The sequence below is a fragment of the Streptomyces sp. DH41 genome (assembly GCF_029813785.1).
GTDB lineage: Bacteria > Actinomycetota > Actinomycetes > Streptomycetales > Streptomycetaceae > Streptomyces.
The window spans coordinates 1-42,772 of the sequence record NZ_JARVKY010000041.1; the positions used below are offsets into that span (position 1 = coordinate 1).

The following is a 42,772-nucleotide window of genomic DNA, read 5'->3' on the forward strand; positions in this document are numbered from 1 at the left end:
GTCACCAGGGGAGAACCATGCGTGAACGCCGCTATCCCTCGGACATGACCGACCCCGAGTGGGCGCTGATCGAACCGCTCCTTCCGCTGCCCGCGAGTGAGACCCCGCTGGGAGGCCGGCCGGAGAAGCACCCCCGCCGGGAGATCGTCGACGCGATCCGCTACGTGGTCGACACCGGCTGCAAATGGAGGGCCCTACCTGCGGACTTCCCGCCCTGGAGGACCGTTTGGGGGTTCATGGCCCGCTGGGCGGCGGCCGGGGTCATCGGCCAGATCCGTGACGCACTCGCGGGGCGGATCCGCCGGGAGATGGGCAGAGGCCCCAGAGCCGTCGCCACGATCATCGACTCCCAGTCGGTCAAGGCGGCCTCGACCGTCGGGAAGGACAGCCGCGGCTACGACGCGGGCAAAAAGATCAACGGACGCAAACGGCACATGGTGGTCGACACCAAGGGCCTGCCGCTGATGGTCATGGTCACCCCCGCGGACCTCCACGACTCCGCCGCCGCGAAGGAAGTCCTCTTCCGCCTCCGTCTCACCCATCCCGAAATCACGCTCGTCTGGGCCGACCGCGCTTACGCGGGCAAGCTCGTGACCTGGGCTAAGAAGTATCTGAACCTCACGATCAAGACGATCTCCCGGCCCAAGGACACCACCGGATTCGTCGTCCTTCCCCGCCGCTGGGTCGTCGAACGATCACTCGCCTGGATGATGAACGCCCGCCGCCATGCCCGCGACTACGAGCGGCTCATCCAGCACTCGGAAACGCTCATTACCTGGGCCGCCATCACGCTCATGACCAGACGCCTGGCCACGATCATGGGACGTCGTCACTCAGCAGGGCCTGCGGCCGGCGTCTGACGCGCCGGTGGGGCCGGCCACCGGCCGACCCCACCGGAACCAGCGGCCGGTCAGTCCTTCTCGTACTGCGCGAGTGCGAGTCCGAGGCCGAAGAACGTCGGCGCCCACTCACCCACGAAAATCCCCCACCGGTCAGCACGGTCCGTCCCCGCTGCCTCTCCCTTGACCGAAGCCGTCCACGACAGGAACGACAGCCCGATCGAGACCACAGCAGCCGTATAGGCGTGATCACTACGCAAACCCGCCTCGTGCAACTTCTTGATGATCATGACCAAACTCCTCTGACGGAGATCTGCAGACACTGCCACCGTCACCCCCGCCCGGCATAACCGCTCACTCCGCACCACCAAACGGGTGACCCCAAAGGCAGCGCTCACAGCCCTCGCCTTTGAAAACAGCTTCTGAGCTGCGAATCAGCTTGACTCGAACCCCAAAACTTGAGAGTATTGTCTACGTCGAAAGGGGGCGGGAATCCCCTCTCGGCGCCGGGCCCCGGGGCCCACACCGAACCACCTCAACCGAAGGAACAGCCACGATGACCAGCACTCCGCGACTCGACAGCCTCGCGGCCGGCGGGACCAACAAGGTCCCCGACGGCATCCGTCTCGCCGACGGGCACATGCTCACCCTCAACGTCGCCCCCGGTGGCGCCACGGCGGAAGTCTTCCTGTTCCCGGGCCTGGACGCCCCCGGCACGGAGGCGTGGGAGAACGAGGACCAGTGGGAGGTCTGGCTGACCGGCGGCGAGTTCGGCGACGGCTCGCTGTACCTGGACGTTCCGATCGAGGCCGTGCGCGACCTGATCGTGCAGCACGGCGGCGAGCACGAGAACCAGGAAGCCCCGTACGCCCCGGAGAAGCCCGAGACGGCGGAGGCCATCGCGAGCCGCGCCCTCACCGAACGGGGCATCACCGCCCACCGTGACGACGACGCCGGGAACACATGGCTGGTCATCGGGCACAACCAGACCCGCAAGGGCTTCCCGCGCATGCTCGCCGAGCCCTACGTCGTGCTCTACCTCTACAGCAACGCCGACGACGAGGAGATCACCGTCGACCGGGCGCCCGCGACCGGCGACGAGTGGACCGTGCTCGCCGGTGACGGCACCGGCGCCGAGCGTGAGCTGATCACGCGCCCCGCCGACCAGTTCGCCGACTGCGTCGAGGCCATCGTCGCGTGGCTCGCCGCGCCGCAGGTGACGCCGTCCCGGACCGAGTGAGACCGGGGCCAGTCCGGCGGGGGAGGGGGGCGGGAATCCCGCTCCCCCGCCGGGGGCCCGGCACGACCACACCGAACACCTCAACCCGAAGGAACTTCCCACCGTGATCACTGCCATTGAACGCGCCAACGCCATGGCGCTCCAGGTCTTCATCGCCGCCCACCTCCACAACGGTCGCGTCGTCACTCACGACCTGGTGGACGCCGTCATGAGCCGCGACGCCGGTACGGAGCAGGGGCAGGCCAACAAGGAGCAGGTACGCCGCATCATCCGCAAGCGCGCCGAGCTGGAGCGTGTACGGGTCATCTTCACCGAGGACGAGCGGTACTGGGCCATCCGCGAACAGCTCCACCACATGAGCGCCGACGAGGTTCACGCGCTGCGCGACGAGATCACCGAGGGCGGCGACCGCGACCCCCGCGGCTGGGACAAGGCCCTGACGAACGCCATCTCCGTCCGCCTGTCCAACCGGCCCACCCCCGCCCGCCTGTACGGCTGCAAGCCCGTCTCCGTCCGTCTGTGGCGCGAGCCGCGCCCCGAGTCGGCCCCCGCCGTCCCCGCGGCCGCCGACGACCGCAAGCACGTCCGCATCGTCGACGGCCGCACCCCCCAGGTCATCCCGACCCGTGACGCCCTGGACGAGATGAACCACGCGATGATGGGCGGCGCGCGCCACGTCCGCGAGATGTCCCACGCCCGTTCCTGGGCCCGCATCGTTTACAAGGACCGTGAGCGCGGCACTGTGGAGCTGCGCCCCGCCACCCCCGAAGACCTCGCTCCGGTGGCCGGCCGCGACGCCGCGCCCCTCTTCACCGCCCTGGCCGCGCACGAGGCGTGCGGGTTCGGCCGGACCCCTCGCGACCTCGCCGACCTCGCCGGGCACCTGCTTGTTCTCGGCAAGGTCACGCCTGCCGAGCAGCGCCCGGCCGTCGAGGAGGCACACGCCGCCGTGGAAGGCGCGTGGGAGGCCCTTCGCACCGCCCACAGCCTCACCGCCCGCAGCGCCGCCCGCGACCGAGGACGCACCTCCGTCGAGCAGGCCCGCGCGGCGATCCTGGCCGTCGCCCCGCACGCCCACCGGATGCACGGCACGGACATGCCCGCCACCGCCGAGGAAATCCGCGCCGCCGTCCTGGCCTACAACGCCGCCGAGGGCACCCCGGAGGAGCTGTCCGCCGCAGCGACCGGCACGCCCGTCATCCGCGTGCACTGCCGTAGCGACTCCGGCACCGGGTGGACCGCCACCGCGGTCATCACCGCCGGTATGGAGTCGTCCGTGGGCCACGTCCCCGCTCACCCGCCGATCGTCGTGGAGTTCCGCAAGCGCGACGGCCGCCTGGACGCCGCCGAGAACGCCCGGCGCATCCTCGGCCCCCGCTTCCGAGTCGCCGTCCCCGTCGACTTCGTCCTCGACCGCCGCGCCTGACACGCCCCGGCGCCGCCCGCACCGGTGGGCGGCGCCGCCGTCCCGGACCGAGTGACCGGGGCTAGTCCGGCGGGGGAGCGGGGCGGGAATCCCGCTCCCCCGCCGGGGGCCCGGCTCGAACCGACCACACCGAACACCTCAACCAGGAGATGACCGTGACGAAGAAGCCCTTCACCCCGCCGTGCGCCGCCGGGTGCGCCTCTGCCCAGATGGAGCTGTTCGCCGCGTCGGCCGCCGCGCCGGCCGCGCCCGCGGAGTACGTCGAGTTCGACTTCGACGCCCACGACGTTGTGGTCGTCGGCGACAGTGGCGGCAAGGACAGCGGGGTCACGGTGCACGAGGTCTGCACCCGCGCCGACAAGGCGGGCCAGCTCCACAAGGTCCGCATCCTGCACTGCGACCTCGGCACCACCGAGCGCGGCCACCTGGTCGAGTGGCCCGGTGCGCTTGAAGTCGCCCGTGCGCACGCCAAGCAGTACGGCGTCCCCTTCGCCGTGCGCCGCAGCAAGCTGTGGGGCTCGCTGTGGCAGCGGATTCGCTCCCACGGCAACTGGCCGGGCCACTTCGCGCGCTACTGCACGAGCGACACCAAGACCGCGGTCGGCCGCGACTACGTGGACGAGGTTGGCGCCGAGCTGCGGCTCGGGCGTCCGGTCCGCGCCGGGTACGCGATGGGCATGCGCGCCGAGGAGTCCCGGGCCCGCGCCAAGAAGCCGGTGCTGGAGCGGAATCGCATGTCCGGCAAGGGCACGCTGCGCGTCGTGACGACGTGGCTCCCGGTCCACCAGCTCAGCACCGAACAGGTCTGGCAGGTCCACCGGGAGAACGGCATCGAGCACCACGAGGCCTACGACCAGGGCATGCGGCGGCTGAGCTGCCGGGCCTGCCCCCTCGCGCACACCGACGACCTCGTGCGCAGTGCGCAGCTCAACCCGGCGCTGTTCGAGGAGTACGCCGAGGCCGAGGCGGAGATGGGCCACCAGTTCAAGAAGTCGATCAGCCTGTGCGAGATCATCGAGCGCGCCCGGAGCTGACGGTCGCGGCCGGCGGGGGAGCGGGGCGGGAATCCCGCTTCCCCGCCGGGGCCGGGCAGCACACCGAACCCCTCAACTCTCGAAGGACCGCAGCATGGACCACGTCATCCGTCGCCCGCAACGCACGCTCACGCCCGAGGAGCACGAGACCGTCCGGAGCACCGCCCTCCTGAACTTCCAGGGCGGCTTGATCATGGGCATCATCGACCCGGTGCCCAACCCCTCGCCGATGAGCGAGGACGAGGGTGCGTGGGTCCGCGAGCAGGTGTGGCCCGAGTTCATGACGGAGATCGACCGCAAGTACCCGTTCGGCTTCTGGCGCTGGTCGATGTGCGAGCGCGGCACCTGCTGGAACTGTCTGGCGAAGCGCTGCGACCTGTGCGTCCACCGCCAGGAGGGCGGCCCGCACGTGGACGACAACACCGACTGGGTGCACGACACCCGCGGGCGGGGCGTCGCCAAGGTCATCGTGCGGCCCGACGACGCGCCGTGCGTGTGGTGGTGCCGGTGCCCGTGCGCCAAGGACGGCCCGGCCCCCGACGGACCCGCGCGGCGCCGGCGGCGGGCGAAGCAGTCGGCCACGGCGAAGTCCGAGGAGGAACCGGCGCGGGAGGACAGCGCCGCGCGGCCGGAGAGGAGTGCCGCCCCGCGCCAGGGCCGCCGCGTCCCCGAGCCCGTGGGCGAGGCGCAGTACACCCTGTTCTGACGGCGGCCGGGGCCACCTGGAGCCGGACGTCGAGCGGCCCGGCGGGGCGCAAAAGCGTGGGAATCCCGCCGGGCCGTGCGGTCCGGCCACCGAGGGCCCTCAACAGACCCATAACCGAACCAGTCACCATCGTATCCACGACCGAGACCACCAGGAGCACACCCGTGAAGACCGTCGACGGCCGCCAATGGGCGAACCGCGAGGACCTGATCGAGCACAGCGGCTACGGCGGCACCACGCTGAAGAGGCTGTGGCGCGACCGCCGGGCCAACGGCCACCCCGACGCCCGCGAGATCGACGGCGTCATGCACTGGGACCTGGAGAAGTGGGACGAGTGGTTCGCCCAGCACCGCGAACGGCCCCGGGACCTGTCCGGCATCGACCGCAGCGGCGACCCGGACGAGCAGCTCCCGCCAGCGGGGCAGGCCCGCGTGCTCGGCGTCGACCCGGCCCGGATCACCCAGTACACCAAGAACCCGCCGCCGGAGTGGCCCGACCCGGTCCACGTCGAGGAGCTGCGCACCCGCACCCGCGAGTACCGCACCCGGGCCCAGCTCTGGGAGTGGGTCGACAACCCGGTCAGCGGGTTCGGCACCAAGGGCGGGCGCCCTTCCGGCTCCGGCGTCAAGACCGGTGAGGAGAAGGCGGCCGCCCGCATCCGACTGGCCGTCGAGGCGCTTGCCGCGATGCCCGGCCGGAAGGCCGGCGAGGTGGCCGCCGTCCTCGCCGAGCGCCACGGCCAGTCTGTCGACACCTGGAAGCGGGTCATCACCCAGGCCCGCAAACAGGCCCAGCAGTAGGCACCGCACCCGACACCGGCCCGCGCACCCCGCCACCCGTGGGGAGCGCGGGCCGACGCCGTACCCGCCGCCGATCCGCCCGGAGCGCAACCCCACCTCTTAAGAGGTGAGTTCGTGGTGCGGCCAGTCGCCGCGTACCGGTCCAGGCAGCGGGGGCTCCGCCCCCACACCCCCGGCCCTCTCTCGGAGGGGGTGGGGGGAGCGCGGTGAACTGCGGGCCGGTGGGGGGTGATCGGTGGTGGGGTCGGGGGTCTCCCTCCCCGGACGGGCCCCCGGAGGGGACCACAGCCCGCGCCGGGCCGCCAGGCCAAGCCGCTACGCGGTCGCCTTCGGCGAGCCTGGCACCCCGACACGGCCCGCGGTCGGCTGCGCCTGCCCGACCGAGGAGGGAGCCCCCCGACCGGCCCGTCGTACGGCGCCGCCGGAGGGGAGGTGAGCGACCCCGGAAACCTCTTCAAAAAGGCCTCTGACCTGCGGTTTTGCTGGGTGTCGGGGGTTGACTCGCATCCCAAAACTTGAGAGTATTGTCTACGTCGGAAGGGGGCGGGAATCCCCAACCGGCCACCGGGCCCCGGGCCCACACCGAGAAACCTCAACGATCAAGGACGGTCATGGTGAGCACCCCTGTGCGCGACGCCGCCCCCGAACCGGCGCTGGATGAGGACGGCCGCCCGTACGCGAACGGCTTCCGGCCGGCGGTGCTGGAGTGGGACGGCTGGACGTGCGCCGACTGCATCGTCTGCGGCACCGGCACCGAGTGCGCCGACTGCCAGGCCTGCACCGACTTCGCCTTCCCCTACCCGCCGCACTGGGCCCGGCCGTGGGCCGAGGGCGACCCGGAGCGCGGTATCGAGATCTTCGGCGGCCCGGGCGGCATGTCCGCCGGTCGCAACCTGGTCGACAACGGCGGCGACTGGGTGCTGATCGAGTGGAACCGCGACGCCGCGGCGACCGCCCGGGCCGCCGGTCACTGGGTGGTCGAGGCCGACGTCCGCACGCTCGACCCCCGCCACCCGGCCCTGCGGGGCGTGCGCCGCTTCCACGGTTCCCCGCCCTGTCAGACCCTCTCCGGCGCGGGCAAGCGCGCCGCGTGGAACGCCGCCGAGGTCGCCGAACTCCAGTCGGTTATGTGGCAGGCCAGCGAGGCCTTCGGCTTCCTGGAGGTGGACGACCTGTGCAGCCTCTACGGCGGCCCCCACGGCTACTTCGGTGACGTCCTGGACGGCATGGAGGACCACCCCGACGCCGACGGCTGGGGCGAGCTGTGCGGCGGCGGCCACCTGCCCCCCTGCATGAGCCCCGAGGACTTCCGGAAGTGGGCGGCCAGCGCCGTGAGCGACGAACGTACGGCGCTCATGGCCGAGATGCTGATCTGGCCGATGTGCCTGGTCCAGATCGGCGCCCCGCTGATCTCCATCACGATGGAGCAGAGCGCGAACCTGCTCAAGCAGTCCCCGGCCCTGGCCGAGGCGATCCAGTCGGAGATCACCAGCGTCGAGGGCTTCGGGTGGGCATGGTGCTCGTGGCAGGTCGCCGACGCCGCCGACTTCGGCGCGGCCACCCACCGCGAGCGCGCGTGGATGGTCGCCACCCGCTACAAGTGGCCCCGCTACGCGGACCACGTGGACGGCGACGAGGCGGCCCGCGCGATGTGGGCGCACGTCCTCAAGCGCACCGGCGCCCTGCCCGACTGGACGCCGGATCTCGACCGCCGGATCGACCCCTACCAGGGCCGCCCCGCCCTACCGAAGGTGACCGTCGCGACCGCGCTCAACCTCCCGGAAGACTGGTGGGCCGACACCCGAGGCAAGCGCGGCATCAACCCGGAGACTGGCAAGCCCAAGGGAGGCGGATCGTTCCCGCTCAACGACGTCGGCCCGTGCGTCACCGCCCCCTGGTACGGCATCAAGTTCCGCCCCGCGCACGTCCCCCAGGGCGAGGGCACCCACACCATCACCCTCCCCGAACTCGGCGCCCTGGTCGGCTTCCGCCGGGACTACCCGTGGACCTACATCCCGCCCCGCAAGAACGCCCGCGGCGTACGGAACATCGCCCAGATGATCGCCGACCCGGTGAGCCCCTTCATCGGCGCCGCCGTCTCCGCCGCCGTCCAGGGTGAGGACTGGTACGAGCCGACGGCCACCTACCAGGCCACGCTCTACCGACTGGACGAGCAGGCCGCCGACACCGACCCGGCTGCACTGCCCGCCCCGCGCACCGAAGACCGGGCGATCGAGCAACTGGAGCTGTTCCCCGCAGCCTGACCCACCCTCACGACGAAGCCCCGGCGGGCCACTGAAGATCAGTGGCCCGCCGGGGCTTTCCGGTCCCCTTCGGGTACTCGACCCGGAGACCGGTGTCCCCGGATGCTCGCGCACCGGTACCGTCCTGAGTGCGACGTCAGAACGGAGTCCATCATGGCGCACGACGCTGAAAATGGCTCGCCCCAAACGTTCGGCCAACGGGTCCGACGCGAACGCGAGCGGAAAGGCCAGACGCGACCGGTGCTCGCCGGTCTGGTCGGCCGCAGCACGGAATGGGTCAAGGCGATCGAGAACGACCGACTCGGCATGCCACGCCTGCCGCTACTTCTGCGCCTCGCGGAGGCGCTCGGCGTGGACGACCTCGCCGCCCTCACCGGCGACGAACGCATTGCGGCCGCCACCTACACCAAGGCCGCCCACCCCGCACTGCTGCGGGTGAAGGAGTCCCTGACGACCTACGACCTGCTCAGCCGGGACGAGGAGCCCGCGCCGGCCGCAGCGCTCGCCACCCGGGTACAGAACGCGTGGCAGGCCTGGCACGGTTTCGGCGACCACCGCAGCCGTGTCGCCAACGTGCTGCCTGCCCTGCTCGCCGACCTCCGGCACGCGGCCCGCACCCACGAGGGCGCCGACCGGCGCCGGTCCCAGGTGCTGCTCGCGCAGGGCTACCACCTGGCCCAGCTCTACCTGAGTTTCCAGCCCGCGCCCGAGCTGGTGATGCTCACCGGCGACCGGTCCATGACGATGGCTCAGGATGCCGACAGCCCACGCGCCATGGCCGCATCTGCGTGGTACCTCAGCCACGTCTTCCGCGACGCTGGAGAGCGGCACGAGGCGCGCGTCGACCTGGCCATGAAGTCACTCCGGCTGCTCGACCCGGAACGCGGACCGGAGGACATCGCGCTCGGCGGACTGCTGCACCTGGCCGCCGCCCTGTCGTTCGCGAAGGTCGGCCAGAAGGGCAACGCCGAGCGGCACTGGGACCGCGCCGACGCCGCCGCCAAGCGACTCGGCGACGGGTACGTGCACCCGTGGCTGATGTTCGGCCGGGGCATGGTCGACGCTTACGCGATCACCATGAACAACGACCTCGTGCGGTCCGGCGCGGCGGTCGACGCGGCCACGCACATCGACCTCGGCTCGATGCAGAGCGCCACCCGCCGCAGCTTCCACATCATCGAGACGGCCCGCGCCTACAGCCTCGCGGGCGAGTCGGTGGCAGTGGTGCACCTGCTGAAGAAGGCCTACGAAGCGAGCCCCGAGACCGCCGCCTACAACCTGTTCGCACGCGGTACGGCGGCGGAACTGGCGGAGAGCGGCAACGCGATCATCCGGGACGACGCCCGCGGCCTCGCGCGTCAACTCGGCGTGGCCGCCTAGGGGTACAACTTGTACCCCTCCGCAAGGGGGTAGCGACTGTACCTGTCGCTACCCCCTCCGGCTTTTACGGTCGTGTCTCGACCATCCGCTACCCGAGGTCTGGCGATGACGACCGGCATGACCACGAAGCCCCGCGCGTCGGGATATCCCGGCTACAGCGAGACGATGACGCGTACGCCCGAGACGGTGGAGAAGGCGCGACGCTTAACGCGTGTGGCCCTGTGCGCCTGGAACCTGGACGACGCGGAGGACAGCGCCGCACTGCTGATGTCGGAACTGTTCGCCAACGCCGTCCGGCACGCTCGCGGTGAGTCCGTCCGAGTCATCATCGACCGCCCCGAGGCCGACCGGATCTACGTGGCCGTGGTCGACCGCGCGCCCCGCCATGTGCCGGTGCTGCGAGAGGCGGCGCCGGACGACATCAACGGCCGCGGACTGGCGTTGGTCGACGAGATGGCGGACCGGTGGGGATACGACCTGATGGGCTCTGGACGCGTCCCGTGGGGCAAGCGTGTCTGGGCAGAGATGAAGGTGGCGCGATGAGCGAGACCAACACCAACACACTGCCGTCGGTCGGCGACGAGGTGGTGGAGGGAAAGACCCGGGCCGTCGTGACCGACGTGCGCGGCGGTGTCGTCTGGCTCCGGCACCTGACGGGCGGCACTACGGAGTGGCCGGCGGAAGACCCGAGGCGGCTGAAGATCAGGCGGACGCGCGCCGAGATGATCGAGGCGGGAGACCTGTGAGGTCCCGTCCCAGCAGCGGGCCGTAGCCCGCACTCGAACCCCGCTGCCCGCGCCACCCCCGTCGCGGGCAGCGGCCGGAAGCGGCGCCCCGGAACCCCACCCGTGAAGGGTTCCGGGGCGCCGCTGTGTTCCAGTTTTCTGGAATGATCCGCCCTCCCGGCCGCACCCGCACGACGACCCGACACCCCGCCCGAAGCCCGGGGCGCCGACCCTTTTTCCTCCCTCCCCGTGGAGGCCTTTCCCAAGGTCGAGGGACGGAGTGTCAAGGTGGAGCGCCCGCACCGCAGGCGCGTCCGTGAGGAACGAGCGGACGGGGCGAGGAGCGGACGTACGACCTTGACGCGGAGGAGTCCGGCCGGACACTGGAGAGGCCGGGGAGGGATGCGTGCACAACGCGAAGGGCCCCGCACAGCGGGGCCCTTGTATGTTCGTTCGTCACGGTCAGGCGGAGACGCTCCCAGCGCCCGCCGCAGCAGTCTCGCCGCTGCCTTCCTGCCCGGGGATCGCAGCCGCCGGCGAGGGCCCCGAAGGCTCCGGCGCGGAGGCCTCCGGTGCCTTCCTCGCGGCCTCCCTCTTCGCCGTCGACCGTCGACCCCGCGGACGACCCTTCGGACGCTTCGCCGGTTCCTCGGCGCCGATCGCCGTCAGCTCCTCCGCGGTCCAGCCCGCCGCCTCCGCCGCGACGAAGGCCTCCGCGTACGGCGCGTCCAGCTCTGCCAACTGCCGCTGAAGTTCCTCGCGCTTTCCCAGGATCTCCGCCAGCGGCTCGAAGGCCTTCTCGCGCGCCGCCTGGGCTTCCCTCATCTTCTGCATGAAGTCGTGTGCACTCGCCATGCCGTGATCGTACTGGCACGACTCGGACGGCGGCCGCGCGGGCGGGCCCGTCACCGCAGGCCGCAGGGGTTTTTGACGGGTGACCATGTGCACGGTGTGCGCTTCCGGATGGCATCAGCTACCGGAAGCAAGGTAGTGCTTACTGGGCCCAGTAAGCGGCATCCCCGGGCGCCCCTCCATTAGGGTGGCGGCCGGTGATCATGGGTCCGAGCACGGACCCGGGGGAAGATCGGAAAGGGCTGTGGTGGCAGAGCCAGCAGCGGATGAGACACGTCAACGCCCCGCTGCGCGGAGACGCGAGCGCGAGGCCGGCGGCACTCGCGAGACACGCATCAAGGTGTCCTACAACGACGACGAACACGCGATCGTGAAAGCGGCTGCTGAGCGCGAGCGTCAGGCAACAGCGTCCTGGATCGGACGTGTCTCCCTGGACGTCGCCGAGGAGATCGTCGTGCCCACGCCGGTCAACGCCAAGGCGGTGGTCGCAGAGCTGATCGATGCGCGGAAGCAGCTCAGGAGGATCGGAGTCAACTACAACCAGATCGCGAAGGTGCTGAACTCCGACGGAGTCGTGACCGACCCAGAGATGCTCGCGGTACACCGAGCGCTGCTGATGGCGATCCGGCGCCTGGACGAGGCCACGCTCCAGGTGATGAGAGAGAGGAAGGAACGGGGGTGATTCCCGAGAAGCTGGACGAGGGCAGCGACACCTACGGCTTGCTGCACTACCTCTACGGGCCGGGGCGGCGCGACGAGCACACGGACCCACACATGGTGGGAGCGTGGGACCAGTACGTCGATGACCCGGCTCGGTCGCCGGAGATGACGATCTCGGATCTCGCCCTGCTCTTGGACGCCCCCGTCTTCGCGATGCGGGGGAAGAAGCCGAAGCTGCACGTGTACCACGTGGCTGTCCGCAACGCCCCCGAGGACCGCATCCTCAGTGATGCGGAGTGGGCCGAAGTGGCACGCGAGATGATGCATGCCGCCGGGATCGCTGAGCACGATGACGACGAGGCATGCCGATGGGTGGCCATCCGGCATGCCGACGACCACATTCACCTCGTGGCCACCAAGGCGCGAGAGGACGGACGGCAGCCGAACCTGCGCCAAGACATCGTGAAGATGCATGCTGCGGCTCGCGCTTTCGAGGTGCAGTTCGACCTCCGCCGTCTCAAGCACGGCGACAAGACCGCAGCGCAGTGGCGGAGGGCCGGAGAGCTGGAGAAGGCAGAGCGCCGCGGCCTGAAGGAAGCGCCGCGCGTGACCCTGCAACGAACGGTTCGCGAGGCGGCAGCGGCGGCAACGAGCGAGGCCGACTTCTTCGCTCGGCTGACGACATCCGGGCTACGCGTGAAGCAGCGAATTGCCCCGGACGGCAACGTGACCGGCTACTCCGTGGCGATGCCGGGGGACCGCAACCCGGAGCAGACGCCGATCTGGTTCTCCGGAGCCCGGCTCGCACCGGACCTGTCCCTGCCCCGAGTGCGCGAGCGGTGGAGCAAGCAGGTTCCGGCGCCCCGCGCCGCGCCGGCGGAACTGTGGCGGGTGGCCGAGAGTAAGGTACGCGCGGCCGCCGACCAGCTCGGCGCCGAAGGGCTGCACGAGGGGGCGGGGGAGGTGGCCGCGCTCGGGGACCTGATCGTGGTGGCCGCCGTCATTTCACCGCGTCTGGTCCGCAGGGAAATCAAGGACGCGGCGTACGAGTTCGAGCGGGCCGCCCGGGCGCCCGGCGACCGAGCACTGGAGAGCCAGGCGCGGACGCTGTATCGGGAGTCGGCACATCTGCTGTCACAGTCAGCGGCTGCGGCGGGCCGCAGCGACGCGGTCGCCGCGCTCGGATTTTTGCTGGCCCTGGTGACGGCGGTCGAGGCATCTCGCCGCTGGCATCAGGCGCAGGAGCATCGAGCTCAGGCGGAGGCTTCGGGGCGGGCCGGTCGACTGCTGCGTGAGGCGGTCGAGGTGACCGCCGGCGCGGCTGCTGCCCGGGAATACCAGCCCCGACCCAAGCGAGCGGCTGCACGACCCGGCGGGCCTCGCCGGACACCATCCGTCTCCGGTGAGCGGCCGATGGCGGGTGTGCTCCAGCAGGCCCTGCCCGAGCAGGCGACTGCGATCCTTGCGGACCCGGCGTGGCCCGCACTGCGGACGCGCCTGATCGCAGTCGAGAAGACGGGGGAGGACCCGGTCGGGGTGCTCTCCGCAGTCGCGGCCCGGAGGGAGTTGGGCTCAGCGGACTCGGTCGCCGAAGTGCTTACATGGCGGCTGGACGGGTGGAGTCGTCAGCGCGGTGCGACGGCGGCGGCCACCGGCAGGAGCCCGTCGCCGACGTCCACGGGCGGCACCGGCCGCACCAGTGGGCCGCGCAAGACGGGGGCGCCCGGACCGGCACGTCGGCCGCCGGGTGACGAGCAGCGCAAGGGCCCGCGACGGGCCCGGTGACGAGGGGAGCAAGCATGACGATGCCTACGCCAGAGGAGCGGGCCGGAGAAGCCTACGCGGAGGCCGCTGCGGAGGCGGTGCAGACCTCCGTGATGGCTTTCCGTCTGGTCATGGCCATCGCGGACGCCGTACGCCGTCAGCAGCAGAAGAGGGCCGGGAAGGAGGACGAACTCCCGGACGCCGAGAAGGCGGCGGCGGAGGCCTCGGAAGAGGTGAAGAAGTTCCTCCCGGAGGACATCAGTACGGCGTTGCTGGAGGGCGCGGACTGGCCCCAGCTCGCCCAGCAGCTCATGGCGCTCAAGGCGGCCGGGGTTGACTTGGAGGCGATGCTCCCGCGCGTCGGCGAGATCACCGTGACGGTTCGGGACCAGGTCGCGGCGAACGCCGAGAAGGTCAAGCGCGCGGGCACCGAGGAGTGGGCGAAGGCCCTGCGGGAGACGTTGCCGGCGGGACCGGTGCGGGAGGCGATCTTGTCCTCCCCGGCGTGGCCGGAGATGGCCCGGACGATGGCGACGCTGAACGAGCGGGGAGTCGACGTACGGGCGATCCTCGCGTCCGCGTACGAGGAGGGCGTCGGCGTCGACCAGGCCGTCGGCAAGGTGCTCGCGGCCGCCGAAGTGCCGACCACGAGCCGGGACGCGACGCTGTCGTACGGACCGCTGACGGTCGGGCTGGACATCCCCAAGGATCTCGACCTGGGGGACCGGGAGCGGGCCCTTCGGCAACTGGCCATTGAGTCGGAGAATCCGAAGTTCGTGCGCATGGTGCGCGAGGCGATGCCCGGCGCGGAGCGGGAGGCGGACCTGCTGGTGTCGGCGCGTCATTGGCCGCTGGTGGCCGCGCGGATGGCGGACATGGAGAGCAAGGGTCAGCCGGTCGCGGAGCACCTGGCCCAGTTGTCGAAGGACCCCTCGTGGCAGGAGGGTCCGCAGTCGCAGATGGGGCGGCGCCTGGTCCAGGCCGCCGTCGACGCACTGCGTAAGCCGGTGGGTGCGCCGGCGGGGCCGGGGCCGAGGGTGAGCACGGCGGCGGCCCGGTCGACGTCGCCGAGCGTGGGCCCTACTAAGGCCGCGAAGGGGGCGGCACCGACCACACCCGGAGTGGCCGCGCACCGCGAGGCCGGGCCCGCGCCGAAGAGTGGCAAGACCCGGTAGAGCACCGGGCGGGCAGCACCGTGTGCCGCAGACCGGAGAGGCGGTCTGCGGCACACGTCGTTTCGGGTCAGGGCCGTGTGGCGCCGTAGTAGTCGGCGTCGGGCATGGCGGTGGCCAGGGCGACGAGTTCGACGTTCTTGCCGGTGCGGGGGGCGTGGAGGACGTTGCCGTCTCCGGCGTACAGGGCGACGTGGTAGATCGCGCCGGAGCCTCCGTGACTCCAGAAAAGCAGGTCGCCCGGCTTGAGATCCTGGCGGGATACGGCGCGGTCGGAGGTGGCTCCGTACTGGGCGGCCGCGGTCCGGGGGAGCTTCAGGTCGGGCCAGTAGGCGTACTGGACGAGCGAGGAGCAGTCGAAGCCGACGGTGTCGTCGGCGACGCAGGTGCCGTTCCGGTATCCGCCGCCTCCGCTGCAAAAGCCCAGGGAAGGGCCCTGGGGTCCGCCGCCTCCGTAGGCGTAGGGGGTGCCGAGTCGTCCGGCGGCCTTGCGTAGGGCGTCGGCGCCGGATCCGGAGCCTTCGATCTGGAGTCGGCTGGGGCCCTCGAACTGCTTCATCGTGGCGAGGATGATGCGGACGTAATTCTGGGTCTCGGCGTAGGGCGGGATGCCCCGGTACTTCTCGACCGCGCCCCATCCGGCGTTGTAGCCGGCCAGAGCGAGGGAGCGGGCGTCGCCGCCGTATCCGGAGCTTTTCGCCTGCTTGATCAGCGAGCACATCATGCGGCCCTGGGCCATGACGGCGTCGCCGATGTCCCACGGGCTGGCCTCGCCGTTCTTGTCGGAGTCCCTGCCCCACGTCGCCCAGGTGCCGGGCATGAACTGGGCTGGTCCCTGCGCGCCGACGTGGGAGCGGGCTCGGGTCTCGAACCGGCTCTCCTGGTACAGCTGGGCGGCGAGCAGGGCCGCGGTCAGTTCGGGCTGCTTGCATTCCTCGGCGGCCTTGAGGATCCAGGCGCGGAACTCTTCGGGGACGCCTTTGATGCCGCCGGCGCCGCCCCCGCCGGTGACTTCGGTGGCTTCGGCGTTGCCGTCGACGAGCACCATGGCCATCAGGCCGGTGACGGCCAGCACGAGCAGTGCGACCACGGCGGCGGCAGCTCTGATGAGCAGCTTCACGCGTTAGATCCCCCCGTTAACCGCTTGCCGCGCCGGTGTGTCTGCGCGGCAACTTTGCGTCGTACTAGATCACGAGCCGTCTGATGGGCGCCCGTCCATTGCGCGAGCGTCAGTCCGTACGCGGCGGCCCAGGCGGCTGCGGATCGTACGCCGGCGACGCCGCGTTGCACCTGGGAGACCTGCTGGCGGACGACGCCGATGCGCGCTCCCATTTGGGCCTGGGTGAGTCCGAGCCGCCAACGTGTGTCACGTAAGGTCAGAGTCCGCTCACGGTGCAGGAGTTCACTGACCGGAACTCCCAGCGTCCGGGCGATGGCGTTGGCGACTCGGGGGCGTGGCTGGTGGGTGCCTTTTTCAGCGGAGCGCACGGTGTTCGGGCTGACTCCTGCGGCGGTGGCCAGGTCTTCGGTGGAAATTCTGGCCTGGAGCCGCAGAGCGCGGGCCCGGGCGCCGTCGTACAACGCCACTGCTCATCTGACCTTTCACCGACGCAAAAATTGCTACTCACTGTTGTCAGCGGATCACGCTAGCCTCAGTAGTCACACAGCCCAAGATCACGGCTGGCCAAACACACTCAGACAGGGGGGAGTTGCGGCGTGATGACCCAAACCGGGGTGGTAATCCCGCAGGTCAGTGCACCGGTTGGACTCCGGTACGCGCTGATTCCGGTGCACGGGTACGGCATTGCCGGGGCGGTGGTCTCCCGGATGCTTGACCTCCGAGGCGAGGGTACGGCCAGGCTGCTGCACCCCAACGAGTCCATTCCGTACGGGGCTCTACCGGTGTTGCTGGCCGAGACGACCGTGTACGGGGCGAGCTGTGTGGAGCACATGCTGCGCAACTGGACGACCGGTCTGCCGCGTCCGTGGCTGGTGCTGGTCTCCGACGCACCGGCGAGGCCCGTCCCGGCCGCGCGCTACCGCATCCGGGCTCTGGAGAGCCGTCTGGCGGGGGTGGCGCGGGTGCCGTACCTGCCAGTGCTGCGGACGGTCGAGGGCGCCGACGAGGCCCTGGAGCACAAAGACGTGAGGGCCGCGGCGGAGAAGCTGCGGCGCCAGATGGAAGGGAACTGAACGATGTACCTGGCCATGGCCTACGAGGCGGTCACGTTCGCAGCCGCCGACATCCCCGGCGCCGAGCCCACCGAGATCCCCGGACTCGCTGACCCCGTGGCCAAGCTGTTCGGTTACGGCCTGTGGATCTTGGTCTTGGCGGGCGCAGGGGGCGCGGGCTTCGGTGTCTACAAGCTGGCGGTCGCGGACAAGAGCCGCAACGGCGGCGGGTCCGAGCCGTTCAAGTGGATGGGCGGCGGGGTGGCCACGATCATGTTGGCCGGGAGCCTGATCACCATCCTCAACGGCATCGCGGGTTAGGCGGCGCGCTGTGTCACGTACGAGGGGAACCTGGAACACCCGCGGCACCTGGCTGGCAGGCGCCGCCCTCGCGGCGGTGCTGGCCCTGACCGGGTACGCCGTACTCGCCGGCGACGGTGACGAGGAACCGACGGGCAAGGGCGGCGGGGCGCCGAGCGCGTCCAGCAGCGCCACCTCCAGCCCGGCCCCGGGCTACACCGTCCCTGACGACTGGACCGAGCCGGAGCAGTGGGCAGCACTTCCTCAAGGCAGCCGCACCGACAAGTACGGCAGCAAGGTGGGCTATCCGCACACCACCGAGGGCGCCGTGGCGATGGCGGTGCACGCCACCAACACCAGCATCGAACCGGGGGGCGAGGACGCGGTCGACGGACAGATGCGCGTCTACCACTCGTACATCAGCGCCGCCGACCACAGCGACCAGGCCGCACAGCAGATCGAGCAGGCCGGACAGCAGACGGACAAGAAGCTGCGCAGGCAGGTGGGCGTGCCCGCCGACGGTGAGCTGCCGCCCGGCTCCTACTCGCGCACCACCGTGATCGGTTTCAAGGTGCTCAAGAAGACCGAGGACGAGGTCAGCGTCTGGCTGCTGGGCCGGGTGGCGGTGAAGAAGGGCGAGCTGGAGAAGGAGTCCACCTCCTACATCCGCCTGCTGATGGGTGCCCGGTGGGAGGACGGGGACTGGAAGCTGTCGGGCCAGGCGAGCGTGGACGCACAGAAGCAGGCCGGTTCCAGTAAGCCGGGGATGGCCGTCCCGGGCGATCCCCAGTTCAACGAATACGGATGGGTCGCCATCCGTGAGGCGTCGTGAGGCGCCTGGCGGCGGTGCTGCTGGCCCTGGTCGCCGTGCTCGGGCTGGCCGTGGCCGCGCCGCAGCCCGCGGTGGCCGACGGGCCGGTCGGCACCGGCGTCGAGTGGGCCTGTGACGGCGCAGCCACCGTGTCACCGATCGGGGTCGTCGGCAACATCATCAGCGGCGGCGCCGTGTACGACATGTGCGAGAAGATCGGCGACACTGCCGACGAGAAGGTCAAGGAGGCCTGGAACGAGGTCTGGGAGAGCGTTCTCGGCGACGTGATCAACTCGGCCGCCGACGTCACGAAGTGGACCATCAAGAAGGTCCTGACCGTCGCCCTGATGGGGCCGTCGGTCGACCTGGAGGGCACGGGTCTGTTCGGTAAGGACGCCACCCTCGCAGGCATGCTGACCTGGCTCGGACTTGTCATCGCCACAGCCGGGGCCATGTGGCAGATCGGGAAAATGGCCATCACCGGCCAGTCCAAACACATCGGCCGGGCGATGCTCGGGTGGGTGGAGAACATCATCCTGTCGGCCGTCGGCGTCGCGCTGATCGCGTTGCTGCTGGCCGCCGGGGACGCGTTGACCACCGGTCTGGTGGACGCCACGTTCAAGGACGACGGCAAGGCCTACGAGACGATCGTCGGCGTCATGGTGCCCGCCGCGGTCAAGAACCCGGTCACCATGCTGTGCGTGGTGACCGTTCTGCTGCTCATCGGCTTCATCCAGCTGATCCTGGTGTTCCTGCGGCAGAGCGCGATCCCGATCCAGTGTCTGCTGCTGCCGGTGGCCGGCGGCGGCCGCGTCGGCGGCGACGTCACCCGGCAGTGGGCACCGCGCCTGATCACTTCGATCCTCGTGGTCATCGCCTACAAGCCGATCCTCGCCGTCATCATCTGCGTCGGCTTCAGCGAGTTCGGCCACGCCAACACCCTGGCCGAATGGCTGCGAGGCTGCGCCACCTTCCTCCTGGCGATCCTCGCGCCCGGCCCGCTCACGCGCATCTTCGCCCCGTTCGGCGAGGCGGTCGGCGGCGGCATGGCCTCCGGAGGTGTGGGCGGCGCGCTGTCCGCAGCCGGGGGCTACTTCAAGGGCAAGCAGGACGGTGAGGGCAAGGGCGAGGGCGGCGTTGCTCCCATGACGCCCCTGGAGTACGCGCGCTACGTCGAGCAGTCCATGGGCAGCCAGAACGGACCCGAGGGCCGGGACGGTTCGTCCGGCCAGGGCGGCACGAACGGCAGCGATGCCCAGACCCAGGCGGCCCGCAACCAGGCCAGCCGCACGCCCGTTCCGGGGCAGGCGGCCGGGGGCGAGGGCCCGGCAGGTCAGGGCGCCGGCGGCTTGGCCGGTGGCGCCGGAGGCCAGAGCGCCGGTGCGGCCGGAGGCGGAAGCGCCGCGGGCGCCGCGGGCGGGGCAGGCGCCGCCGCCGGCGGGGCCGGAATCGCCATCCAGGTCCTGGACGGCGTGAACAACACCATCCAGGACGCGAGCGGACAGATCGGAAGCGGGGGCAACAACCAGTGAGCACCCAGCACGAGGTGCCCAAGGCCCTCATGGTCGACGGGTTCCGCACCCGCCGCAGCTTCGGCTTCGGCGGGCTCAGCAAGGGCGCCACGATGATCGCGGCCCTGGTCCTGGTGGCCGAGGGAATCATCGGCACCCAGGCACCGGCCTCCCTGCTCGTGACCATCCCGGTCACCCTGGCGATCCTCGCGCTGGCCGCGTCCAGCCGCCACGGCATGCCCGCCCTGTCCTACTACTGGGCCAAGCTGTCGTGGCGGCGGGCCGCCCGCGTGGACGCCACCTCCTACCGGCGGGTGCTGCTCCCGCACCCCTACGCGCTCGACCTGCCGGGCGTGGGCGCCTCCTCCACCCTGATCAAGGCCTACGACCCGACCACCGGCAGGAACGTCGGCGTCGTCCACGACCGCGCGAGCGGCCGCATGGCCGTCACCACACTCCTCGCTCCCGGCGGCAGCCTGATGGCCCCCACCGGCACCGTGCAGAGCAGCCTGCGCACCTGGTCCTCGGTCCTGGACGCCATGTCCACCGACGAGCAGGTCAAGGGCGCCTCGGTGACCATCCAGATCACCCCGGGCGCCGGTGAAGCCCTGGGAGATGACGTGAAGGCCCGCCAGGACCCGGGCGCCCCACAGCTCGCGAAACAGATCGTCTCCGAGCTGGTGCGCACGACCCCGCACGCCACCGCCAGCGTCGCCCCGTGGATGACCGTCGTCGTCGACCCCACGGCCGGCGCCAACCCGCCGCAGGAACTGTCCGACCAGGTCGCCGAGGCGCTGAAGGTCGTGGACTCGCTCGACCTGTCCGGCACCGGCACCGACATCGAGCGCCGCGCGAACGACGTCGACCTGCGACGCCTCGTCAGAAGCGCCTACGACCCCGACGTGTTCAACGCCCGCGACGCCGATTTCGCCGACCTGTCCTGGTCGGAGTGCGGGCCGCAGGCCGCTGACGACGGCTGGGAGGAGTACAGCCACGACGGCGGCGTGTCCGTCTCGTGGGTGCTGCGGGAGATGCCGCGCCGCCCCATCGCCTACAGCGTGCTGCTGCCCCTGCTCGCCCCCGGCCGCTTCCAGCGCCGGATCACCCTGGCCTACCGGGTGCTGGACCCGTACGAGGGTGAGGCGGTGCTGGAGCGGGAGATCAGCCACGCCCACCAGCGCGCCCAGGCGACCGCCGAGGTCAAGGGCCGGGCCAAGTGGTCGCAGCGCGCGGACACCCAGCGCGCCGAGCAGGCGGCCGCCCAGATGGCCGGCGGCTCGCAGGTCGTGGACTGGACGCTGATGGTGACCGTCACCGCCCGCCGCACCGCCGACCTGCCCGCAGCCCGCCAGGAGCTGGAACGGGCGGTCAAGGCCACCCGGGGGATCCGCATGCGTCCCGCCTACGGCGCCCAGGCCGCCGTCTTCGCGGCCGGACTGCCGCTGGGCTACAACCCTCTCGTGAAGGACTGACGATGGCGCGTAAGCCCAAACCGTCGACGGTGGCCAGTCCCAAGCGGATGGCCCCCGAGGTCGAGCAGACGCTCACCCGCGAGGAGCGGCGCGCGGAGAAGAAGCTGCGGAGCCGGTTCGCCCCCCGTCTCGGGTGGGGCGGCCGGTTCGGCGGCCGCGCGCCCGTCGAGGACTCCGGCACCGTCTACACCGGCCCCACCACGCAGGCCGGATCCATCTACCCGTTCCTGCTCGGCTCCGGCCTGCCGCCGCGCGGCGTGCCAGTCGGCCGGGACGTCCTGACCGGCGAGCTGGTGGCCATAGACCCCAGCGGCTGGACCGGAAAACTGACCACTAACCCGGGCGTGTGGGTCATGTCCCAGCCCGGTGCGGGCAAGAGCGCGCTGGTCAAACGGATCTGCCTGGTCTACTCGGCGTACGGGCACATGGTGTGCGTACCCGGCGACGTCAAGGGCGAGTACTCCACCCTGATCAGCGAACTCGGCGGATCCGTGGTGCGCATCGGCGACGGCATCGGCCGTATCAACCCGCTCGACTCCGGCCCGCTCAAGGGCCGCGTGCAGACCCTGCCCGCCGACCGGCGCGAGGCCCTGCTGGACGTCCTCAACGGGCGTCGGCTCGAGACCCTGGTCGCGCTGCTGTCCACCAAGCACGGCTTGGGCCGGGCGCCGGACGAGATCGAACGCAGCGCGCTGGACACCGCAGTCCAGGTGGCCTCCGCCGGCCAGAAGTCGGGCCACGACCCTGTCGTCAAGGACGTCGTGGACGTCCTGCGCGCGGCACCGGAGGAACTGCGGTCCAAACTCGCAGCCGACGGCGAGCGCTACCAGGACCTCACCCGCTCCGTCGTCGCCGGGCTCGACAACCTCATCGGCGGCCCCCTCAAGGGCCTGTTCGACGGGCCGACGACCACACCGCTCGACATCAACGCCCCCGCCGTCTCGGTGGACATCTCCGCTCTGCGGGCCCGCGGCAACGACGTCGTCAGCGCGGGCATGATCGCCACGTGGGCGTACACATACAGCTCGATCGACTCCGCCCGCAGCATCGGCCTGATGGACCGCAAACTGGTCCTGCCCATGGACGAGATGTGGCGCGCCCTGCGCTCCGGACCCGGCCTGGTCGACGCGATGGACGCGATCTCCCGCCTCAACCGCACCACGGACGACGTCACGATCTACGTGACGCACTCCCTGCTGGACGTCGAAGCCCTGCCCACCGAGATGGACCGCGCCAAGGCCAGAGGGCTGATGGACCGCTGCGACACCTGGGTGCTCGGCGCCTCCACCACGGAGGAGCTGGGCCGCGTCACCGGCAAGCGCATGCTGACTGAGCAGGAGGTGATGATGGTCAGCTCCTGGGCATCGGCCACCTCCACCGGCCTGGACATCGACCCCACCACCTACGACGAGGACGACCAGCGGCCCGTGGAAGAAGAGACCACCCGGCACCCGGGCCGCGGTAAGTACCTGATCAAGCTCGGCACACGGCCGGGCATCGCCGCCGCGCTCGAACTCACCGCCACCGAGCAACGGCTGTACCGCACGGACACCAACCGACGTCGGGTGACCACCAGGGAGGCCAACTCATGATGACCGAGTCCGACCGCGCATGGGCCTTCGGTGGGATCGTGTTCGGCGGAGCTGTCACCCTGTCCGCCACCAGCTGGGCCGGTGCCGCCGCCGGCGCCGTCCTCACCGACGACGAGGTCGCCCCGGCCTCCCCGCTGACCGTCTACCGCATGGCCACCGACTGGTCCGGCGTATGGACGCACTCCCAGACCGCCTCCGCGATCGGCGCCGCACTCGTCGACGTCGCCGTCGTCGGACTCATCGTGTGGGGCTTGCGCTGGGCCTTCCGATGGTTCCGCAACCCGAGCAGCCTGGCCACGCTGCACCAGGTGCGGGAGCTGACGCCGAAGCACGCGGCCGGTACCGCCACGAGGCTGCGGGCCTCACTGAAGGAGAAGAAGCCGTCCGACCTCCCCCTTCGTGACCGAGGCGTGCTCCTCGGGGATCACATGCCGTCCGGCATCGAGCTGCGCGGCAGCGACGAGGACACCTACGTCGCCATCATGGCGCCCCGCGCGGGCAAGTCGACGTCGCTGGCCATCCCGGTGGCGGAGGAGGCCCCCGGCGCCCTGCTGATGACGTCGAACAAGGCAGACGTGTATGCCGCGACCCTGGCGAGCCGCGCGAAGGTCGGCGACACCTGGATTCTCGACACCCAGGGCGTGGCCCAGGCCGAGCGCCAGATGTGGTGGGACATGATCGCCCAAGCGGAGACGCTGGAGGGCGCCGAGCGCCTGGCCAGCCACTTCGTCACCCAGATCACCTCGGAGCAGGCCGATCCCTTCTGGAGTCAAGCGGCGGGCGACCTCTTGGTGGGCCTGTTCCGGGCTGCGTACTGGGAGGGCGGCAGCGTCCGGGACGTCATGAAGTGGCTGAGTGATCCGAAGGAGAAGGCTCCGCTGCGCGTTCTGTACGTGAACGAGCCGGTGCTCGCCGAGCAGGTGGACAGCTCCATCAATATCGCGGAAGAGACGCAGTCCGGGATCTATCAGAATGCCCGAACCGCCGTCAGTGCCCTGCGCGACGAGAAGGTCCTCGCGTGGGTCACCAAGGACGACCGCAATCGCTTCCCGCGGTTCGACCCCGAAGAGTTCGCCCTCAGTAAGGACACTCTCTACCTGCTGTCGAAGAAGGGCGGCCCCGCCTCCGCGGTGGTGGCCGCCCTGGCGGACGCCGTGTTCACCGCCGGCGCCGAAGCAGGCGAACGCCACGGCGGCCGCCTGCCGGAGCCGATGCGAGCCGTCCTGGACGAGGCCGCGAACATCTGCAAGATCGCCGACCTGCCCGACCTGTACTCACACCTCGGCTCTCGCGGGATCACTCCGTTCGTGATCCTCCAGAGCTACCGGCAGGGCGTGAAGGCGTGGGGCGAGGTCGGCATGGACTCGATGTGGTCGGCCGCCACGAAGAAGATCATCGGCGTCGGCATGGACGACGCGAAGTTCGCCCAGGACGTCAGTACGTTGACCGGGGCGCACTATGTCGAGCGGGGCTCGTACTCCAAGTCCAAGGACGGCGGCAGCCGCAGCTGGTCCGAGCAGCGCGAGCAGGTCCTGGACCCGGCCGAGATCCGTGCCATGAAGAAGGGCACGGCGCTGTTGTTGGCCACCGGCATGCCGGTCGCGCAGATCAGCCTGCGCCCCTGGTACGCCGAGAAGCTGATGGCGCACATCGGCCCGCAGATGAAGGCCGAGGAGCAGGCCATCACCAAGCGTGCGGTCGCCGCGTACGAGGAGCGAAAGGCGGCGCGCAGTGGCCGATGAGCCCGACGAGGGACCGGAGCTGGACGTGCCGGTCGGCATGTTCGAGGACATCGAAGACCTCAAGGCCCAGGTCGCGAAGCTGACCGCCCTGGTCAAGAGGCTCACCGGCAGGGAGGCCGGTGAGCCGGGCGAGGCCTCCGCCGACGACGGGCAGGCGCCGACCGGCGGGGAGGAACTCGACGGGGGAGAAGAAGGGGAGGAGTGGAAGTACCCGCCGTTTATCCTGCTGCTTGACTCCCCGGAGTACGACGACGAGCTGCGCGCCCTGATCGAGTGGGTCGAGGGCGTCCTCGTCCCCGGCTACCTCGCCGAACCCAGCGCCGATGCCCGCTGGTGCCACCTGTGGTTCGAGCACTCTGTCGCCGTCGCCCGCCTCCACGCCTGCTGGCTGGCCTGGCAGGAACTCACCGACCCCGCCACCTGCGGCTACACCGGCCCCAGTACCTGGCACCGCGACCACCTCGACCCCTGCGTGCGCGAGCTGCGCGGCTCCAGCGGGCCGTTCGCCGGATGCACCAAGGGCGAGCACCAGATCGACCACCGCATGCCCGGCCTGGTGCCCAGCGCATGGGCGATGGGGGAGAGATGAGGGCTCACGGCGGACGCCGGTCCGCCGCGAACACCACCACGAGAGCTGCCTGGTCAGATGCCGTCGGAGTGCAGGGTCTTCAAAAAGCTGCTCCAAGCACGGGCGGAGACGGAGAAGGGCCGACGATCGCGGTCCTTGGTGTCCCGGACACGTACGCCAACGCCAGCCGCGGCAACGCAGGCCTCCACGCAGGCTTCCTGGAATTCGGTGCTATAGCTGCTCTTGTGCCAGCCCGCGGACGGGAGCGGCATGAGGTCCTCCGAGTGGTCGGGAGCGCGGGCGGAGTCCTCTGCCCGCCCGGCGGAGTCTACGGATCAGCAGCCCCCCACGACGGCGTGTTGTTGTGCAGCAACTCAAAGGAGAAGAGGGATACGTCATGCCGCACGAGGTACGGCCGCCACGGTGGACGGCGCAGGAGATGGACGACTTCGAGCGTGCCCGTGCGTTGCTGAGCGCGCTGATCGCCGCCTACAGCGCACGCATAGGACAGGCACCGAACAGGGAAGCCTCCCAGGCCCTGCGGGCCGAACGCGCCCCGCTGCTCGACGAGAGGGACAAGCTGACGGCCGACGACCGGGACCGCGTCGCGGAAATCCTCCGGGAGATGCCGGGCCGCCTGGAAACCGTGCGTGCGGGCAGCAGCCATGCCTGAACAGGACCCCGCGCCCCGTCTCCTCACAGACGAGCAGATCAGCGAGATCATCCGCGAGGACGTATTGCCTCCGCTGGCCAGGGTGTCGCCGCAGGCGACTCCCCGCATGGTCGTGCTGGGCGGACCCCAGGGATCTCGCAAGACCACACTCCGGCCTGTGGTGGCCGAGCAGCTGGGCCTGGGCGAGGACGTCGTGTACTTCGACGGAGACGACCACAACGACTTCCACCCGTACTACGACCAGCTCGCCCGGGAGCACGGAGCGCCGGAGGCCGCTCGCCTGATCCGCGCAGACAACGAGGTCATCCGGGCAGCGATTCTCCATGAGGTGCGGACACGACGGCTCAGCATCATGTTCGTCGGTCCGTACACCGACCAGGTCTACACCCTGGCCCGCCTGGCCGAGTTCCGTGGCGACGGCTACCGCACCGAGGCCGCCTACACCGCCCTGCATCCCGCCCTGTCGCAGCTCGCCACGATGGATCGTCACCTCACGGCGCTGACCGACGGACCGGGCTACAGCTTCCTCGTCTCTCGCGAGCTTCTGGAACGGGTCATCACCAACGTCCCTGTCGTCATGACTCGAATTGAGGCCGAACAGGCGGCGGACGCATTGCACGTCGTGGACGCCGGGGGGATTGCCTTCAGCAAGCAGCTCGGAGACGAGGGCGAGTGGATACCGAACCGGCCAGCCGCCGACGTGGTGGAGGAGACCCGCCTTCGGCCATGGGATCAGTCCGTGACGGCAGATTTCCTCCACAGACGGGACCGAGCCGAGACAGCCCCCGCAGGGGAGGACCCGCAGCTGTGGGCCGCACGCCTGGCCCGAGTCGACGAGCTTGCCGCCCCCATGGTTACGCGCCAACCCGCGAGCGGCCGTCCCACCATGGCCCAGGCGGCAAGGAAGCGCTCGACCACCACTCCAGCGCGAGGCGCCAAAAAGGCGGCCGCTCCACCGCCGGCGCAGCGTCCGCCCCTCCACCACGCACCAGGACAGGAAAGCAGCTCCGGACGGACCCGATAGCAAGCGTTGTGTCGACACCACACCAAGGAGGCAACTGTGCTCTGCGGATACGAGGCCCGCACCGTACGGGCCGACCCGCGCCGCCTCGGCCGGCGGCTCGTCACCCGCGCCGGAGGCCGCCGTGGATGACCTCGCCACCGTCCGAGCGCAGGAGTACGCGAAGACCTACAACGAGCTGATCGAGGTGGCCGCACGCCTCGACATGCTGCGTCGCCTGGAAGGAAACGCCGTCGACGCCCACGCAACCGCCGCCATGCACGCCGTACGCTTCGCCGCCACCATCCTGTGGCCCGTCACCCCCGAAGGCACGCCGCCGCCCGGCTTCCGGCACGACACGGCATGGCAGGTCCAGCTGATCGCCAACTGGCGAGAGGCAGCCTTGGAGATCGGCGCGTTCGAGCCGGAGCGCCCCGCCCTTCGGCTGGTCCCCGGCGACCAGCAATGATGCGCGGCGGACTGGTGTCCTGTGAGGGCGGGGCGCTGCTTGTTACGGGCGGCTGATATCCGACTCGACCGGGTCCGCCGTTCGTTGAATGCGTCCCGTCCGGTGCAGCGGGTGCTCCGGTAGCAGCCGTCGTTTAGGGAGCACGTCACAAGCGGACCACTGAAGCAGCTGCTCCAGTTGGTACCCGTTGAGGTCCATCCGGTACTTGCCAGCCTTCGTCTTCTGAGCCGTGGGCTTCAGGAAGACGCGCGCCAACTGATCAAGCTCCGCCGCTGTGTGTAACGTCCCCCCGCTCCGGTCGGGATGGGTGACCAGCAGATAGGGCAAGACCCCCCTACGCGCTCTCCAGTTCTTCTTGGGCATCGTCCGCTGGAATTGAGGGGCGGCTGCTGCCTTGTGATGGTCGGGGCCGAGGAGGAGGCGTTCCAGTACCTCCGCCACCGAGGCGGCCGATCCGGTGGCCCGCGCGTAGACGCTGGCGTAAGCCGCTTGAGCGTCGCTGTCCTCGTGCAGGGCCATGAAGCCGGGAATGGGATCGGAGGGAATGCCCCGGACCTTGAACCAGGCCTGGATCCACGGCTCCAACGTTTTCCCCGTGACCCGGCACGCCCGCAGGTAGGCGACGTACTGCCGGAAATCCCTGGGGACGCCGTGAGCGGAGACGATGACGTTGGCCGTGCTGCGCGGTACCTGGCCGTTCGACACCTTCTCCACGCACCGTGTGGAGGGCCGACCCGACCAGGCCCATGCGTCCCGCAGCGCCCCCGAAAGGTCGCCTTCATCGCGGACGTACTGAGGCTTGGGGAGAAGGGTGGAGCGATGACCAGCCCTCTGTGCCTCATCTACAGCGACCGCTGCCTTCTGCCAGAAGGCCATGACGCTCGCGCCGACACTTGCGTCGGGAACGGGGTCACGGGCGATGCACGAGGCGGCGTACTGAATTGTCACGGTCAGGCTCGGCAGGTGCTTGCCACTCGCGGCCCGCTTCAGCGTGGCGGCAGAGACGGTCGTCTCTGCCGCCATTTCGGCGTACGTCCAGCCTGCGTGACGGCGTAAGGAGCGCAGCAGCTCGGCAAATTCGCCGAGTTCCGGCACGGTGTGGTCGACGGGGGCTTCTGGGCGTGCCACAGTGCCTCCTTCAGCTGCCCGAGCCGGGTGCCAGTACGGCGTTCAGGACACGTCGCCACAGGCGGCGCCGAGAACGGCCATGGAAGCCGGCGGCGAGCAGCACGCCGACACTGACGCCCCCGACGACGGCCAGGAGTACAACCGTGTCCTGGACACTTGTTTGGGCGGCCAAGCGCAGCACGACGGCTGCGGCGAGGAAACCGAGGATCACCAGGGCCTGCGGCATGCCGAAGCCCCCCACGGGAGAGCCGAGCGAGGCCGTCTCCACGGTGGTCTTGTTGTTGGTCATGAACGTTCCTGTCCCGAGACGGCGGCCCCTTACTAGGGGACCGCCGCCTCCTTGCTGCTGACACGAAGACGAATCCGGGGACCGCGGGACGTCTTGGCGAGACGCCCCGGCTGCGATCGTGGATCCGGGCGGTTCAGGTGTCACGGACCGTTGGCGTACAGTCCGTTGGGATGACGTGAGAACCACTATGTCCAACGATCCCAGGAACGCCGGGTGCTCCACTAACGGCCGATACGTTGGCTCAGAAGCCGTCTGACTTCTATCTACGACCGGCCCGAGGTCCTGAGCTGTGGTTCTCGAAGTGATCAGGGGATTGGCTCACGGACTGTCCAGCTTTCCGACGCGACTTACCCCATGCATGGGGTAGACCATGAAGCTGTCGCTCAAGGCGGCTCGTGGAAACGGCCCCGCTGAGCGACGCCCTGAATTGCTGCTGACACTCAATCCGGGGACACATCTAGGGTCGCGATTGGCGCGCGACCCACACAGTAGGGCTGGTGACCGCCGCTTGGCCGCGGTGGAACCACCAGCTTCAGTGGTGCGAGCAAAGTTGTTTCGAGACATTGCGCCCACCGCACGGAGGCCCGCGCCGTTTCCGGTGCGGGCCTCCGTGCGCATGAACGTCCCGCGACGCATATGTGGGACACCTTCGTCGGGTAGTTCAGGTCTCCTGCATACCGGTCTGCACTGCCGCGGCCCGGCCCAGGTTGGGATAGCGCGGCGCCAACTCACCCCAGAAACTCACCTCTTAAGAGGTGAGTTTTAGTTACGATGGAGCCATGACCACCGAAGCCGTCGCCCTCATCCCCGAGCCCGCACCCGCCCCGCCCCTGGAGGCCGTGCCCGACCTGCCCGCCGAGGTCACGGTCGCCAAGATTGCCGCCGGAGTTACCTCCGCCCTGGTGGACGCCTGGGACGCGATCCGCGCCCGCCACAAGGACGTCCCCGAGGCCGTCATCAGCATGGCGACCGGCGGACGCGCCAGCCAGGTCGAGCTGGCCCACTTCGCGCCCCGCCGGTGGAAACTGCGCGAGGGGGCCGACGTCCACCACGAGGTGTTCGTCACCGCGGAGTCGCTCGCAGACGGCGCCCCCAAGGTCTTCGGCTACCTCCTGCACGAGGCCACCCACGCGGCCAACGAGGCGCTCGGCATCAAGGACTGCTCGGCGAGCCAGTACCACAACAAGGAGTTCCGGAAGATGGCCGAGGCGATGGGTCTCGTCCAGCGGGCCGACGTCGGCGAGAAGTGGAAGAAGAAGTACGGGTCCGCCGGAACGGAGCTGGGTGAGGAGGCGGCGAAGACGTACGCCAAGGAGATCGCCGCACTCGACAAGGCGATGCACGCCACCCGCACCCCCGACATCTTCGCCACCCGCAGCGGTGGCGGCAGCAAGGGCGGCGGGGCCGCCGAAGGAGCGGACACCGACGACGCCGGCGGGGACGAAGAGGCGCCGACCGGGAAGAAGGAGAAGGAGGACCGCAACTACGTCAAGGCTGTCTGCCAGTGCGAGCCACCCGCGGTCATCCGGGTTTCCCCGAAGACCCTGGAACGCCGCAGCATCATGTGCGGCGACTGCATGGAGAACTTCGCACCGGAGTCCGCCTGAGACAGGTGGTCTATCTGGCCAGATAACGCGCGGGCCCCGGCGGTCCCCCTTCGAGGGGGAGCCGGGGCCCGCGTCGTTGTGCGGCTGCACCGCCGTGGCGCGTCAGGAATGAGCGCCTACAGCAGGGCCTTTCCTGGTCAGCGGTCCGCGATACGGAACACGCGGTTGATGATGCGGCAGGGGCGGCAGTCGGCGGCGTGCGCGTTGGTGCCACGCAGGTGGGCGAAGAGACCGGTCCCGCCGACGATGACGCCGAGGCAGATGAGGACGTACAGAAGGTCGAAGGCGAACAGCACGTGATGTCCAATCGGGTGCGAGAGGGTCAGGCGAAGTGGCGCGCAGCGGCCGCGACGAACCGGTCCGCAGCGGTCACGGCCCCCTCACGAAGGGCGTCGAGCGTCTGCTGGTCGGGGGCGTCGCGCAGGGCGAGCGCCGCGCGAGTCGCCTCCTCGGCGGCCGCGGCGAGCGACGGCACCAGGATTGACACCTGGACCCTCGGCGCCTCGATGGCGGACCGGGTGGCGTGCGACTCGGCACGGGCCGCGGCCACGGCCTCCGGGGCGGCTCCGGACAGCCGGAGGCCTTCCCGTACGGCCATGGCGCGGCGGTGGCCGGCGACGGCGGAGGCGAAGGCGGTGACGGCCTCCAGCTCCCGGTCGCGCCGGTGGTCATACCGGGCCTCGCTGCGGGTGGTGCGGGCGGTGCGGTGCTGGATGAGCCCGGCGACGACCGCACCGAGCAGCGTGCCGACGACCGCGATGATGGTGCTCAGCATGAGCCCTCCCCGGCGGGCAGCATGCGGCTGACGGCCCGCAGGATGTCGGCGTGGTCGAACGCGGAATGGCCGGTCATTGCTTCGGCCGCGCGTGGATCGGGATGTGGATCTCCCCGCCGCCGCAGTCGAAGTCGGCCCACTTGTGCTCGGGGGCGAGCATCCATCCGTGGTCCGTCGCGGCGCGCACCGTCTCCCGGATCGCCTCGGTCCTGCTGGCGTAGTCCCCGAGCGCCACGGACGCGAGCGGCAGTTCGAGGTCCGAGGTATAGGTGTCCACCGAGGCCAGCCACCTCCCGGCCTGGATGATCAGGAGGTGCGTGGCCACCAGACCGGCGCTGGCAGCGAGTTCGAGGTACCGGGCGTGATCGGTCTGCATCACCAGCCCCTCGTACTCCGGGAAGTAGTCGCCGAGGTCTCGGTGTGCCTCCTGGTCGCCTTCCTGCGCCTTGCGCAGTACGGCGACGGCATCGGCGATCCGCTCGGGGGCAAGGACGTCGTTGGACACGGTGGCTCCTGTCGGGGTGGGTTCGATGTGGTGCACGGCGGTGAAGCCCTCCCGGAGCAGGGCGTCCGGGGTGGCCTCTCGCGCGAGTTGGTGCTGCCAGCGCAGCGTGTCGTCGGGGACGCGCCGGTTGGCCGGCCGCGCCGCGTTGCGGGTCAGGCAGGTGGCGAGGTCTGGCAGGGAGCGCAGGGCGACGATGGGGCGGCCGTGCCGGCGGGCCCGCTCCACGAGCTGCGCCCGCACGTGTGCCTCCACGTTCGTGCTATCGAGGAAGACCGTCGTCCCGGCGCCCAGGTGCTGCTCCAGGAGGGCGTTCTGCCGCTCCACGGCGGCCGGGGTGACGGACTGGTCGCCCGCGTCGCCCCCGATCTCGCGCCGCAGGGAGTCGAGGCAGAGCACGGCGTCGACCGCCGCGGTGTCGGCGTACGTCGACTTGCCCGAGGCCCCGGGGCCGACCGCGACCAGCAGTGTGCCGGGAGTCAGGTCGAGGGCCGGGACGACCAGGAAGCCCGTGGCCGCCGTCATCCCTTCCCCCCGGTCATCCGTTCCACGGCGGCGGCCAGTTCACCGCGCTCGGCGGCCTCCTCCGCCTGGGTCAGCCGTCGCAGGGCGTCCGCGACCGTGACCTTCGGGTCGACGCGGGCGGCCTCCGTGAGCGGCTGGTTCAGCGCCTCGTAGCCGGTGGTGTAGCCCTCGTGGTAGCGGCACGGCCGGTCGAGTTCACCGCAGGCCGGGCAGTTCTCCCAGTCGTTCGCGTCGTACGGCTCGATCTCCATGGGCACGTCGCCGGTGGCGGGCAGCTCCAGCGCGGCGTGCGGCCGGGCCACGCCGAGGACGCGCTGGGACCAGTCCTCGGGCAGCGCGCGTACCTGCATGGCGAGCGCGGCGGCCACGGCGGGTTGGTGCTCGGTGAGGTGCTGCCACAGCGTGTCTGCCGTGGTCAGCGCGTCGGGCGATAACCTCATGTCGTCTCCTCCTGGAGGGATCAGGCGGTAGCCCATGGTTCCTTTCTCCTGGTCACAGTTGGTTGGGTTCGAGCTCGAAGCAGAGGATGTTGACGTCCTCCAGGAGCATCCCGGTCCGTGCGAGGACGGAGTCCTTGATGTGGGCGATCAGTTCGTTGCAGATTTCGACGCGGGTGGTGGTGGCAGGATCACGGACCACGGTGCCGTGGTCGCCGACTGTCACCTGGTTGCGGTCGGGCCCGAGGGTCCCGCTGAGCGTGATGACCCAGTGATACTCCACCTCGTGGCTGCTCACTGCTGCTCCTCCTCGTTCTGCTGCTCTTCGCCGTCCCGGCGCACGGTCGTGCCGCCGAAGAGACCGGGCGGGATGCTGACGGTGCCGTCGGCCATGTTCTGGAAGACGGTCTGGAAGATGGCCGTGTCCTCGCGGGTCATGGTGTAGGCGATGGCCTTCTGCCAGGAGGGGTGTTCGGGGTCGTAGCGGGGGGCGATGGGAGCCCTGGTGCCCTCGGGCCACCAGCCTTTGCGTACGCCGCGCGGCACCGCGCGGGACAGGGCGATGGTCGGGCCGCGCAGTTCGCCGTCGAAGGCGGCGCGCAGCTCCTCGGCGTTCTTGTCGCCGTCGGCCTCCACGACGAGCTGGACGAACCGGCGGGCCTTGGCCGGCAGGTCCAGGAGGTAGAGGAAGGCCCGGTCGGTGTCCCATTCGGTGTCGACGCTGACCGCCAGTTCGTGGCGGTGGTCGGCGAGCAGTGCGAGCAGCTTGCGCTCGAACTCGGGCGAGGCGCCCTCGATGACGATTTTCACGATGCTCCTGGTCAGGATTGAGGGAACGAGGTCAGGCGGCAGGAGCGTATTCCTCGGGGCGGGTGCGCAGGGCGGTGAGACGGCCGCGCTGGGCTCCGATGCCGAGGTGGGCCAGCGGGGTGCGGGCGTGCGGCCAGACGGCGAGGGCGCGGCGGGTGTACGCGCCCGGGGTGAGCAGGACGACGTCGGCGCCGGTCAGCCCCAGGGCGGCGGCCTGGGCGCGCAGCTGGAGGCGGTCGGCGACGACGCGCCGCGCGCAGCGCGCAGCGTACCGGGCCGCCGACGCCTCGCCCCATCCGGTGTCCCACAGCGGGCGGCGGGCTTGCGTGCCGTCCGGGCGCCGGAGATCACGATCCTCGTTTCGCAGGGCGAGCCTGCGGGGGATTCCGCCCCGGTTCTCCTTGTTCTGCATGTGCCGAGCATGGCGGCGGCCGGTCGACCCTGTCTAGCCCTAGCAGAATCTTGGCGGAATTCTGCACTCGTTCGGGTGATGTGGTGGCACGGTCCGTCTCGGCTCGGATAATGTGCCATATCCGAGGCGATAAACCGGACATGACGACAGGTCAGCGAACCGGTCCGCCGAGACGAGAGGAATCGAACGCCCGTGTCCCAGACCGACACGGTGACCGAAACGGTCCCGGCCGCCACCCTCTACGAGTGGCAGCGGCGCGCACAGCGTCACCTCGCCGACCTCATCGAGCACGGCGCCAGCAACGACCTGCCCCCACTGCTGTGGTCGCTCGCCCCGAACGGCAACCTCATCGGCACGGCCGACAGCCTGAGTTACACCCCGGCCATACAGCGCGAGACCGTCCGCCGGTGGGCCGACCACGTCGGCGCCCATGTGGACACCGAATACACCACCGACGGCCGCGAGGAGCTGTACGCCGGGTGGCGGGACGAGAAGCGCCGCACCCGCGGCTGCTTCCGCGCCACCATCTTCGTGCACCGCGAGGTCCCGCAGCCGGGGAATCTGTGAACGCCGCGGCCGCGCCTGCGGCGGAGGCAACTCCCCTGTGTCCGGGGCAGCTTGAGCTGTTCCGCGTGCAGGCCCGCCCGCACCTCACCATCGACTACGCCCGCCCCGACGGCGGCCCGCTCACGGACGCCGACTTCGACTTCCTGGCCCGGCTCGCCCGTACCGCTACCACCCGAAAGAGTGACTGACATGCCGTTGTCCGTACCGCTCCTCCTCGTACCGGGAGAGCCGGACCGCCACTACACCGTCCACCTGCACCGCGTGCGCTGGAGCGTCGGCTCGGTCTCCCGACAGCTCACCGCCGACCACCTCGCGGAGCTGAGGGCCAACGCCGAGCGGTGCCTGCGGATGGTCTCCGAGTGCATCGCCGCCGAACTGTCCGAGGCTGACGTCGAGGTCACCGAGAACCCCGACGGCTCCGCCGAGGCGGTGGCCCGCGTGCTGTGCACCGAGGACGAATGCGCCGCCGTCGCCGAGCGCTACCACCGCGACGCCGACGAGGACGTCGAGGCGGAGGCCGCCCGGAAGTGGGCCGCCACCCAGCTCCAGGACCAGACCGTCGAACTCCTCCAACTCTGCGCCGAGCTGGAGAAGACCACCCCCGGCAAGACGGCCACGGACATGCTCGCTGCCCTGCTGGCTGTCCAGCAGGAGCGCACCGGCGGCCAGGGCGACCGCGTCGTGCTGTGGCTGGACGAGGCCGCCGACCTGTTCCGCGAGTCCGGCCTGTTCCCCGACCGGACCCCGGAGGCCGTGCGGGCGGAGATGGAGCGCCTGATCCGTACCGGCCGCAGGCCGTACCCGGTCGAGTCCGAGGGTAAGACCCGGTTCGAGCCCCACCGCGTCACCGACTTCGACACCGCCCCCGACGCCGTGACCTGGGTGGGACCGGCCCGGGGCTCGATGACCCCGACGCTCACGGCGGAGGGCCGGGAACACCTGGACCTGCCGAACGCCTTCCACATGGCGCCCGAGCACCTGGTGCGCGAGACCGAGACGCTGGCCCGCTCCGTCGCTGCGAGCGAGACTCGCACCCTCGGCGTGCGGCGGCTCGCGGAGCTGTGCGGGGAGCTGACCAGCCGGCACGGCGCCGAACCGCAGCCCCGGCCCTGCCCGGGCGGGTGCACCGAGGACGACGACGCGGCCCACGACCTGGTGCACCGGATCGGGTACCGGCCCCGCGCCGTGCGGGCCGGGGAGGTGCGGACCGCCCGCATCGTCCTCGCGCCGGAGCGGCGGGTGGACACCCTTCCGGCCGAACTGCCCGCCGACGACCAGGCTTTCGTGCTCGTCTACCGCGAGGACACCCCGGGCCTCGCTCTGATCGAGGCCATCCGCGCGGGCGACGACGAGGCCGCTCGCGACGCCGTCACCGGCGCACTGCGCTGGCTTACCGCGGACGGGAAGTGACCGCCATGATGCTCACCTCCGTCACCCTGCCCGACGGCACCGCCGCCGTGGTGCACACCGCCACTCTCGGATGGGGCGAAGACCTCATCGAGAAGCGCGGACTGCCCGCCCTCTACCGGATCGTGCTGGACGAGCTGAACGAGGCCGCGACCTGCACGGCCGTACGGGAGCACGACGGCGGCGTGCTGGTGGAGTCGCTGCACGGCGGACCGGGCGTGCTCGCGTACGCGCTGGCCCTGTGCACCGCCCCGGAGTGCCGCGCGGCCGCCGAATCCTACGAGAAGGAGATCGGCGGCCCGCACCCGGGCATGGACTTCGAGCGCACCTGGGCCAGCAAGCAGCCCGTCGGCGACCATGACGACCAGGAGATGCTCCAGGAGTACCTGTCCGCCGAGATCCAGGACGTGAACCTCCACTGGCTCCAGCAGACCGACCCGGACGCGGCCCGGATCTTCCGGCCCGGCTGCTTCACCGACGGCCTGCTCGACCTCGCCCACCCGGTGCCCAGCCACGCGGCATTCGACCTGGGGCGGGCCCTTCAGCAGTACGCGGCCGCCAAGCGCGACGAGGGCCGGATGGACCGCTACGGCGCCCTGTTCGCCGGGACCGCCGACTACCAGTGGGACGCCTTCCTCCCCGCCGGCGCGACGACGGAGGCCGCCCGATGAGCAGTTCCGACGCCATCGCCGCCCACCTGGAGTGGCAGCCGTTCGCCCACCGGGCGGACTGCGCCAAGCCCGTCTGGGAGGTCGACCAGCAGACCGAGAACGACAAGCGGCGCCTTCGCCGGGAGGGGCCGGAGCACTCCTGCCCCAACGAGGAGTGCGGCCACCGCGACCACTACGACCGGATCACCCTGCGGGTGCTGTGCCGGTCCTGCGGCACGGCCCACCTGATCAGCGGCGAGGAGTACACCACCCGGACGACCACCACGGTGCGCACCGGGTACGGGCAGCCCCCGAAGCGGGTGGCCGGACTGTGGCTCTACCCCGGCCCGCCGCTGCTCGACCTGCGGGGCTACGACTCGCCCGGCGCCTACCTCTGCTCCCGCCAGAAGGTCGACCGGCTGTCGGAGGACGACATCGTCGGTGTCGTCACCGAGGGCCGGGGCAAGCGCGGCGGCACCGTCTATCACGCGGCCATCGGGCCCGACTTCCACCCGCCCGCCCGTGGCCTCTCGGGCTACGCGGACTGGGCAAAGACCAGCGGCGAGAAGCCGTTCACGTCCGTCACCGCGGCGGCGAAGTGGGTGGCGGCGGAGCTGGACGCGGCCGCCGCGACCGAGACGAAGGAGGACCAGGAGCAGTGAGCGCCACGGACCAGATCGACGGCACGGCCGTCGTCGCCGCGTACTTCGAGGACCGGATCGCCGAGGCGCAGAAGGAGGTCGAGGAGGCCCGGGCCGCACTCGCCGCCGCCGAGGCCAAGGTCGAGCAGCGGCAGACCGAGCGGGACACGTTCGTCCGGGACGGCTCGCTGCCCCCGGCCGCGTACAACAGCGCCACCGGCCAGCCGGAGTGGGCGCTGTGCCAGTGGGCGCAGACCCGCAGCGCCCGCGTCGCCTTCAAGGACCTGACCCCCGCCGGTGACACCACCTTCAACCGGCTGCGGGCCGAGGAGAAGGCGGTCCACCAGTGGCTGCGCGAGCACGGCCGCACCGTCCCCGCACCGTTCGGAGAGAAGGCATGACCGACCAGCACACCGCCGAGGACACGGTCCGTCGCCCCGGAGACGTTCCGGCCGGCACGCCGCTCACCTCCCTCGCGCAGCACCGCGCCGAGGCCGGTGCCCGTCTGCGCACCGAGCACGACCGCGACCAGGACGCCGTCGTCGGCGACGCCCTGACGCAGCTCGCCGTGGGCGAGGCGATCCGGCGGGCCGTACGCAGCGAGCGCGGCGGCATGGTCGCGCAGGCGCTGCGGCTCGGGGCGACGTGGGACCAGGTCGCGGCCGCGCTCGACACCACCGTGCTGGCGGCGGTCGACGACCTGCGGGTGTGGGCGGAGGGGCAGCGCACCCTCTACCACCAGCACCTCGCGGAGGACGCGGACGTGCTGGTTGGCCTGGACGAGGACGCGTTCGCCGAGGTGATGAAGTGGGTCGCGTTCGGCCTGGGACAGGCCGCCGTCGAGGCCCGCGACGCCCGCACAGAGCAGACGCCCCGGCTGCGGGCGGCGGTCGCCGGAGCGCCGATGGTGGACACCGTGGGCGAGCTGCGGGCCCTGCTGGAGCAGCTCCCCGACGAGATGCCGCTGTCCCTGGACGACCACCACCGCGCTCTGCCCGGCGAGCCGAACCAGGTGCACACCATCCACCCCCGGCTGGTCGCCACCGTCTCCGGGCTCGCCACCGAGGCGGAGAGCACGCAGCCCGGGCTGATGCTCACCCAGGTGTACGTGCCCTTCCCCGCCGAGGACGAGGAACAGGCCGCCGTCGCCACCCGCAGCGACCTGCCCGCCTACGGCGAACTCCCGCGCGCCGCCTACCACCTGGAGCGCGGGGAGCTGCGCGCCGGGCTGAAGGACGTCACTGAGGTGCTGGAGGAATTGGCGCACCTGGTGGGTGAGGTCGCCGCGGACTTCACGGAGCACGACGAGGACGGCTCGCAGCTCAGGGTCGAGGCGAAGCGGATCACCCACGCCGCTGAGCGGGTCGGCAAGCTCGCCGACACGGTGGAGGAGGTCGCCGAGTGACGACCGCCGAGGAGTACGGGACCGCGCTGGAGCCGGTGGAGGTGGTCGACGCCGAGCTGGTGGACGACGCCCCCGGCGCCGGCGAGGTCGCCGTGCACGACCCGGTGGCCGCCGTGCTCGCTGCGCTGGACACGAAGGCCGCCGAGGACCTGCACGACCGCCGCCCGCGCAAGACGAAGACCGGGTATGCCCGGGACTGGGAGCTGTGGCAGGAGTTCCACGGGTGGCTCGAAGAACAGACCGGCGCCCGCCTGCCGGACAGCGCCATCACGGTCGGCACCTACGTGGCGTTCGTGAAGTGGCTGGACGAGGTCAAGGAGGCCGCGCCCAACTCGATCGAGCGCCGGGTGACCGGGGTGGCCTCCGAGGCCCGCAGGCGTGGCTACGAGGTACCCAAGGCCGCCCGGGCGGCGGCCACTCAGGCACTCAAGCCGCTCAAGCTGGACGAGGAGCGGCAGAAGCGCGGCCGCGGGAAGGCCGCCGCGATCACCCCGGCCGACCTGCGGAAGATGAACACCGCGCCGCGCGAGCGCGCCCCGCAGCCGGACGCCCGGCGTCGCCAGGTGCTCATCGTGCCGGAGCTGGCCCGGCTGCGGGACCGGAGCCTGCACACCATGCGTTTCGCTATCGCGGGCCGCAACAGCGAAATGAGCAAGCTGAACGACACCGGCATCCGGCTCGTGGCGGAGGGCCTGGAGGTCCACGTGCCCAGCGTGAAGGGCCGCCCGGCCCGCGACGTCGTCGTCTCCTACGGCGAGAACGCCGACACCTGTGCGGTGCGCTGCTGGCTAGCGTGGCGTGAGGCCAAGCTCGCCGCCGGCGCGGCGCCCGCCGGGCCCGCGTACCTGGCCGTCGACCGGTGGGGCAACCTCGTCATCCAACGCCTGTCGCCCGACGGCTGCGGCCGGGCGATGGCCCGCTCCGCGAAGTATGCGGGGATGACGGGGCGGCGGATCACCGGGCACTCCGGCCGCCGGGGACTGGTCACCACCGGCCGCCGCAAGGGCAAGCGGTCGGAGAAGCTGCGGACCCAGGGCGGCTGGTCGAAGAACTCGCCGGTGTTCTGGGAGTACGTGGACGAGGGGGACAAGTGGGCAGACAACGCAACCGAGGGGATCGGCCTGTGAACAGGGAGTTGGGCGGAACGCTGTACGAGGGGACGCCGCCGGTGGTGGCCGTGCCGACCGGCCTGCCGATGACCGACGGCACCGTGCTCGCCGCGCTGGTCCTGGTCGTGGAGCCGGACGTGGACGAGACGGAGGTGAAGGACTTCGTCACCCGCTACCGCATGGTCCCCCGGGGGCAGGTCGCCCGGGCCGCGGACTCGCAGGCCCGCTGGACGCTGGGGGACGACGGGCGGGTGACGATCCAGCTCCTGTGTGAGGAGAGCGCCGCGCGCATCGTCATTCCCGCAGACCCGCGCATCCTTCTGTGGACGAACATGGCCCGGCAGGGCGGCGGCAGCATCTCCCTGATCGTCTCGCCCGGCCTGCCCGACACCGACCTGACGACCCTGGGCCGTCACCTCGGGCCGTACGGCGGCCCGTACTGGCACCTCAGCGTCGGCTGCATCCCGCTCTGACGCCCGATCACGCCCGCCCGGACGGCACAGGCCGCGGTGCCGTCCGGCGCGCACCCAGCGCAACCCCTCTCTTCCTGCCCGCGCCGGTCGGTGCCGCGGGGAGCGGGGGTCTGGGGGCCGGCGAAGGCCCCCAGCGGCCACCTTCCCCCGCCCAGTTGTCAGTGCCGTGCGTTGTGCTGTCTCTACGACTGTCGAGCATCTGGAGGTTCTCGTGACCACGCCTGTACCCGCGAAGTCGGAATCGCTGCCCGTGTATGAGCGCAGGGACATTCCAGCAGATCAGCAGCACCTGCGGACGATGACGGAACTCAAGAGCCAGCGGCTGAAGCCCGCTCCTGGCCAGGAACCGGTGGCGTTCGTGCGTGTGTACCGGCGTGGCCACGGGTGGGGCAACTTCCCGCTGTACGATCCGGCCGCCGCTGCGAAAATGCGGCCGCTGTCGGCGAAGCAGCAGGCTGCGAGGACCGCCCGCCGGACGTGCCCCAAGTGTGGCACTGTGCGCGATCACGTCGTGTACGGGCGGTGCGGGCCGTGCCAGGTGCAGGAGCAGCAGGAACGTCAGGCTCTGCAAGCCCGTACCTGCTGGAAATGCGGACGTGTCTCGCTGGCCCCGTTCCGGAGGGGCCAGGAGGAGCAGGACCGCTGCACACCGTGCTGGGTGCTGAGGCAGTTGCAGAAGCAGTTCGAGGCTGAGCGGCTGGCCGTGTGGCGGCGTACCTGCCCGGGCCGCGACTGCAACGTGGTGACGGCCACCGACGACGAGATCGCCGCCGTCCGGGCGGACTCCACGAACCGGGTGGGCTGGGTGCCGCGGTGGTGCCCACCCTGCGCCGAGCGCGACGCGCGGGAGCGCACTGAGCAGCAACGGGCACGCGAGGAATCCCAACGGCAGGCAGAAGAACACCGGCGCCGGCGAGTCACCGAACTGGTCGACTGGGCACAAACCCTCGTTGACGATCCGACCGTCGCCATCCTGGATTCGGAGACCACCGGCCTGGAGGAGGACGCCAGGATCGTGGACCTGGCCGTGTACAGCATGGGCGGGGACGTGCTCCTGGACACGCTCATCGACCCGGGCGTGCCGATCCCCGCCGAGTCGACCGACATTCACGGGATCACCAACCAGATGACGACGGGGGCTCCCTCGTTCACCGACGTCCTTCCGCGGCTGACGGAGGTTCTGGAGGGGCGACGGTGCCTGATCTACAACAAGTCCTTCGACGTCGGTCGGCTGCGCCACGAGCTGACCGTGCACCACCAGCAGGCCGGAGTCTCCGACCCGGCCGCAGCCGCGGCCGCCTGGATCAGCAGGCAGAACTTCGAGGACGTGATGCTGCCGTACTCCGAATGGTTCGGTGACTGGTCCGACTTCTGGGGGAACTACGCGTGGCAGCCCCTGTACGGCGGGGACCATCGAGCGCTGTCGGACTGCCGGGCCGTAGTGGGACTCCTGAAAGGCATGGCGAGGCGAGTCCACGCCGAGACTGCCTGATCCGCGTACGTGGTCAAGGGCGACTGACACGGCGAAGGCCTCCGGGACGTTCCCGGAGGCCTTCGCCGTACACGTAGGCGCGGTGTGACGGCTCGACTCGGCCCACCCGCTACATCGCCGAGGCGACCAACAATGTGGGCGCCAAGGGCGCTACGGCCTGGATGAGCAGGTCATCGCTCGCTGGGTTGCCGACCTGCTGTGACTCAGCCCGATGTCCCGGACTCGAAGTCCGGGACATCGGCGGCGGACAGGTCCGGGCGGGAGCGGTGCCAGCGCGCCGGGTGACGCCACCGCCCGGCACCGTCCCGGGCGACGTCGACACCGACCTCCACCACCAGCTCCGGGACGACCAGGGTGACGTGCAGACTCTCGCGTGAGCCCCACCCGGCAGAAAATGACCAGCCTGCCCACGGATGCCGGTCCCCGGCTGGGGTAAGGAACCCGGCGACTGACCGGCCCGAGACCTGCGGGAGCGTCGTACTGCGCCCGACGTAGCGCAGGTGCCCGACCGTGTCGTATCGGCCCAGCAGCAGCGTGCGCGGGGCAGCCGCCGGGCCCGTGTACGCCCCCACCACGGCGTCCTCGGTCACCCTGACCTTGTGCTTGCGCCACCCGCGCACGGACGGCTCGTAGACGCTCTCCAACCTCTTGAAGACCACCCCTTCGAGACCGACGGCCGTCCAGCTGTCCAGCCACTCGCGCACGGTGTCCGGGTCGGTGGTCGACGGGCACAACGCCCACGGAGCGGTGAGCCGGTGCTCAGCGAAGAGGGCTTCCAGGGCGGCCCGGCGCCGCCTGTACGTCCACCCGGTGGTGTCGGTGCCCGCCAGGCGCAGCAGGTCGAAGGCGACGAAGTGGGCGGGATACTCGGCGGCGAGCCGGGCCGCACCAGCGCCGCGCCGCTGCAACCGTCCCTGGAGCCGCTCGAAAGCGAGCCTGTCGTCCTCCCATACGACCACCTCCCCATCGAGGGCAATCGCGTCCGGGAGCTGCGAGGCGCCGGCACGCAGCTCAGGGAAGGAATCGGCGAGGGCCGTGCCCTGGCGGGAGCGCAGCACCAGGTCCCCGGCGTCCCAGGACAGAAGTGCCCGCCATCCATCCCACTTGACCTCTGCCGCCCACCCCGCAGGGAGGGCAGGATCGGACACAGGGGCGGCGAGCATCGGCTCGGGTAGCGTCCACATACGGCACCCCTTCCACCCGCGCAGGGTCAGCCCTCCACACGCAGCCCGGTGTCCGGGCGGCAGTGCGAGCATGCGAGCGCCCGCCGCGCCTCATCCCGGGAGATCCCCGCGGACCGCTTGCCCGCATTCCAGCAGCCGCCGGCGTGGACGGCCCGGTACTCCCGAAGCTGCGGCCAGGTGCCAATTG

At 70.8% G+C, this 42,772-nt stretch carries 50 protein-coding genes and 1 pseudogene; 35 read left to right on the top strand and 16 right to left on the bottom strand.

Features of this window, described 5'->3' with window-relative positions; translation table 11 throughout:
* Positions 1 to 17: 17 nt before the first annotated feature.
* Positions 18 to 809, top strand: a pseudogene (locus tag QC283_RS37375) (IS5 family transposase); the annotation flags it as partial.
* A gap of 101 nt (positions 810 to 910) precedes the next feature.
* On the opposite strand, the gene QC283_RS37380 reads toward QC283_RS37375, so the two are convergent.
* Complete coding sequence (locus tag QC283_RS37380) at positions 911 to 1,129, bottom strand: hypothetical protein (protein WP_031031882.1); 219 nt, start codon at positions 1,127 to 1,129, stop codon at positions 911 to 913.
* Between the two features lie 266 nt (positions 1,130 to 1,395).
* Between QC283_RS37380 and QC283_RS37385 the strand changes: the two genes are divergently transcribed.
* The 9 genes from QC283_RS37385 (at position 1,396) to QC283_RS37425 (ending at position 10,435) form a co-directional block, all read left to right on the top strand.
* Entirely contained in the window at positions 1,396 to 2,079 is a 684-nt protein-coding gene (locus tag QC283_RS37385; protein WP_279566238.1) for a hypothetical protein, read from the top strand.
* 103 nt (positions 2,080 to 2,182) lie between these two features.
* Positions 2,183 to 3,505: a hypothetical protein gene (locus QC283_RS37390; RefSeq protein ID WP_279566239.1), complete on the top strand. Its 1,323-nt coding sequence runs from the start codon at positions 2,183 to 2,185 to the stop codon at positions 3,503 to 3,505.
* A gap of 155 nt (positions 3,506 to 3,660) precedes the next feature.
* Complete coding sequence (locus QC283_RS37395) at positions 3,661 to 4,539, top strand: phosphoadenosine phosphosulfate reductase domain-containing protein (RefSeq protein ID WP_279566240.1); 879 nt, start codon at positions 3,661 to 3,663, stop codon at positions 4,537 to 4,539.
* Positions 4,540 to 4,633: 94 nt separating this feature from the next.
* Complete coding sequence (locus QC283_RS37400; protein ID WP_279566241.1) at positions 4,634 to 5,245, top strand: DUF6248 family natural product biosynthesis protein; 612 nt, start codon at positions 4,634 to 4,636, stop codon at positions 5,243 to 5,245.
* A 164-nt stretch (positions 5,246 to 5,409) separates the two neighbouring features.
* Positions 5,410 to 6,045: a hypothetical protein gene (locus QC283_RS37405; RefSeq protein WP_279566242.1), complete on the top strand. Its 636-nt coding sequence runs from the start codon at positions 5,410 to 5,412 to the stop codon at positions 6,043 to 6,045.
* Between the two features lie 611 nt (positions 6,046 to 6,656).
* Positions 6,657 to 8,309 (top strand): DNA cytosine methyltransferase, encoded by a 1,653-nt coding sequence (locus tag QC283_RS37410; protein ID WP_279566243.1) that lies wholly within the window; start codon positions 6,657 to 6,659, stop codon positions 8,307 to 8,309.
* Positions 8,310 to 8,462: 153 nt separating this feature from the next.
* Positions 8,463 to 9,689, top strand: a complete 1,227-nt coding sequence (locus QC283_RS37415) for a helix-turn-helix domain-containing protein (RefSeq protein WP_279566244.1) — start codon at positions 8,463 to 8,465, stop codon at positions 9,687 to 9,689.
* A gap of 117 nt (positions 9,690 to 9,806) precedes the next feature.
* Positions 9,807 to 10,232, top strand: a complete 426-nt coding sequence (locus tag QC283_RS37420) for an ATP-binding protein (protein ID WP_279566245.1) — start codon at positions 9,807 to 9,809, stop codon at positions 10,230 to 10,232.
* Positions 10,229 to 10,435: a hypothetical protein gene (locus QC283_RS37425; protein WP_279566246.1), complete on the top strand. Its 207-nt coding sequence runs from the start codon at positions 10,229 to 10,231 to the stop codon at positions 10,433 to 10,435. The genes QC283_RS37420 and QC283_RS37425 overlap by 4 nt, the downstream gene beginning before the upstream one ends.
* Positions 10,436 to 10,876: 441 nt before the next feature.
* Here the strand turns inward: QC283_RS37425 and QC283_RS37430 are convergent, their stop codons facing one another.
* The gene (locus tag QC283_RS37430; RefSeq protein WP_279566247.1) at positions 10,877 to 11,269 is read right to left on the bottom strand and encodes a hypothetical protein; all 393 of its coding nucleotides are present in this window, start codon (positions 11,267 to 11,269) and stop codon (positions 10,877 to 10,879) included.
* 337 nt (positions 11,270 to 11,606) lie between these two features.
* Here QC283_RS37430 and mobC point away from each other — a divergent pair, with 337 nt between their 5' ends.
* The 3 genes from mobC to QC283_RS37445 are packed head-to-tail and all read left to right on the top strand — an operon-like array spanning position 11,607 to position 14,865.
* Positions 11,607 to 11,948, top strand: a complete 342-nt coding sequence (mobC, locus tag QC283_RS37435; RefSeq protein ID WP_279566248.1) for a plasmid mobilization relaxosome protein MobC — start codon at positions 11,607 to 11,609, stop codon at positions 11,946 to 11,948.
* On the top strand, positions 11,945 to 13,711 hold the full coding sequence (locus tag QC283_RS37440; RefSeq protein ID WP_279566249.1) for a relaxase/mobilization nuclease domain-containing protein: 1,767 nt from the start codon (positions 11,945 to 11,947) through the stop codon (positions 13,709 to 13,711). The genes mobC and QC283_RS37440 overlap by 4 nt, the downstream gene beginning before the upstream one ends.
* A gap of 20 nt (positions 13,712 to 13,731) precedes the next feature.
* Positions 13,732 to 14,865, top strand: coding sequence for a hypothetical protein (locus tag QC283_RS37445; protein WP_279566250.1), 1,134 nt, complete (start codon positions 13,732 to 13,734; stop codon positions 14,863 to 14,865).
* A 67-nt stretch (positions 14,866 to 14,932) separates the two neighbouring features.
* Here QC283_RS37445 and QC283_RS37450 read toward each other — a convergent pair whose 3' ends face one another.
* Positions 14,933 to 15,982 (bottom strand): NlpC/P60 family protein, encoded by a 1,050-nt coding sequence (locus QC283_RS37450; protein WP_279566251.1) that lies wholly within the window; start codon positions 15,980 to 15,982, stop codon positions 14,933 to 14,935.
* Positions 15,979 to 16,449 (bottom strand): helix-turn-helix transcriptional regulator, encoded by a 471-nt coding sequence (locus tag QC283_RS39705; RefSeq protein ID WP_443032747.1) that lies wholly within the window; start codon positions 16,447 to 16,449, stop codon positions 15,979 to 15,981. Before QC283_RS39705 ends, QC283_RS37450 begins: the two co-directional genes overlap by 4 nt.
* 240 nt (positions 16,450 to 16,689) lie before the next feature.
* On the opposite strand from QC283_RS39705, the gene QC283_RS37455 reads away from it, so the two are divergent.
* From QC283_RS37455 to QC283_RS37490, 8 genes are read left to right on the top strand one after another with little or no spacing between them, the layout of a single operon-like run.
* Positions 16,690 to 17,055 carry a hypothetical protein gene (locus QC283_RS37455; protein ID WP_279566252.1) on the top strand — a complete coding sequence of 122 codons (366 nt, stop codon included), beginning with the start codon at positions 16,690 to 16,692 and terminating at the stop codon, positions 17,053 to 17,055.
* 3 nt (positions 17,056 to 17,058) lie between these two features.
* The gene (locus tag QC283_RS37460; protein WP_279566253.1) at positions 17,059 to 17,355 is read left to right on the top strand and encodes a hypothetical protein; all 297 of its coding nucleotides are present in this window, start codon (positions 17,059 to 17,061) and stop codon (positions 17,353 to 17,355) included.
* A 10-nt stretch (positions 17,356 to 17,365) separates the two neighbouring features.
* Positions 17,366 to 18,166: a hypothetical protein gene (locus QC283_RS37465; RefSeq protein WP_279566254.1), complete on the top strand. Its 801-nt coding sequence runs from the start codon at positions 17,366 to 17,368 to the stop codon at positions 18,164 to 18,166.
* The gene (locus tag QC283_RS37470; protein WP_279566255.1) at positions 18,163 to 19,677 is read left to right on the top strand and encodes a hypothetical protein; all 1,515 of its coding nucleotides are present in this window, start codon (positions 18,163 to 18,165) and stop codon (positions 19,675 to 19,677) included. The genes QC283_RS37465 and QC283_RS37470 overlap by 4 nt, the downstream gene beginning before the upstream one ends.
* Positions 19,674 to 21,128 (top strand): SCO6880 family protein, encoded by a 1,455-nt coding sequence (locus tag QC283_RS37475; RefSeq protein WP_279566256.1) that lies wholly within the window; start codon positions 19,674 to 19,676, stop codon positions 21,126 to 21,128. Before QC283_RS37470 ends, QC283_RS37475 begins: the two co-directional genes overlap by 4 nt.
* Before the next feature lie 2 nt (positions 21,129 to 21,130).
* The gene (locus QC283_RS37480; RefSeq protein WP_279566257.1) at positions 21,131 to 22,720 is read left to right on the top strand and encodes an ATP-binding protein; all 1,590 of its coding nucleotides are present in this window, start codon (positions 21,131 to 21,133) and stop codon (positions 22,718 to 22,720) included.
* Positions 22,717 to 24,462, top strand: coding sequence for a type IV secretory system conjugative DNA transfer family protein (locus QC283_RS37485; RefSeq protein WP_279566258.1), 1,746 nt, complete (start codon positions 22,717 to 22,719; stop codon positions 24,460 to 24,462). The genes QC283_RS37480 and QC283_RS37485 overlap by 4 nt, the downstream gene beginning before the upstream one ends.
* Positions 24,452 to 25,051: a DUF4913 domain-containing protein gene (locus QC283_RS37490; protein WP_279566259.1), complete on the top strand. Its 600-nt coding sequence runs from the start codon at positions 24,452 to 24,454 to the stop codon at positions 25,049 to 25,051. The genes QC283_RS37485 and QC283_RS37490 overlap by 11 nt, the downstream gene beginning before the upstream one ends.
* 53 nt (positions 25,052 to 25,104) lie before the next feature.
* Here QC283_RS37490 and QC283_RS37495 read toward each other — a convergent pair whose 3' ends face one another.
* Positions 25,105 to 25,302 carry a DUF397 domain-containing protein gene (locus QC283_RS37495; RefSeq protein WP_279566260.1) on the bottom strand — a complete coding sequence of 66 codons (198 nt, stop codon included), beginning with the start codon at positions 25,300 to 25,302 and terminating at the stop codon, positions 25,105 to 25,107.
* 125 nt (positions 25,303 to 25,427) lie between these two features.
* On the opposite strand from QC283_RS37495, the gene QC283_RS37500 reads away from it, so the two are divergent.
* The 3 genes from QC283_RS37500 (at position 25,428) to QC283_RS37510 (ending at position 27,172) form a co-directional block, all read left to right on the top strand.
* Complete coding sequence (locus QC283_RS37500; protein ID WP_279566261.1) at positions 25,428 to 25,703, top strand: hypothetical protein; 276 nt, start codon at positions 25,428 to 25,430, stop codon at positions 25,701 to 25,703.
* On the top strand, positions 25,681 to 26,727 hold the full coding sequence (locus QC283_RS37505; protein WP_279566262.1) for a zeta toxin family protein: 1,047 nt from the start codon (positions 25,681 to 25,683) through the stop codon (positions 26,725 to 26,727). Before QC283_RS37500 ends, QC283_RS37505 begins: the two co-directional genes overlap by 23 nt.
* A gap of 121 nt (positions 26,728 to 26,848) precedes the next feature.
* Positions 26,849 to 27,172, top strand: a complete 324-nt coding sequence (locus QC283_RS37510; RefSeq protein ID WP_279566263.1) for a hypothetical protein — start codon at positions 26,849 to 26,851, stop codon at positions 27,170 to 27,172.
* Between the two features lie 42 nt (positions 27,173 to 27,214).
* Here QC283_RS37510 and QC283_RS37515 read toward each other — a convergent pair whose 3' ends face one another.
* Together QC283_RS37515 and QC283_RS37520 are read right to left on the bottom strand one after the other, a co-directional pair.
* Entirely contained in the window at positions 27,215 to 28,300 is a 1,086-nt protein-coding gene (locus QC283_RS37515) for a helix-turn-helix domain-containing protein (protein ID WP_279566264.1), read from the bottom strand.
* Positions 28,301 to 28,310: 10 nt separating this feature from the next.
* Entirely contained in the window at positions 28,311 to 28,589 is a 279-nt protein-coding gene (locus tag QC283_RS37520; protein ID WP_279566265.1) for a hypothetical protein, read from the bottom strand.
* A 779-nt stretch (positions 28,590 to 29,368) separates the two neighbouring features.
* On the opposite strand from QC283_RS37520, the gene QC283_RS37525 reads away from it, so the two are divergent.
* Complete coding sequence (locus tag QC283_RS37525) at positions 29,369 to 30,196, top strand: hypothetical protein (RefSeq protein WP_279566266.1); 828 nt, start codon at positions 29,369 to 29,371, stop codon at positions 30,194 to 30,196.
* 137 nt (positions 30,197 to 30,333) lie between these two features.
* Here the strand turns inward: QC283_RS37525 and QC283_RS37530 are convergent, their stop codons facing one another.
* From QC283_RS37530 to QC283_RS37560, 7 genes are all read right to left on the bottom strand, one after another.
* Entirely contained in the window at positions 30,334 to 30,492 is a 159-nt protein-coding gene (locus QC283_RS37530; RefSeq protein WP_279566267.1) for a hypothetical protein, read from the bottom strand.
* 26 nt (positions 30,493 to 30,518) lie between these two features.
* Positions 30,519 to 30,971, bottom strand: coding sequence for a protein kilB (locus tag QC283_RS37535; protein WP_279566268.1), 453 nt, complete (start codon positions 30,969 to 30,971; stop codon positions 30,519 to 30,521).
* A 73-nt stretch (positions 30,972 to 31,044) separates the two neighbouring features.
* On the bottom strand, positions 31,045 to 31,998 hold the full coding sequence (locus QC283_RS37540) for an ATP-binding protein (protein WP_279566269.1): 954 nt from the start codon (positions 31,996 to 31,998) through the stop codon (positions 31,045 to 31,047).
* On the bottom strand, positions 31,995 to 32,438 hold the full coding sequence (locus QC283_RS37545; protein WP_279566270.1) for a hypothetical protein: 444 nt from the start codon (positions 32,436 to 32,438) through the stop codon (positions 31,995 to 31,997). The genes QC283_RS37540 and QC283_RS37545 overlap by 4 nt, the downstream gene beginning before the upstream one ends.
* Before the next feature lie 52 nt (positions 32,439 to 32,490).
* Positions 32,491 to 32,733: a hypothetical protein gene (locus QC283_RS37550; RefSeq protein WP_279566271.1), complete on the bottom strand. Its 243-nt coding sequence runs from the start codon at positions 32,731 to 32,733 to the stop codon at positions 32,491 to 32,493.
* Positions 32,730 to 33,245, bottom strand: coding sequence for a hypothetical protein (locus tag QC283_RS37555; protein ID WP_279566272.1), 516 nt, complete (start codon positions 33,243 to 33,245; stop codon positions 32,730 to 32,732). The genes QC283_RS37550 and QC283_RS37555 overlap by 4 nt, the downstream gene beginning before the upstream one ends.
* A 31-nt stretch (positions 33,246 to 33,276) precedes the next feature.
* Positions 33,277 to 33,657, bottom strand: coding sequence for a hypothetical protein (locus QC283_RS37560; protein WP_279566273.1), 381 nt, complete (start codon positions 33,655 to 33,657; stop codon positions 33,277 to 33,279).
* A 192-nt stretch (positions 33,658 to 33,849) separates the two neighbouring features.
* Between QC283_RS37560 and QC283_RS37565 the strand changes: the two genes are divergently transcribed.
* The 10 genes from QC283_RS37565 (at position 33,850) to QC283_RS37610 (ending at position 41,401) form a co-directional block, all read left to right on the top strand.
* The gene (locus QC283_RS37565; protein WP_279566274.1) at positions 33,850 to 34,224 is read left to right on the top strand and encodes a hypothetical protein; all 375 of its coding nucleotides are present in this window, start codon (positions 33,850 to 33,852) and stop codon (positions 34,222 to 34,224) included.
* A gap of 65 nt (positions 34,225 to 34,289) precedes the next feature.
* The gene (locus QC283_RS37570) at positions 34,290 to 34,412 is read left to right on the top strand and encodes a hypothetical protein (RefSeq protein ID WP_279566275.1); all 123 of its coding nucleotides are present in this window, start codon (positions 34,290 to 34,292) and stop codon (positions 34,410 to 34,412) included.
* 1 nt (position 34,413) lies between these two features.
* The gene (locus QC283_RS37575; RefSeq protein ID WP_279566276.1) at positions 34,414 to 35,634 is read left to right on the top strand and encodes a hypothetical protein; all 1,221 of its coding nucleotides are present in this window, start codon (positions 34,414 to 34,416) and stop codon (positions 35,632 to 35,634) included.
* Between the two features lie 5 nt (positions 35,635 to 35,639).
* Positions 35,640 to 36,302: a hypothetical protein gene (locus tag QC283_RS37580; RefSeq protein WP_279566277.1), complete on the top strand. Its 663-nt coding sequence runs from the start codon at positions 35,640 to 35,642 to the stop codon at positions 36,300 to 36,302.
* A complete protein-coding gene (locus QC283_RS37585; RefSeq protein ID WP_279566278.1) occupies positions 36,299 to 36,943 on the top strand; it encodes a hypothetical protein in 645 nt (214 codons plus the stop codon). The genes QC283_RS37580 and QC283_RS37585 overlap by 4 nt, the downstream gene beginning before the upstream one ends.
* Entirely contained in the window at positions 36,940 to 37,323 is a 384-nt protein-coding gene (locus QC283_RS37590; protein ID WP_279566279.1) for a hypothetical protein, read from the top strand. Before QC283_RS37585 ends, QC283_RS37590 begins: the two co-directional genes overlap by 4 nt.
* Positions 37,320 to 38,327, top strand: coding sequence for a hypothetical protein (locus QC283_RS37595; RefSeq protein WP_279566280.1), 1,008 nt, complete (start codon positions 37,320 to 37,322; stop codon positions 38,325 to 38,327). Before QC283_RS37590 ends, QC283_RS37595 begins: the two co-directional genes overlap by 4 nt.
* The gene (locus QC283_RS37600; RefSeq protein WP_279566281.1) at positions 38,324 to 39,454 is read left to right on the top strand and encodes a hypothetical protein; all 1,131 of its coding nucleotides are present in this window, start codon (positions 38,324 to 38,326) and stop codon (positions 39,452 to 39,454) included. The genes QC283_RS37595 and QC283_RS37600 overlap by 4 nt, the downstream gene beginning before the upstream one ends.
* Entirely contained in the window at positions 39,451 to 39,909 is a 459-nt protein-coding gene (locus QC283_RS37605; RefSeq protein WP_279566282.1) for a hypothetical protein, read from the top strand. The genes QC283_RS37600 and QC283_RS37605 overlap by 4 nt, the downstream gene beginning before the upstream one ends.
* 658 nt (positions 39,910 to 40,567) lie before the next feature.
* On the top strand, positions 40,568 to 41,401 hold the full coding sequence (locus QC283_RS37610) for a 3'-5' exonuclease (protein WP_279566283.1): 834 nt from the start codon (positions 40,568 to 40,570) through the stop codon (positions 41,399 to 41,401).
* 203 nt (positions 41,402 to 41,604) lie between these two features.
* Here the strand turns inward: QC283_RS37610 and QC283_RS37615 are convergent, their stop codons facing one another.
* Together QC283_RS37615 and QC283_RS37620 are read right to left on the bottom strand one after the other, a co-directional pair.
* Complete coding sequence (locus tag QC283_RS37615) at positions 41,605 to 42,585, bottom strand: ATP-dependent DNA ligase (RefSeq protein WP_279566284.1); 981 nt, start codon at positions 42,583 to 42,585, stop codon at positions 41,605 to 41,607.
* A 26-nt stretch (positions 42,586 to 42,611) separates the two neighbouring features.
* Positions 42,612 to 42,770, bottom strand: coding sequence for a DUF6233 domain-containing protein (locus QC283_RS37620; RefSeq protein WP_336620688.1), 159 nt, complete (start codon positions 42,768 to 42,770; stop codon positions 42,612 to 42,614).
* Between the last annotated feature and the right edge of the window lie 2 nt (positions 42,771 to 42,772).

Excerpts from the sequence above, each read along its gene's own strand:
- QC283_RS37380 (WP_031031882.1), bottom strand. The coding sequence starts at position 1,129 with ATGATCATCAAGAAGTTGCACGAGGCGGGTTTGCGTAGTGATCACGCC.
- QC283_RS37385 (WP_279566238.1), top strand. The coding sequence starts at position 1,396 with ATGACCAGCACTCCGCGACTCGACAGCCTCGCGGCCGGCGGGACCAAC.
- QC283_RS37400 (WP_279566241.1), top strand. The coding sequence starts at position 4,634 with ATGGACCACGTCATCCGTCGCCCGCAACGCACGCTCACGCCCGAGGAG.
- QC283_RS37410 (WP_279566243.1), top strand. The coding sequence starts at position 6,657 with ATGGTGAGCACCCCTGTGCGCGACGCCGCCCCCGAACCGGCGCTGGAT.
- QC283_RS37415 (WP_279566244.1), top strand. The coding sequence starts at position 8,463 with ATGGCGCACGACGCTGAAAATGGCTCGCCCCAAACGTTCGGCCAACGG.
- QC283_RS37420 (WP_279566245.1), top strand. The coding sequence starts at position 9,807 with ATGACCACGAAGCCCCGCGCGTCGGGATATCCCGGCTACAGCGAGACG.
- QC283_RS37425 (WP_279566246.1), top strand. The coding sequence starts at position 10,229 with ATGAGCGAGACCAACACCAACACACTGCCGTCGGTCGGCGACGAGGTG.
- QC283_RS37430 (WP_279566247.1), bottom strand. The coding sequence starts at position 11,269 with ATGGCGAGTGCACACGACTTCATGCAGAAGATGAGGGAAGCCCAGGCG.
- QC283_RS37445 (WP_279566250.1), top strand. The coding sequence starts at position 13,732 with ATGCCTACGCCAGAGGAGCGGGCCGGAGAAGCCTACGCGGAGGCCGCT.
- QC283_RS37455 (WP_279566252.1), top strand. The coding sequence starts at position 16,690 with ATGCTTGACCTCCGAGGCGAGGGTACGGCCAGGCTGCTGCACCCCAAC.
- QC283_RS37460 (WP_279566253.1), top strand. The coding sequence starts at position 17,059 with ATGTACCTGGCCATGGCCTACGAGGCGGTCACGTTCGCAGCCGCCGAC.
- QC283_RS37480 (WP_279566257.1), top strand. The coding sequence starts at position 21,131 with ATGGCGCGTAAGCCCAAACCGTCGACGGTGGCCAGTCCCAAGCGGATG.
- QC283_RS37485 (WP_279566258.1), top strand. The coding sequence starts at position 22,717 with ATGATGACCGAGTCCGACCGCGCATGGGCCTTCGGTGGGATCGTGTTC.
- QC283_RS37495 (WP_279566260.1), bottom strand. The coding sequence starts at position 25,302 with ATGCCGCTCCCGTCCGCGGGCTGGCACAAGAGCAGCTATAGCACCGAA.
- QC283_RS37500 (WP_279566261.1), top strand. The coding sequence starts at position 25,428 with ATGCCGCACGAGGTACGGCCGCCACGGTGGACGGCGCAGGAGATGGAC.
- QC283_RS37520 (WP_279566265.1), bottom strand. The coding sequence starts at position 28,589 with ATGACCAACAACAAGACCACCGTGGAGACGGCCTCGCTCGGCTCTCCC.
- QC283_RS37525 (WP_279566266.1), top strand. The coding sequence starts at position 29,369 with ATGACCACCGAAGCCGTCGCCCTCATCCCCGAGCCCGCACCCGCCCCG.
- QC283_RS37535 (WP_279566268.1), bottom strand. The coding sequence starts at position 30,971 with ATGCTGAGCACCATCATCGCGGTCGTCGGCACGCTGCTCGGTGCGGTC.
- QC283_RS37540 (WP_279566269.1), bottom strand. The coding sequence starts at position 31,998 with ATGACGGCGGCCACGGGCTTCCTGGTCGTCCCGGCCCTCGACCTGACT.
- QC283_RS37545 (WP_279566270.1), bottom strand. The coding sequence starts at position 32,438 with ATGAGGTTATCGCCCGACGCGCTGACCACGGCAGACACGCTGTGGCAG.
- QC283_RS37560 (WP_279566273.1), bottom strand. The coding sequence starts at position 33,657 with ATGCAGAACAAGGAGAACCGGGGCGGAATCCCCCGCAGGCTCGCCCTG.
- QC283_RS37575 (WP_279566276.1), top strand. The coding sequence starts at position 34,414 with ATGCCGTTGTCCGTACCGCTCCTCCTCGTACCGGGAGAGCCGGACCGC.
- QC283_RS37580 (WP_279566277.1), top strand. The coding sequence starts at position 35,640 with ATGATGCTCACCTCCGTCACCCTGCCCGACGGCACCGCCGCCGTGGTG.
- QC283_RS37585 (WP_279566278.1), top strand. The coding sequence starts at position 36,299 with ATGAGCAGTTCCGACGCCATCGCCGCCCACCTGGAGTGGCAGCCGTTC.
- QC283_RS37595 (WP_279566280.1), top strand. The coding sequence starts at position 37,320 with ATGACCGACCAGCACACCGCCGAGGACACGGTCCGTCGCCCCGGAGAC.
- QC283_RS37615 (WP_279566284.1), bottom strand. The coding sequence starts at position 42,585 with ATGTGGACGCTACCCGAGCCGATGCTCGCCGCCCCTGTGTCCGATCCT.